Origin of the sequence: Microbacterium sp. APC 3901, assembly GCF_030407765.1 — a bacterium.
GTDB lineage: Bacteria > Actinomycetota > Actinomycetes > Actinomycetales > Microbacteriaceae > Microbacterium.
Genome location: NZ_JASDCU010000009.1, coordinates 112,776 through 169,403, shown reverse-complemented (window position 1 = coordinate 169,403; position 56,628 = coordinate 112,776). Strand labels below are relative to the sequence as shown.

The following is a 56,628-nucleotide window of genomic DNA, read 5'->3' as shown; positions in this document are numbered from 1 at the left end:
CGCAACTCGAGCTCGATGAGCCTCAGCAGGTCGGGAAGTGGCAGGGACGAGGATCGACGGAGACGCTCGAGCATCTCCCCCGCTGCGCGTATGCGTGAACGCCCCTCCGGCGTGATGCCCGACAGAAGGCGGTAATCGTCACTGAGGCCGCGGAGCACATCGACGGCGTCGATGATCGACAACGCCTCGTCAGCTCCGCGCGACGCGCGGATGCGCTTTCGGAGCTCGTCGTCCAGCGGCAGCAGCCCGCTGTCCCGCCGGGAGAGCTCCGCTGCGAGCTCCTGCAGGGCGGCCATATCGGCGACCCCGACCGAGAATCGAGGGCCGACGAGGAGGCGGATCAGCGCAGAGCCGGCAGTGGGATCGTGCAGTACCCGCAGTGTCGAGACGACATCGACCACCTCGGGCGTGGCAAGGAGGCCGCCGAGACCGAGGATCCGGTGAGGGATGCCCTGCGCGGCCAAGGCCGCCGCGAAAGTCTGCATGTGACGCTTCGATCTGAACAGCACCGCGCCGGTGTGCGGCTTCGCGGGGTCGTCGTGTGCCGCACGACGCGCAGCGAACCACTCGGCGACCGCGCGCGCCTCCTCGTCGACCGTGAGCGGGAAGCTCACCTCGACCGACCCGGCGCCCGCACCCGGACGAGCCTCGAGGGGTGGCACGTCCAATCCCGGTCTGCGCAGAGGTCCGAGGATGCGGTTGGCCACGCCGAGGATGCTCCGGTCGTTGCGCCAGCTCGTCATCAGGCTGTAGTTCCCGACCGTCTCATGCTCGGAGAATGTCCGTGCGAAGGCGTGCAGGTTGTCTGCGCTCGCACCTCGCCATCCGTAGATCGACTGGTGGGGATCCCCCACCGCCATCACGGCGGAGTCGCGGAAGAGCCTCGCGAGGAACTGTGTCTGGATCACAGAGGTGTCCTGGTACTCATCGAGCAGCACGACCTGATGCTGCTCTCGCAGGTCGTCGCGCACATCGGGCGCCGTCTCCACGATGTCGTAGGCACCGCTGACCTGGTCGGCGAAGTCCAGCACACCGCGTCGCTCCTTCTCGGCGATGTAGTCACGCACCAGAACCGACAGGGCGGGAAGGGCGCGCAGGTTCGCCACGGCGGTCGCGATCTCCGCATTGCTCAGGTACGGCTCGAACGCCTCGGCCTGACGCAGTGCGATCCGATCCGCGCGGTCGAGGTCGACCCTGTGGTCGAGAGAGTCGCCGGCGAGTCGCTGCACCGCGTCGACCACCCCCGCCACCGATCGGTCTATCTCCTCCAGCGCTGGAAGGTCTGCCCGCAGCACGACATCGCGCACCAGCATCCAGGACGCCGCCTGGCTGAGCATGGCGGCATCGGATTCGCGGCCGATGCGCGCCGCGTGTTCGCGCACGATACCGTCCGCGAACGCGTTGTACGTCGACACCTTCGGGCGGATTAGCAGATCTTCGGCCGAAAGCGGGACCGAACCGCCTGCCGTGCCGAAGCGCTCGGCGAGTTCGTCGAGCACCTGCGATCTGACGACGTCGCGCTGACGACCGTTCGCGGCCTTCGACACCCGGTCGAGCGCGTGGCTCGCGACGATCTCGGGCAGGTGCGGCAGCAGACCCCTTCTCCCGTATTCGTCGATGAGCGACAGCCGGATCCCGATCCGCTCCGCGAGCTCACCCGCGGCCTTGCGCGTGAAGGTCAGCCCGAGAATCTGATCGCGACGCACGTGCCCGTTCGCCACAAGCCAGACGACGCGACCGGCCATCGTCTCGGTCTTGCCACTGCCCGCTCCGGCGACCACCAGCGCCGGAGCGGGTGGCGACTCGATCACCCGCTGCTGTGCCTCGGTGGGCGCAGGAAGGTCGAGCGCGGCGGCGACGTCCAGTGCGGAGATCCCATACCCCGCTCCCGCCCACGCCGTCACGCGCTCACCGCCGCGACGGTGTGTATGCGGCACGGCTGGACCCGCCACTGCGTGTCTGCGCAGTGCGCCTCGACGTGCGCGGTGAAGCTCGACGCCGACATGCCCCGAGCAGCCTCGGCGATGCGCCCGAGGAACTGCACCCGCTCTTCGCCCGCGAGAGTGTGCTGGTGTGCGACGCGGAAGTCGCTCCCGGCCAGGGTCTTGGCGACCAGCACGAGCCGGGCACCGGCCAGCGCCGCCGGATGCGCTCCGGCGATGAGCCCCTCCTGCACAGCCACCTGGTATGCCGCGAGCTGCGCGTGGTCCGCGACCTTCTGCTCGCTCTCCGGCTCGTACTTGCCCGTCTTCAGATCGACGACCACGACGCGCTCGCCTCCCTGCGCATCGGCCATCCGTGTCCATCTCTGCCCTCGGGCCTTCGCGTGCTCTCCGCCCCCGGCGGTGTACGCCTCGACCCTGTCGATGAAACCGTGAACTATCGCGTGGTGAGGGTGGGCGTCCGGCTCCGTGCTCGCCGCTCGGACGCTCGGTGGAGCGCCGATCTCCTCGGGGACCTCGACCGCGAACCGGAACTCGACCTCGCCGGCTATCACGCGACCGCCTTCCTCGGTGACGTCCGAGAGATAGCTGTGCAGTCGATCGATGTACAGGTCGGCCCGACGGCGCTCCTTCCTGCCGATCCAGGCCGTCTCGAAATCGAGCTCGGGCCAGTGCTCGGCGAGAACATCGCGCAGGCGATCCAGCTCTCCCTCAGGCACCTGCTCCATCGCTTCGTGGATGATCGTGCCGATCCCCGCCGACGGAGGCATGACGGTGTCGCCCCCGAGCGCGGAGACCGCCCAGTTCAGCTCGCATTCCTCGAAGGACTCCATGCGCGACGGTGACACCCGAGCTGCGTCGACCGCGAGGTCGTGCAGCGGGGCGTCGGTCGTCGGCGGAGTCACGCCGTACCACTCGGATGGGTCGGCCCCCGGCACGCCCTCTCTCGCGAGCACCGCCAGCTGGGCAGACGCGTGGTCTCGCGCGGCAGGCGAGGTCGAGGTCGTCAGCACTCGGCGATGCCGAGCGACGAGCCCCCGCAGCGTGAGCGGATGCTCCGCCGAGGCATGCAGCTCTGGTGGATCGGGAGGTGGGAGGAACCCGAAGAACGGGCTGGGCGTCAGGTCGTCGTCGTCCACCGCGGTGATCAGGAGCCTGCGACGAGAGCGGGAGATCGCGCGCACGAAGAGACGCAGCTCATCGTGAAGGGCCGCGCGGCGGCGGTCGAGCGTCTCTGGCGCGTTCTCTGCGGTTCCGGCGCGGGCCGCGAGCAGCGCATCGGCGAGACGCCAGGACTGCAGCATCCCACCGCGCAGTCGCACGTTCGGCCAGATGCCGTCCTGCACTCCGGCCACCACGACGGCGTCGAACTCGGTGCCGAGCGCGGTCGCCGGCGTGAGCAGGGTCACCCGGCCCGGCCGGTCGGGACTCGAGAGGGAGTCTTCAGGCACCTCGCTGTCGAGGATGTCGCGTACGAACACCTCCGGCTTCTCGTTCGGCGTGCGTTCGACGAACCGCTTCGCCGCACCGAACAACGAGACGAGAGCGTCGAGGGCTCTCGCGGTCTCCGCACCGCTGGGCTGCAGCGACATCTCACGCCACGCGACCTGGAGCTTGCGTCCGTCGACTGCCCTGGACTGATCCCAGACCCTCCACAGGAGATCATGGATCGTCTCGCCGGCGGCCGCCGCGGCCGCCACCTCGGCGACGGTCGTTGCGAAGCGCGCGGCCAGGCGGGACTCCTGCGCGTCGATGAGAGTGAAATGGTCAGGCGATGCCAGTGCCTGACGCAGCAGTTCGCGAGCCGGCGTGGAGCCCCCGAGGTCGAGCTCGATATGGCGCAGACGTGCGCGAAGGCGCCGCAGACCGATCGCGTCCATACCGCCGAAAGGAGTGCGGAGCGCCTCCTCCCAGTCCTGTGAGGTCCGCGCATCGGGTGGGGTGAGGGCCAGGCGCACGATGCCGACGATGTCGCGCACGATCTGCTCGGAGCCGAGGGGGCGCTGCACACCCGCCGCCCTCGTCGGGATCTCGCGCGCCGCGAGCTCGGACTCGAGCTGCGTCACCTGGCGGGTGTCGTGCGCGATCACCGCGATCCGGTCCCACGGAACATCGTCGGTGAGATGCCATTCGCGCATGACGCCGGCGATGCGGTCGAGTTCTTCGTGCGGCGACGGCGCGACGAAGGTGCTGACATCGGTCGGGCTTCCTGGCGCCCGTGCCTCGGGCGGTTCGGGGGCACGCCGGTGGTCGACTCGACCGGATGCACCGATCGCCTGCGTGACGGTGCGGGTCAACGCTGTGAGAGCCGGCGCCTGCCGGTGGGGCGCGTCGAGGACGTGCACCTCGCCGAGCGCGGCCGCGAGCTGAGCGAACAGCTCCGGGCTCGCTCCGCGGAACGCTCCGGAGGAGATGTCGGGATCGCCGAACGCGAGTACCGCCGTGCCTCGTGCACGCAGCGCCTCGACCACCGCGATCCCGCCGCGTGTGAGCTCCTGCGCGTCGTCGATGAGCACGACTCTGAGGTCGGCGAGGGGGCCCAGCACGGCCGACTCCGCCGTCTGGAGGATCGTGCGCGCCTCGGCGAGCAGATCTGCGGCGTCTCGGTGGGATGCCCGCGCCAGATCGAGCACCGCGCGGTACTCGACCAGGAAGTCGGCGACGGCCGACCACGCGGGATCGTCGGCTGCCCGCAGCTCCTCGGGCTGTGCACCGAGCTCGACGCACTCGGCGAGGAACGCACGGAGCTCGGAACGGAAGCCCTTCGATGAGCGGACCGCGGGGCTCAGCGCCTGCGGCCACTCGATGCGCTCGTCCTCCGCATCGCCCGCGAGCAGCTCGGCGATCAGGCGGTCCTGGTCTGCCCCGGTCAGGAGGGCCGGCGGCTCTGCTCCTGCCCGCACCATCGCTCCGCGGACGACCTGGAAGGCGAACGACCCGAGAGACCTCGCCAACGGGCCCGGAGTGGCCTGACCGATCCTGACGCCGATGCGGTCGCGCAGCGCGGTGGCCGCCTGCCTGCTCGGCGTGAGGACGAGCAGCTGCTCCGGACGCATCCCGACGGTGTCGAGCAGATGCACGACGCGCTCGGTGAGCGTGTGGGTCTTGCCGGTTCCCGGCGCCCCGATGATGACGCCGGATGCCGACACGTCTGCGCCGATCACGGCGTTCTGCGCGGCGTCCTCTGTCATGTCCTCCACGCTACTGCGGCGCACGGACATCGCCGCCCGCCGCCGTTCCCGCGACGCTGTGCGCTCAGGGCGAAACCGGCCCGGTCGGCGGATCCCGTCGTCCCGCCGCCCGGTAGAGTTGGGCGCAGTCGTCGGCCTCCGAGGCCGACTCGACCACAGCATCGTCGACTGGAAAACAGGAGTACGCGTGGAAATCCGCATCGGCATCATCAACACCGGCCGCGAGCTCAGCTTCGAGACCGCTTCGAGCGCGGACGAGGTCCGCTCGCAGGTCTCCTCGGCTCTCGAGCAGAACACCTCTCACCTGAGCTTCGCCGATGTGAAGGGCAACTCCTACCTGGTTCCGACCGCGAACCTCGCGTACATCGAGCTCGGCACCGAGGAGTCTCGTCGCGTCGGCTTCTTCGCCTGACGCCACGATGTACATCCTCCTCGCTCTCGTCGGAGCGTGTGCGCTCGGCATCGCGGCCCACTACATGATCGGTGGCCGCGAGCTGCGCGGGGTCGCCCTGACGCCCGCGATCGCCACCGCGCTCGCAGCGCTGTTCTACACGGGGCTGCAATGGCTCGGCGTGGGAGAGGACAGCATCTGGCTGTGGGTCGCGAGCATCGTCGGCTCCGTCCTCGTCGCAGCCGCGGCCACCGTCGCGATCGTCGCCTCACGCCGTCGATCCGACGCGTCCGCCAAGGCCGCGCTCGGCATCTGAGCGTCTCGGTCTAGGAAGCGAGACCCATCGCATCCATGCGCCGGGCGTGCGCGCCCATCAGCTCGGTGTAGACCAGCTCGACGCGGTCTTCGCTCATGGCCGCGAGCTCGGGCTGCCGCAGCGCCGAGCGGCACACCAGAATCGTGTCCCCCACCAGGCGGCGTGCCCACATCGAGAGCAGCGACCGCCATTCGCCGTCGCCGTCGATGGTCTCCTGGATGATCGCGACGATCTCGTGGCGCGCATCGTCCTCGGCCAGGATCGCCGCCACCCGCTCGCCGGTCTCGCCGTAGCTCGAGGCGAGCGCGAAGTAGAAGTCGTCCAGCATGCCTGCGGTGATGTAGACGGCCAACAGCGTCTCGCGCGGACGTGCCCCGATCGTCTTGCGGCGGAAGGCGTCGAGGTTCTCGCGGAACGGGAGCATGAGCTGCGTCGGATCGTCACCGCGCTCGGCGATCAGTTCGACGATCGCCCGATGCTTCGTCAGCGCGGCACCGGCAGCACGGGACAGGGATTCCTTCTCGGAGAGTTCGGGCGTCGCCCTGATCAGCCGGGTGAGCGTCTCGAAGTAGCCCAGCTGCAGGTATGCGGCCTGTCCGAGGAATCGTGGCAGCTCCGGCGCGAGTTCGGCGAAGTCGACGCGCGTCGCCGCGCCTTGATCCCCTCGACTGCGCAACGTCAGTGTGCGCCGGGGCGTCCTACGCTTCCAGAACCAGTTCACCACGGGGTTCACAATACTCGGACGCAGGAGTCCTTCCGGGCGCCGCCACCCCCTCGGGTAGGCTGTCGGTGTCCCCGCCGTCGGAGCGGGGCCCGCGCCTGTGGCACAAAGACGGCGTGGATCCGTGAACGTGGCGATCCTCGCAGGTCGCCGGACAGGCAATCTGAACATTGACAACCTTCGCTGATCTCGGAATCGATCAGGACATCATCGACGCACTCGCCGCCAAGGGCATCGTCGACGCCTTCCCCATCCAGGAGCAGACAATCCCCCTCGGCCTTCCCGGCCAGGACATCATCGGCCAGGCCAAGACCGGCACCGGCAAGACCTTCGGATTCGGCATCCCCGTGGTGCAGAGACTGGGGCTCGATCCCGAGCACGGCGTCAAGGCGCTCATCGTCGTTCCCACTCGCGAACTCGCGGTGCAGGTGTACGAGGACATCGACCTGCTCACGAGCAATCGCTCGACGAGCGTCGTCGCGATCTACGGCGGCAAGGCGTACGAGGGCCAGATCGACCAGCTCAAGGCCGGGGCGCAGATCGTGGTCGGCACGCCCGGTCGTCTGATCGACCTCGCAGGCCAGCGCCTGCTCGACCTGTCGAACGCGACCGAGGTCGTGCTCGACGAGGCAGACAAGATGCTCGACCTCGGCTTCCTCGCCGACATCGAGAAGATCTTCCAGAAGGTCCCCGCCGTGCGGCACACGCAGCTGTTCTCCGCGACCATGCCCGGCCCGATCGTCGCGCTCGCTCGGCGGTTCATGTCGAACCCGATCCACATCCGTGCCAGCGACCCCGATGAGGGCCTCACGCAGGCCAACATCAAGCACCTCGTCTACCGGGCGCACTCGCTCGACAAGGACGAGATCATCGCGCGCATCCTGCAGGCCGAGGGTCGCGGCAAGACCGTCATCTTCACGCGCACGAAGCGTGCCGCGCAGCGTCTGGTCGACGAGCTCTCGGACCGCGGATTCAATGTCGGCGGCGTGCACGGCGACATGGGCCAGGATCAGCGCGAGCGCTCGATGGCGGCCTTCAAGGCCGGCAAGCGGGATGTGCTGGTCGCGACCGATGTCGCCGCCCGCGGTATCGACGTCGATGACGTCACGCATGTGATCAACCACACGATCCCCGACGAGGACAAGACGTACCTGCACCGCGTCGGCCGCACCGGGCGCGCGGGCAAGACCGGCATCGCCGTGACGTTCGTCGACTGGGAAGACCTGCACAAGTGGGCGCTGATCAACCGCGCCCTCGAGTTCGGCCAGCCCGAACCCACCGAGACGTACTCGTCGAGCCCGCACCTGTTCGAAGACCTCGACATCCCCGCCGGAACGAAGGGCCGCCTCGTGTCGGCGCCGAAGACGCAGTCGGTGAAGACCGAGCGGGCTCCGCGTCCGGAGCGTGCGGCAGACGTCGCAGCGGAGGGCGCGGACGAGGGCGGCACTCGTCGGCGTCGGCGTCGGCGGGGCGGTTCGACCCCGGTGGGTTCCACGTTCGCAGAGGGCGCTTCCGAAGCTTCTGCCGATGGCTCGCAGTCCGCACCGTCGGCCGATCGCAGCGCCGAGGGCGCCGGCACCCATGACGGAGCCGGCAAGGAGCACCATGACGGCAAGCCCGCTCCGGCGCGTCGTCGCCGCCGTCGTCGTGGCGGCTCGGGCGGCACAGGAGCAGCTCCGGTCACCGGAGCCTGATGGACGTCAGAGGGGCGGATGCTGCAGCAGCGGCATCCGCCCCCTCTGCTGTCCCACGCAGGCACAGCTCAGGGGGGCGTAACGCCCGAGATCAGACGTAGCGCGGTGCGGTTCCGGTCGCGCGCTCGATCAGCCGCTGCACCATGTCGTCGGAGGTGGTGTTCTCGCCCGGCAGATTGGGTTTTCCCGTGCCGTGGTAGTCACTCGAGCCGGTGATGATCAGGTCGTGCTTCGCCGCGATCGCATGCAACGCCTTCTTGCCCGCCGTGGTGTTCTCACGGTGGTCGATCTCGAAACCGCCCAAGCCCGCGTCGATCAGCCGTTCGATGAACTGCAGCGGCACCATGTGGTCGCGGCCGATCGTCGCGGGGTGTGCGATGATCGCCACTCCTCCGGCGTCCGTGATCAGACGCACCGCGGTCAGTGGGTCCGGGGCGTAATGCGGTTCGTAGTAGCCCTCGCGCGGGTGCAGGATCCCGTCGAACGCCTCGGTGCGATCACGCACGATCCCCCGAGCGACGAGAGCGTCGGCGATGTGCGGACGGCCGACCGTCGCATCCAGGGTGGTCTGGGCGAGCACGTCGTCCCAGTCGAGGTCGTAGTCGCGACCGATGCTGCGCACGATCCGCTCGGCTCTGCCGATCCGATCCCCTCGGATCCGGTCGGTCTCGGCTCTGAGCTCCTCGTCGAGCGGATCGAACAGATAGCCCAGCACGTGCACGCTGCGCCATTCGTGCTTCGCCGAGAGCTCCATGCCGGGGATGAACGTCATGCCGAGCTCGGCAGTCGCCGCCGCCGCCTCGTCCCACCCCGTGGTGCGGTCATGATCGGTCAGCGCCATCGTGCGCACCCCGAACCGCTGCGCCTGACGCACGACCTCGGCGGGCGCCTCCGTGCCGTCCGAATGGTTGGAGTGCATGTGCAGGTCGGACGGACCGGCGAAACGACGGGAGCGAGCGGAGGCCATGCTCCGAGCGTACCGACGACAGCCGACGACGGTCGCGCATGTCCGTCGCTCTAGGGACTTCACAGCGAGGACTTCTAGGCTGGAGGGGATGTTTCGACTACTGGGGATCCTCGTTACCGTGCTGTTCGCGATCGCGACGGCAGTCATGGTGTGGCCGCAGTTCTTCCGCCTCGAGCAGACCTTCCCGTTCGCTCAGATCGTCGCCGCTCGCGGAGTCGTGCTCGCAGCACTCCTCATCATCGCTGCGCTGTCGCTCCTGCTCCTCCTCGCCAAGCCGTTGCGTGGCTTCGCGGCGTCGATCCTGATCGTCGCACTGCTCGGGGCCGCGGCGACGGGAGCCATCGGCTTCCTGCGCGGGTTCGGTGCAGACACGCTCCCCGCCCCCACCGATTCGAGCCTTCGGGTGCTCACCTGGAACACCGCCGGCGATGCGGTGTCAGCCGAGGAGATCGCCCGGGAGATCCTCGATCGAGGCGCCGACATCGTCGCGCTCCCCGAGACCACGGAAGAGGTCGGCGAGCAGGTCGCTGTGCTGCTGCGTGATCAGGACCACCCGATGTGGGTGCACCACGTGCAGTTCCAACCCGACGTCGTCGACGGCCCGAAGTCGTGGCATACGACCGTCCTGGTCTCCCCCGACCTCGGCGAGTACTCCGTGATCGCGTCGTCGGAGGACGGCTCGAACAACACCGGCTCGGTGCCCAGTGCGGTGCTGATGCCGGTCGATGGCGAGGGCCCGACGATCGTCGCCGTGCACGCCGTCGCACCGCGGGTGGACGATATGGCGCAGTGGCAGAGCGATCTGCGCTGGATCGCGGACCAGTGCCCTGCCGGCGACTTCATCCTCGCCGGAGATTTCAACGCGACGATCGACCACATGGCCGGACTCGGCGTCGACGGCGGCGACATGGGCTACTGCCGCGACGCAGCCACCCGATCGGGCAACGGCCTGAGCGGCACCTGGCCGAGCTCGCTGCCGGCACTGTTGAGCACGCCGATCGACCACGTGATGGCATCGCCCAGCTGGACCACGACCGGATCGGTCGTGATCGGCGGCGGCGGTGGCAGCGATCATCGCGGCCTCGTCGTGCAGCTCGAACCCGCAGGCTGACATCCCGCAGTCGTCACGCAGGTGACAGACTGGAGGGATGAGCACCGCAGAACGCGACACGATCGCAGAGCCCACCACAGAGACCCCCGTCGAAGCCACGACCACGAACCGGAAGCAGCCCTTCCCGCGCGGATTCCTCGACACGATCTCGACCGGATGGGCAGAGCGACCCGAGTCGATCCCCGCGCCCCGCGCACAGGCGCCGTTCGCCGCTGTGCGCCGCGCCGCCGTCTCTGCCGCGTTCCCCGGCAAGCGTCTGGTGATTCCGGCCGGCTCGCTCAAGCAGCGCAGCAACGACACCGACTACCCCTACCGCGCCCACTCCGCCTTCGCGCACCTGACCGGGTGGGCATCGGATGCCGAGCCCGACTCGATCCTCGTGTTCGAGCCGACCGATTCGGGACACGACGTGACGCTGTACTTCCGAGAGCGAGCTGACCGCACGACGACCGAGTTCTACGCAGATGCCACCGTCGGCGAGTTCTGGATCGGCCCTCGCCCTTCGCTCGCAGGCGTCGCGGCAGACCTCGACGTGGCGACAGACCACCTCGAAGGATTCTCGAACATCGAGGGCGAGCTCGTGCTCGAAGAGGACGATGACCTCACCCGCTTCGTGTCCGAGCTGCGCCTCGTCAAGGACGAGTACGAGATCGCCGAGATGCGCCGAGCCGTCGACATCACCGCGAAGGGTTTCGAGGACGTCATCCGTGCGCTTCCCGAGGCGATCTCGCACGCCCGAGGCGAGCGGGTCGTCGAGGGCGTCTTCCATCGCCGCGCTCGCGAAGACGGCAACGGCGAGGGCTACGACACGATCGCCGCATCCGGTCCCCACGCCTGCTACCTGCACTGGACCCGCAACGACGGATCCGTCGTGCCCGGAGACCTGATCCTCGTGGATGCCGGTGTCGAGGCAGACAGCCTGTACACCGCGGACATCACCCGCACTCTGCCGGTGTCCGGCACCTTCACCGAGGTGCAGCGCCGGGTGTACGAGACGGTGCGCGAGGCTGCGGATGCCGCGTTCGCCGCCGCACGGATCGGCGTGCGCTTCCGCGAGGTGCACGAGGCCGCCATGCGCGTGATCGCCGCCCGTGTCGCCGAGTGGGGGCTGCTCCCCGTGACCGCGCAGGAGGCACTGGATGCGGATGCCGGCGGACAGCACCGTCGCTACATGGTGCACGGCACGTCGCACCATCTGGGCATCGATGTGCACGACTGCGCTCAGGCCCGTCGGGAGATGTACTACGACGGCATCCTCACCCCCGGCATGGTGTTCACGATCGAGCCCGGCCTCTACTTCCAGATCGACGACCTCACCGTGCCCGCGGAATACCGCGGCATCGGAGTGCGCATCGAAGACGACATCCTGATGACGCAGGACGGTCCGGTCAATCTGTCGGCCGACATCCCGCGCACCGCCGACGAGGTCGAGGCCTGGATCGCTCGCGTCCAGAGCTGAACCCGCTGCATGCACGAAGACCCACTCGTGCTCACCGAGGAGACCGCTGCGCGATCGATCGCGCAGCGGTCTGCGGCGCTCGCCCACCTGCCGATCGAGCGCGTACACACCACGGGCACCGTGAACACGATCGTCCGAGTCGGCGACGACGTCACGGCTCGGTTCCCCCTCGTCACAGAATCGGCAGAGAACCCGCCGCCGAGGCTGCGGCGATGGAGCTACGCGGGCGGATCCGCGACGATCTCGACCTTGAATCCCTGGTCGTTCTCGACCCACCCGGCATAGTGATCCGGCCCGCCGGCATGCGGGTACCGGTCCTTGTACAGCGGACGCCACCCCTGTGTCTCGGCGTCGCTGATGATCGCGTCGACCTCTGCACGGGCGCCACCCCAGAAAGCCAGGTGATTCATCCCGGCGCGACGGCGGTCGTGCTCGGTGCCTGTGAGATTCGGGGACGTCGTCACGGTCACGTACGCGCCCTCCGCCGACCAGGTGCGCCCACCTGGCCACTCGCCGGTGAGCTCGAGACCGAGCCTTTCCAGCAGCCAGCCCCAGCTGACCGAGGCTCGATCGATGTCGGGCACCCAGATCTCGACGTGGTGCAGGCCCTTCACGAGTGCCGCACGAAGTCCGCGATGAACGGGGCGAGCGACGCGCCGATCTCGGATGCGGGGCACTTGCGCCCCTTCACCTCGAAGGTGTGACCGCCGCCTTCGATCCAGACGACCCGCGCGTCCTGACAGGTCGAGACGACCTCCTCGAACTGCGTCACAGGCTGGATGAACGGATCGTTCGTGCCCTCGATGAACAGCTGGGGAATGCTGATGGCCGGAAGGTGCTCGGCCCGAGGCTTCTCCGGCTTGCCCGGCGCGTGCAGCGGGTATCCCAAGTACGCGAGCCCGTCGACGGAGAGCCCCTGTGCGACAGCCATGGATGCCATCCGACCGCCGTATGACTTGCCGGTCGCCCAGATCGCCGCAGCCGGGTCCTGCTCGCGCGCGAAGGCGACCACCGCGTTCCAGGTCGCGATCGCGTGCGTCGCCGGCCCCGGCATCCTGCGCCCTTGCTCGACGTACGGAAAGTTGAAGCGCAGCGTCGCATGTCCGAGGGAGGCGAGCTCTTCGGCGAAGCCGGTGAGGAAGGGGTGGTCTTTGCCGGTGCCCGCGCCGTGCGCGATGATCACGGTCGATCCGCTGTCCCCTGCCGACCAGTCAGCCGAGACTGCGGTAGGTCCGGTGGGCAGATCGACGATGACCTCGACCATCAGGCGCGCAGGTAGGGAATCGCGAACGGTACGCGCATGACCTTGCCGCTCGACGCCTTGACCATGCCCATGATGACCAGGACGACGTGGAAGAGCGACAGCGCGAAGTAGATCGTGATCGGAATGCCGATGGGGTAGAAACCGCTCGACGGAGAATCGGCGGTGAGCGAGAACAGGATCACGAAGTGCGAGATGAGCAGAACCGTCGACACGAGCAGATACGTCAGGCCCCAGTTCGCGGCCGCCCGAGCGTTCTCACCGGCCACGCCTCCGAACCGACGAGACGATCCGCCGCTGACGGCCATGGCGATCCCTGAGGCGAGTCCGCCCACGAAGGGGAACGGCACCAGGATCAGGAGGCCGAGCGCCCACGGGAGCAGGCCGCGCGGTGGCACGGCTGCCGGATAGGTGCCGACGGGATAGCCCTGTGCCGGATAGCCCTGTGCCGGATGGCCCTGTGCCGGATAGCCCTGAAGCGGCGTCTGGGGCGGGGCGTATCCGACCGGCTGCGGAGGCGCCGGAGTCTGACCAGGAGCCACCGGCGGAACGTATCCCGGAGACTGCGGCGGGGGCTGCTGCGCAGAGCCTGGAGACTGCGGCGGGGCATAACCGTACACCGGAGCCTGCGGCGGACCGTAGCCGTACTCGGGCGCTAACGGCACCTCCCCCTGCGCGGAAGGCGCGGGAGGCGCGGGAGGAACGGGAGGAACCGCGGGGTGCACGGGCGTCGCGGAGGAGTCGGTCTCGCGCTGTTCGTCGGACATCAGACGGTTCCCGCCGAGGTGGGCGGAAGACCGGGCTTGCCAGGGTCGGGCGTGTCGATCGGAGGCGCGGCGGGAGGCGCGGTCGGATCCGCGGGGCGCGGCGGAACTGTCGGCTCTTCCGAAGGCGCCTCTGGGCCGCCGAGCGGCGGGGTCGGCCCGCCAGTCGGATCTTCTGGCGAGACGGGAGGTGCTGCCGGAGGCGCGGGAGCAGGAGCGGGCTGGCCACCGGGAGCGATGCGCTCGCCGTACCTCGGCGGCTCGTTCAGATCGACGGGCGCACGCACCGGTGCGGGGGTGGCCGCCCCCAGGGCGAGACGCGCCTTAGCGAGCGACGTCGCCTGCACTCGCACCTCGTAGTGGTCAGCGGCGAACTGCGTGACGCTCGCGAAGTCGCGGCGTCGGCGCACGATCGCGTACGTCACGAGGCTGAGGAGCATTCCGAGCGCGACGCCGATGAAGACGAACCCGACGAAGAGCTGGATCGGCACCTCGGGGTTGCCGATCACGAGGATCGCGGAGAGGAAGAGGCCGATGAGCACTCCGTTGATCGCTCCTGATCGTGCTGCGGCGGCATAGCCGAGTCGCCCCGTGATGCGCTCGACGGTCCGGACACTCTGCCCGATGATCGCGATGTCTCGGGCCGGCACCTCCTGGGCGATCAGTTTCGACACCGTCTTCTGGGCGCCTTCGTAATCGCGGGTCGAGGCGACGATCTCGCCCTCATCGCGGCTGTCAGCTGGACGGTTCAGCATGCTCATCCCGCCATTGTTCCATGCCTTGTGGTGACAGGGCCGGGAGTGTGTCCCGTCGCGGCCCCGCCGAGGGCCGCGGAAGGACCCCGCGCACTACGCTGGACGAGTGAGCACACAACGGGTATTCGCCGCGCGCCTGGCAGGCTGCGCCGTCTTCGATCCCGTGGGCGACCGGCTCGGCAAAGTCCGAGATGTCGTCATCGTGTACCGAAGTACGGCTGCTCCACGCGTCATCGGCCTCGTTGTCGAGATCCCCGGGCGGCGGCACGTCTTCCTGTCGATAGGCCGGGTGACGTCGATCCGTGCGGGCCAGGTCATCAGCACCGGACTCATCAACGTTCGCCGCTTCTCCCCCCGGGCCGGCGAGGTGAGGGTTCTCGCAGAGCTCCTCGGTCGACGTGTCAACCTCGTCGACGGCACCGGCACGGCTGTCATCGAAGATGTCGCCATCGAGCCGAACCGCCTGGGCGAATGGGCCGTCAGCCAGCTCTTCCTCCGTCGGCCCAAGACCAGCGCGTCTCCCTTCGCCAAGGGTCCGACGACCTTCGCCGCTTGGAGCGAGGTCGCCGAGCAGCACTCGCCCGGCGAGTCGCAATCGGCCGAACAGCTCGTCGCCTCGTACTCCGAACTGCACGCCGCCGACCTCGCGAACACTCTGCTCGATCTGCCGCAGCAGCGGATGATCGAAGTCGCAGAGGAACTCTCCGATGATCGCCTCGCCGACGCTCTCGAAGAGATGCCCGAGGACGAGCAGGTGCACATCCTCGACCGGCTCGGCGACGAGCGAGCCGCCGACATCCTCGACCAGATGGAGCCGGACGACGCCGCGGATCTCCTCGCCCAGCTGCCGCCCAATCGCCTCGAGCAACTGCTCGAGCTGATGGAACCGGAGGAGGCCGAGGACGTCAGGATGCTGCTGCGCTACGGCCCCGACACGGCCGGTGGTCTCATGACCCCCGAGCCGATCATCCTCTCCGCCGACGCCACCGTGGCCGAGGCGCTGGCGCTCATCAGACGTCACGAGCTGCACCCCGCCCTCGCCGCAGCCGTGTTCGTGACACTGCCGCCCTTCGAGACTCCGACAGGCAGACTGCTCGGCATGGTGCACTTCCAGCGGATGCTGCGCTACCCGCCGCACGAGCGTCTCGGCGCGATCATGGACGACAGTCTCGACCCGGTGCGCGTCACCGCATCGGCGGCCGAGGTGGCCAGGATGCTCGCGAGCTACGACCTGGTCTCGCTACCGGTGATCGACGCCGCCCATCGCCTGGTCGGCGCGATCAGCATCGACGACGTCCTCGACTATCTGCTGCCCGACGACTGGCGCACGCATGACAGCGACGAGCCGTCGGTCCCGAAGGAGGTGCGCTGATGCCCCGCTCCCGCTCTCGCTCCCCCCAGCTCGACGCCCCGCTGGGTCGCGGCACCCCTCGGCAGCGGCCCACGTCACGCGACCGCTTCGGCCGGTTCACGGAATGGGTCGCCCGGGCCATGGGCACCCCGGCATTCCTGCTCATCCTCACGCTGTTCTGCGTGCTCTGGATCTGCTGGAACACCCTGCTGCCCGACCACCTGCGATTCGACGACGCCGCGCTCGGCTTCACCGCCCTCACCCTCATGCTCTCGCTGCAGGCGTCGTACGCGGCCCCTCTGATCCTCCTCGCGCAGAACCGTCAGGACGATCGGGACCGCGTGCAGATCGAGCAGGATCGCCAGCGGGCCGAGCGCAACCTCGCCGACACCGAGTACCTCGCGCGCGAGATCGTCGCACTGCGGATGTCGCTCGAAGAGCGCAACAATCAGGTCGTGACCCGCGATGTGCTGCGCCACGAACTCAAGTCGCTGCTCGCCGAGCTCGGAGAGCAGGACGACGAGGCAGCCGAGCGACGCCCCCGCGGTCGCTCCACGTCATCATGAGCGCAGCCGACTCCGTCCGAGCGGCCGTCGCCGCTGTCACCGACCCCGAGTTGCGACGCCCCATCGGCGACCTCGACATGGTCAGGGAGATCAGCGTCGATGGAGCACACGCGCGCGTCGCGATCGTGCTGACGATCGTCGGCTGTCCTGCAGCGGCTCGCATCGAATCCGATGTCCGCACCGCAGCCGCTTCGGTGCCCGGCATCGCCGAGGTGGACGTCGAGGTCGGCGTGATGACTCCGTCCGAGCGCAAGGCGCTCACCGAGAAGCTCCGTGACGGGCGACCTCCTCGCCAGATGCCCTTCGGCCCGGACTCCCTCACCCGGGTGATCCTGGTCTCGAGCGGCAAGGGCGGCGTGGGCAAGTCCACCGTGACGGCGAACCTCGCCGTGGCGCTCGCCGCTCAGGGGCTCTCGGTCGGTCTCGTCGACGCCGATGTACACGGCTTCTCGATCCCGGGGCTCCTCGGCATCCCCGCCGGCACGCAGCCCACGCGCATCGATGACCTCATGCTTCCGCCGGTCGCCCACGGCGTGAAGACCATCTCGATCGGCATGTTCCTCCGAGACGGCGAAGCGGTGGTCGCCTGGCGCGGACCGATGCTGCACCGCACCGTGCAGCAGTTCCTGACAGACGTGTTCTTCGGCGACCTCGACATCCTGCTGATCGACATGCCTCCCGGCACCGGCGACATCGCCATCTCGATCGGGCAGCTGCTGCCCCACGCCGAGGTGCTCGTCGTCACGACGCCGCAGGCGGCAGCATCCGACGTGGCGATCCGCAGCGGACTGGTCGCCCGCCAGACCGGGCAGCGGGTGATCGGCGTGGTCGAGAACATGGGCGCCCTCACTCTTCCGGACGGGACCGTGGTCGATCTGTTCGGCTCCGGGGGCGGCGCTGCCGTGGCCAGCGCGCTGTCGGAGACGCAGTCCGTGCCGCTGCTCGCATCGATCCCTCTCAGTCCTGCGCTGCGGACCGGAGGCGACGAAGGGGTGCCTGTGGTGCTCAGCGCCCCCGGGGATGCGGCCGCCGTCGCGATCCGGGACCTCGCAGCGTCCCTCGCGACCCAGGGGCGAGGCCTCGCCGGCCGATCGCTCCCCATGACACTGGGCTAGCACGGTCGTGGCTCTCACCGTCGACGAACAGCTGCTGCGGGGCATGGCACGCGACGCCGCGATCTACGCCCTCACCCGCCCCGTCGCGATCGTGATGTGGATCGCCCTCCTCGCGGCATTCGTCGTCAGCATCCTCAACCTCACCGCCACGGACGGTGCCCGGGGGCTCTCCGGGCTGCTGCCCGTCGCGAGTGTCGCCCTCATGGTCTACGCGGTGGTCATGACGGTCGCCGGCGCCAGACGCGCCGTTCGGGCCGCCACTCCTCCCGGCAGCACCGTGTGGCTTCGGCTCGACGACACCGCTCTGCATGTCGGCGCCGGCAGCCGATCGTCGGACATCTCCTACAGCACCTTCCAGAGCGTGCGCGCCGGCAGACATGCCGTGCTCTTCAAGCTTCGAGATGCGTCTGCGATCACGGCAGTCCCGCGTGCCCTCTTGACCGACGACGACATCGGGACGCTGCGGTCCAGAATCGGCTGACCGCGCTCAGGTGGGGTACGACCTCAGAGATACCGCTGGCCCAGATGCCCACTCGCGCCCCGGCGTCGAGGTCGACGGCCGTCGTCCTCCCGATCGGAACGTCGTCCGCGTCACGTGGCTTCGGGATCGAACGGCGGCGGACTCGCGACGGAGAACTCCGGTCGCACCCTCGGAGTCCGCGCGGGCTTCACCGTCGGCTCGGCGACGACCGCGTCCGCCCTGGCCGGCCCGGGTGCCGCATCGTCTTCGAAGAGCGCGTCCCGGATGATGCGTCTGGGATCGTACTGCCGAGGATCGAGCTTGCGCCAGTCGACGTCGTCGATGTCGGGACCCATCTCGTCGCGGACGCGCGATTTGGTGTCGCGGAGGAACTCACCGGCACGCCGAGCGAGCTTCGCGACGCTCTCGGCGTAGCGGGGCAGCCGCTCCGGTCCGATGAGCAGCGCAGCGATCAGACCGATGAGCAGCAGCTTCTCGAAGGTGATCCCGAACTGCATGTGTCCAGGCTACCGCCGCGCCTGCCCTTGTGCCGCGCACCGAGCGCATACGCTGGGGGAACACATATCTCAGTCGGGAGAATCAGTCAATGAGCGAGAACGATGCGAACGCACGTTTCATCCGCGAGTCGATCGTGGAGCCTTCGCCGATCGCCCGCGCGCGTGCGCACGCCATCGAACTCGGCGCGTCGCCGATCAGCGCGGCCGTCGGCTCGCAGATCGCCGTGCTGGCCGCCGCGACAGGCGCCAGGTCGATCGTCGAGATCGGCACCGGAGCCGGCGTCTCAGGCCTCTGGCTGCTGCGAGGGGCACCGCAGGCCGTGCTGACCTCGATCGACAACGAACCGGAGCACCTGGCTGCGGCGCGTCAGGCGTTCTCCGACGCTCGGGTCCCTGCGACGAAGGCTCGTTTCATCACCGGTCGCGCCGCCGACGTGCTTCCGCGCATGAACGAAGCGTCCTACGACATCGTGCTCGTCGATGCAGACCCGGAGAACGTCATCGACTACGTCGAGCACGGGCTGCGGTTGGTGCGTACCGGCGGAATGGTCCTGGTCCCCCGGATTCTCGGTGGCGGCCGCGTGGCCGACCCGGTGCAGCGCGACGAGGTGACCTCGGCCTATCGTTCACTCGTGCAGGAGACCCAGGAGTCGTCCGCGGTGCTGGCGACCGTGTCGACCTCCGGCGAGGGCCTGCTGCAGCTGATCAGCGTCGGCGAGGCCTGAGCGCCGACATCCCGCACAGACGGAAGAGGGCGACGGATCGATGATCCGTCGCCCTCTTCGTGAATCCGCGTGCGCGGACTCGAGTTCTCTCAGGCGGGCTTCACGACGGCTGCCAGCACGTCGTGGAGTTCCTTCGCCTCTGCGTCGTTCACGGAGACGACCAGACGGCCGCCTCCTTCGAGCGGGACGCGCACGATGATGAGTCGTCCTTCTTTTACGGCCTCCATGGGTCCGTCTCCGGTCCTCGGCTTCATCGCTGCCATCGTGGGCTCCTTTTCCTCCGGTGGTATGCGATCAGTTTATCGGGTGTTACCGGAACCTGGACGTACCCTATGAAGAAATGCATCAAGCCTTAACATTCACGGCACCTGCCAGAACGTGTTCCCCAGGGCGTAGATGTGGTGGATCCAGAGCCACTGACCCAGCAGGCACGCCACCAGGACCCCGAGCCGCCAGACGCGCGAGCGCGGCACGGCGAGTGCGCCCCAGGCAGGGCTCAACGGCAGTAGCAGCCGGAACGTACTCGACTGGGGGAAGAAGACGGCGAGCAAGTAGAGCAGGTAGCTCGCGCTCCAGAGTCTGAGATCGGGACCGAGAGCCCGCACTTGGGGCAGGTAGAGAAGGGCGGCGCCCGTCGCCACGACGAGGAGTGCCAGAGCGACCGGGCCCCCCGCGTCAGGAAGCCCCCACTGGGCGAACCAGAATTGGGACGCCTGGATCCAGCCTTCGAACGGCACGAATCCGTCGACGCCGCCGACGAGCCAGTTCCTGCGCCATGCGAGCTCGGTCGCGAGGTACGCGCCGGGGTCTCCGGTGACGAGGCCGGCGATGACCTGCCACGAGAAGCCGGCGATCGTGGCGAGCGCGCCGAGCGTCACGATGTGCACGATCTCTCGCGGGGCGAGCGGGTCCTCTCTGCGGTGCCACCAGCGGAGGATGCCGTGCAGACCGAGGTAGAGAGCGAACGCGAGGATCCCCGGTCGCGTGAAAGCCATCACGGGGATGAGCAGATAGAGCCAGACGTAGTTCCTGCGCACCGTGGCGTCGAGCGCCAGAAAGAGCAGCAGAAGGAACAGCGTCTCGGCGTACCCGATCTGGAACATCGCCGCGATCGGACCGGAGGCGAAGAACACCACCGACCACATCGTCGCCCGCGCGCCGATGCGATCGCGCAGCAGTCGGTGCAGCCCGAGACAGGCGAAGTAACCGGCCACGAACGACAGCAGGAGAGCGCCCGCCCCCCACGAGCCGAAGGCGAAACCGACCGCCTTGGCGGCGAAGGCGAACACCGGCATGAACGCCCAGGCGTTCTCTGCGACCTCACCGGATTCAGTGAGGGGAAGAGAGGAGGGATACCCCTCTTCGGCGACGAGCCAGTACCACTGCGCGTCCCACCCGACGATGAAGTCCGCGAGCCCCGGCTCTACCCCGAACCTCGACAGGGACGTCGACTGGGTGGCCGCCGCGATCATCATCGCCGTCGTCACGGCGCGGGCAGCGAGGTAGATCACGGCGACCCGCAGCGCCAGCGGCGCCCTCGCCCATCGGCGGGTGGCGGTCAGCGCGAACTGAGCCATGCGCGCAGTCCTCGCTCGACGGCGTCGATCTGCGCGAGCGGAACCCGCTCCTCGTCGTGGTGCGCGAGGTGCGGGTCTCCCGGTCCGTAGTTCACGGCGGGGATGCCGAGTGCAGAGAAGCGTGCGACGTCGGTCCATCCGTACTTGGGGCGCGGCTCGGCGCCGACGGCAGCCACGAAGTCCCGGGCGATCGGCGCATCGAGACCTGGCCTCGCACCCTCGGCGGCATCGGTGATCTCGACGTCGAAGCCGGCCAGGAGGTTGCGGATGTGCGCTTCCGCATCCGCCGCAGACTTGCTCGGAGCGAACCGGTAGTTCACCTCGACCTCGCAGGCATCGGGTATCACGTTGCCCGCGACTCCTCCTGTGATCCGGACGGCGCTCATGCTCTCGCGATAGAGCAGCCCGTCGACCGCGATCTCCTTCGCGCGATACTCGGCAAGCCGCGCGAGGATCGGGGCGGCCCGATGGATGGCGTTCTCGCCGATCCAGGCGCGAGCGGCGTGGGCGCGGACGCCGCTCGTGCGCACGATCGCACGCATCGTGCCGTTGCATCCGCCCTCGACCTCACCGTTCGACGGCTCGCCGAGGATGGCGAAGTCGGCCCGGAAGAGATCCGGCCGCACCGCAGCGAGAAGCGCCAGCCCGTTCTTCGATGCCTCCACCTCTTCGTTGTCGTACCACATCCAGGTGATGTCGACCGAGGGCTCCGTGAGCTCCGCGGCGAGCTTCAGCTGCACCGCGGTACCGCTCTTCATGTCGACGGTTCCGCGCCCCCAGAGGTGCTCGACACCGTCGATCTCGACGTCCTTCGTCGGCACGTTGGCGTTGATCGGCACGGTGTCGATGTGTCCGGCGATCGCGACGCGCTGCGCTCGTCCGAGATCAGTGCGCGCCACGATCGTGTTGCCGTGACGGATCACCTCGAGATGGGGATACGCGGAGATCGCCTGCTCGATGGCATCCGCAAGGGCCTTCTCGTCACCCGACACGCTCGGGATGTCGCAGATCGCACGGGTCAGGTCGACGGAGGACGCGGTCAGATCGAGCATCATGCTCCCAGCCTACTTACCCCGACATCTGTGCGATCGTCCACGCCCGCTCGCGATACCGTGGAGGAATGACTGAGGCGCGCACCGTATGGGGTACCGGACTTTCGACGATCGCCGGCGACGGCACAGTTCTCGACGCGTGGTTCCCCGAGGTGCTCACCGCGGCTCCGTCGACCGAAGACGCCGCGGCTGCACTCGTCTCTCTCGACGATCTGACAGGTCCCGACGAGCGCCGCAACGTCACCGTCGAGACCGTGCAGCTGCACATCGATCTGGATGCCGCGCCCACGTCGACGGTCGACGCCTACCTGCGACTGCACGCGCTCTCGCACCTGGTCGTGCGACCGAACGAGCTCAACCTGGACGGCATCTTCGCCCACCTGCCGAACGTGGCCTGGACCAATGCCGGCCCCGTGCACCCGGCCGACGCCGCACGACTTCGCCCGCTGCTCCAGCGGGCGGGGATCCAGGTGCAGGGGCTCGACAAGTTCCCCAGACTCACCGATTACGTGCAGCCGTCGGGCGTGCGCATCGCTGACGCCTCACGCGTCCGCCTGGGCGCCCACCTCTCCCCCGGTACGACCGTGATGCATGAGGGCTTCGTGAACTTCAACGCGGGCACCCTCGGTGCCTCGATGGTCGAGGGACGCATCTCTCAGGGGGTCGTGGTCGGCGACGGCAGCGACATCGGCGGTGGCTCGTCGATCATGGGCACGCTCTCGGGCGGCGGCTCACACCGTGTCTCCATCGGAGCCCGCACGCTGCTGGGCGCCAACGCGGGCATCGGCATCTCGCTCGGCGATGACTGCATCGTCGAAGCCGGGCTGTACGTGACGGCGGGCACCAAGATCGTGCTCCACGACGGCCCGGCGACCGCCGATGGCGGCAGGAAGACGGTCAAGGGTGCCGAGCTGTCAGGTCAGGATGGACTGCTGTTCCGCCGCAACTCGCTGAGCGGAGCAGTCGAGGCCGTGCGGCGCGCGGGTGTCGGCGTCACTCTCAATGAGGCGCTCCACGCCTGAGCGACGCGCTGAGCAGGAGCGCGTCCCAGGCTTCTCCCTCTGACGCGTGATACTGTCGAACCGACGATCCTCGCAATGCGAGACGTCTGCGTCGTCGACACGCTCCCGCGCCACTTGCCTGGTTCTGGCCATTTCGAACGGCGAAACGATGCGCGATCCCGCGCCGTCGCCCACCCTTCCGCACCCGGCCCCTTGGTACGTGCGTGCATTTCACGGAGATACCCCCTATGACTTCCTTCCTCGATCTCGGCGTGCCCGCCGACCTCGCCGCCGTCCTCACCAAGGACGGCAAGACCGAGGCGTTCGCAATCCAGCGCGACACGCTTCCCGACTCTCTCGCCGGTCGTGACCTCCTCGGCCGCGGCCGCACCGGCAGCGGCAAGACGATCGCCTTCGCGCTCCCCCTCGTCGCCCGCCTTTCCGCGTCTTCACGCAACAGCCGCCCTGGCCACCCGCGCGGTCTCGTGCTCGCCCCCACAAGGGAGCTCGCCACGCAGATCGCAGCGACCATCGCACCGCTCGCCGAGGCCAAGGGACTGCGCGTCACGACCGTCTTCGGCGGCGTGAGCCAGCGCCCGCAGGAGCAGGCGATGCGCAACGGCGTCGACATCGTCGTCGCGTGCCCCGGCCGCCTGGAAGACCTGATGAAGCAGCGGGTCGTGCAGCTCGACGCCGTCGAGGTCACCGTCCTCGATGAGGCCGATCACATGGCCGACCTCGGGTTCCTCCCGGGCGTCACCCGCATCCTCACCGCCACGCCGGCGGGCGGCCAGCGTCTGCTCTTCAGCGCCACCCTCGACCGCGGCATCGACACACTCGCCCGCCGCTTCCTCTCGAACGCCGTCAGCCATGAGGTCGACGAAGAGAGCGTCCCCGTCGGCGAGATGACCCACCGCGTGCTGGTCGTCGACTCGACCGACAACAAGACCGAGCTCGTACGCGAACTCGCGTCCGGCACCGGCCGCCGCATCCTCTTCACCCGCACGAAGCACCAGGCCAAGAAGCTCGCGAAGCAGCTCACCGCAGCCGGAATCCCGGCGGTCGACCTCCACGGCAACCTGTCGCAGAATGCGCGCGAGCGCAACCTCAGCGCCTTCTCGGCGGCCCCCGAAGCCGGTGGCGTCCGCGTTCTCGTCGCCACCGACGTCGCGGCACGCGGAGTGCACGTCGACAACGTCGATCTCGTCGTCCACGTCGACCCGCCGATGGAGCACAAGGCGTACCTGCACCGCTCGGGTCGCACCGCTCGTGCCGGAGCAGCGGGAACCGTCGTCACGGTGGTGCTCCCCGAGCAGCGCCGCGATGTGAAGGACCTCCTGCGCAAGGCAGCGATCAGCGCGGCCCTCGAGCCCGTCACGACGGCCGCCGTCAGCGAGCTGGTTCCCGAACGCGCCGCGCACGTGCGTCCTGCGCCCATCCAGCAGCAGCAGCAGCGCCAGGCACCCAAGCAGCGCCCGGCTGGTGGCGAGCGCAACTCCGCCGCCAACCCGCCGTCGCGTCGCAGCCGTCGACCCCGCTCGGGCCAGGGCGGCCAGGGTGCGCCGGCAGCGCAGGCCGGTTCACGACAGGGCGGATCCCGCCAGGGCGGTCAGTCTCGCAGCCAGGGCGGCCGCGGTTGGAGCTCGCAGGGCCGCTGACACCAGCTGTCGTAGAGGCGGGTGCGTCGATGCTCAGGCATCGCCGCACCCGCCTCTTTCTGCGTCCTGCCGCCGAACCCGGGATGTGGAGGGCGGCGTGATCAGCACCCCACCGTCGCCGCGATCGGTGAAGTACCAGCGGCTCGCGTCGCCTGTGACACCGCGAACGCCGTCGCCGGGTCCACCCTCACGACCATGTCCCGGCGCTGACGACGGGCATCCTGCTCGACGTCAGCGGGTCTGGAAAGTGCGCTCGGGAGATCCCGTGTAGAGCTGCTGCGGGCGACCGATCTTGGTCTGCGGATCGAGCTGCAGCTCACGCCACTGCGCGAGCCAGCCGGGCAGACGACCGATCGCGAACAGCACGGTGAACATCCGCGTCGGGAAGCCCATCGCCTTGTAGATGACACCGGTGTAGAAGTCGACGTTCGGGTAGAGACGACGCTCCTTGAAGTAATCGTCTGCGAGCGCGAGCTCTTCGAGTTCCTGAGCGAGGTCGAGCAGCGGGTCGGTCACACCGAGCTCGGCCAGAACCTCACCCGCGGCCTCCTTGACGAGCTTGGCTCGGGGGTCGTAGTTCTTGTAGACCCGGTGCCCGAAGCCCATGAGCTTCACGCCCTCTTCTTTGTTCTTCACCCGTTCGACGAAGCGAGAGACGCTCTGACCGGAATCACGGATCTGGCCGAGCATGGTGAGGACGGCCTCGTTCGCACCGCCGTGCAGCGGCCCGGAGAGCGCCTGGATGCCCGCGGAGATCGATGCGAACTGATTCGCACCGGTCGAGCCGACGAGACGCACGGTCGAGGTCGACGCGTTCTGCTCGTGGTCCTCATGCAGGATGAGCAGCAGTTCGAGAGCCTTCGACATCACCGGGTTGACCTCGTACTCCTCGGAATGCACCCCGAAGTTGAGCTTGAGGAAGTTCTCGACGAAGCCGAGGGAGTTGTCGGGGTAGAGGAACGCCTGACCGATGCTCTTCTTGTGCGCGTAGGCGGCGATGACCGGCAGCTTCGCCAGCATCCGGATCATGTTCAGCTCGACGTGCTCGGGGTTGTGCGGGTCGGTCTGGCCCTCGTAATAGGTCGAGAGCGCGGCGACGGCCGACGACAGGACCGACATCGGATGCGCGGTGTGCGGAAGCGCCGAGAAGAAGCGCTTCAGGTCTTCGTGCAGCAACGTGTGCCGACGGATCTTCTCGTCGAACTCGGCGAGCTCCGCAGCAGAGGGAAGCTCGCCGTAGATCAGGAGCCATGCGACCTCGAGGTAGCTCGTCGATCCGGCGAGCTGCTCGATCGGGTATCCGCGGTAGCGCAGGATGCCCTTGTCGCCGTCGATGAATGTGATCTCGGACTTGGTCGACGCAGTGTTGACGAAACCGTAGTCGAGCCCGGTGTAGCCGGTCTGCCGCGTCAGCGTCGAGAAGTCGATGCTGTCGTTGCCCGCCGTGCCTCGCAGGAGTGGGAACTCAGCGGTCGTATCGCCGATCGTCAGCTTCGCTGTCGTCTGCTGCTCTGCCGCTGCGCTCACGCGGGCCTCCTCATGGATCTTCATCAAGTCGGATGTGGCGATGTCACGGCGCTGTGCACCAGGTCTGTTCGAGATCATCGATACATGACCGAATCGCCTTTACAGCCTAGTAGGCACACAGGCCTACTGTGACAACCGACAAAAGAACCACCGGTCTGAGGCGAGAACCTACACGGCCTGTTCACGCAGGCGCCGGGCGCCCTCGGCGACCCGTTCGGAAGGCGCCGTCAGTGCCAGCCGTACATGCTGATTCGAAGCCGCGCCGTAGAACGGGCCAGGGCCCGCGAGGATGCCGAGGTCGGCCAGCCTCTCGATGCTCGCCCACGCGTCCTGCCCCTCGGTCGCCCACAGGTAGAGACCTGCTTCCGAGCCGTCGATCCGGAACCCCGCGGCCTCGAGTGCCGGTCGCAGCATGTCGCGCCGCTCACGATAGAGCTCCTTCTGGACCGCGACGTGCTCGTCGTCGCCCAGTGCCACGGCCATCGCGTGCTGCACCGGCTCCGGCGGCATCAGCCCCAGGTGCTTGCGCGCGGTGAGCAGCTCGCCGACGATACGCGCGCACCCCGCGACGAAAGCGGCTCGATAGCCGGCGAGATTCGACTGCTTGCTCAGCGAATAGACGCTGAGCAGATTCGCCCTGCTGCCGCCCGTCACTCGGGGGTCGAGGATCGAAGGGATCGACTCGGTCGCCCACTGACCGTCCCACCCGAGCTCGGCATAGCACTCGTCACTCGCGAGCACGGCACCCAGCTCACGAGCTCGCACGACCGCGGCCGACAGCTCCTCCACCGTCCAGGTGCGGCCGTCGGGGTTGCCCGGCGTGTTGATCCAGATGAGCTTGGCGCCCTCGGGCCAATCGGCAGGATCGTCGGCAGGCAACGGCGTGGCCCCGGCGACGCGGGCGCCGACCTCGTAAGTCGGGTAGGCGATCCTGGGATGCACGACGATGTCACCGGCGCCGAGTCCCAGCAGGGTCGGAAGCAAGGCCACGAGCTCTTTCGAGCCGATGGTGGGCAGCACGTTGTCTACGGTGAGGTCGGCCACTCCTCTGCGGCGGGCGTACCACGCGACGATCGCCTCACGCAGAGCGGGCGTGCCGACGGTCTGCGGGTATGCGTGCGCGTCCGTCGCGTCGGCCAGCGCTCTGCGGATCAGCTCAGGGGTCGGGTCGACGGGCGAGCCGACCGACAGGTCGACGATGCCGCGCGGATGCAGAGCGGCACGCTCACGATAGGGAACGACCGCGTCCCACGGATAGTCGGCGAGATCGCGAACGCTCACGGACTACTCGCCCTGTGGCGGAAGAGCGGCGATGATCGGGTGATCGTGCGCGATGACGCCGACCTTGGCCGCACCACCAGGAGAGCCGACCTCGTCGAAGAACTCGACATTGGCCTTGTAGTAGTCCTGCCATTCGTCGGGCAGATCGTCTTCGTAGTAGATCGCCTCGACGGGGCACACCGGCTCGCAGGCCCCGCAGTCGACGCATTCGTCCGGGTGGATGTACAGCGAGCGTTCGCCCTCGTAGATACAGTCAACGGGGCACTCGTCGATGCAGGCGCGATCCTTGACATCGACGCACGGGAGAGCGATCACATACGTCACTCCCCCAGTCTACGACTCGCTGCCGGTCCGATCGCCCAGAGCGGGGGCACGCCGGGCACGCGTCGCTTCGGCAGCGGACACCTCGGACGGCGGTGAGGGCACGGACGTCTGCGCCTCGGTGCGCGCGGGAAGCCGGGAGAGTGACGGCCATGCCACGGCGAGAAGCACGAGCCCAGCCACCAGATAGGTCCAGATCCGGCCGCTGAGCGTGTCTTCGACCACCACCGATCCACCGGGACCCACGCCCGAGATGAGCACCAGCATGCCGATCATGCCGAGCCCCGCGGCGAGAGTCGCGCCTCGGTCGTGGGTGAGCGCGCGGATGGCGACGAGGATCGCGCCGCACGCGATCGCTCCCACCAGGAGCCCCACGGGCACCGGTCCCCACATCAGACTGTGGCCGATCGTCCCCGCGACGCCGAAGACGCCGCCGACGAGAGCCGCGGCGATCCAAGAGAGCACCCGGGAGATCCATCCGTTACGCACGAGTCGATCCTACGCGCGCAGATGATCTGTCCGGCTCAGACAGCGAGACCGAGTAGGCGCAGGAGGGCGGCCACGAGTGCAGCGGTGAACACCACGACGAGGAACGACTGACGCAGCCACAAGAGACCGGCCGCGACGAGCAGGGCGGGAACCCGTGCATCGACGACCACAGCCTGCCCGGAACCCAGGGTCTGGACTGCCACGAGCGCGGCGAGAAGCGCAACGGTCAGCAGGTCTGAGATGCGCGCCGGTCGGGGCGCCTCGAGCACGCTCGGCGGCACAAGATAGCCCGTTGCTTTGAGGGCCAGGCAGATCACTGCGGCGAGCAGGATCGCACTCCAGACGCTCACCGGCCCACCTCCCCGTTGATCGCCGTCGAAGCGCCGGCTCTCCCCAGCCAGTCGAACCAACCCACGACGATCGCGACGACGGCGGCGACCAGCACGGGCAGGCCCGGCATGATGAACGGCGTGAGCGCCGCCGCGATGACTGCGGCTGCGACGCCGACCGCGATCGCCTGGCGCTTCTTGAGACGTGGCCAGAGCAGGGCGAGGAAGGCTGCGGCAGCAGCCGCATCCAGCCCCCAGGCCTTCGGGTCTCCGAGCACGTCGCCGACGAGCGCGCCGACCAGCGTCGTGAGGTTCCACCCGACGAATATCCCGACTCCGGTGACCCAGAAGCCGACCTGCCTCAGGCGGGGATCGTTCTGCGAGATGGCCACCGCTGTCGACTCATCGATCGTGAAGTGCGCTGCAGCGACGCGGCGCACGGGCGTGGTGCCTACGATCGGCGACATCCGCATGCCGTACGCGACGTTGCGCACCCCGAGCAGTGTGGCCGAGGCGATCGCCGAGGGAAGCGCGGACACTCCCCCGGCGGCGAACACCCCGACGAAGGCGAACTGCGACCCGCCGGTGAACATCAACAGGCTGAGCACACACGACTGCCAGACGTCGAGACCGGATGCCACGGCGAGGGCGCCGAACGAGACGCCGTAGGCGCTGGTCGCGAGGACCACCCCCAGTGCCTCGCGCCAGACCTCGCGCTCGGCCCTCATCGGGCGATCGTTCGCTGTACTGAACACATGGTCATCATTCTGAACAACGTGAACCGAATAGTCAAGCGAACGATCGTTTGACATAATGAACGCATGGAGGATCTCCGAACCCGTATCGCCCGCACCCTGCGCAGAGAGCGCGAGCGAGCCGCCCTGTCCGTCTCCGAACTCGCACGCCGGGCCGGGATCTCGAAGGCGACCGTCTCGCAGCTCGAGACAGGCTCGGGCAATCCCAGCGTCGAGACCCTGTGGGCACTGGGCGTCGCACTCGGCGTGCCCTTCGCCGTGCTCGTCGATCAGCAGGCCAACGCGCCGACCCTCATCAGGGCCGAGGACCTCGCCGGCGTACCGTCGTCAGCGGCGGCATACAGCGCCACCCTGCTGTCGGCGAGTCCTCCGGGTGCACGCCGGGACGTGTATCTGATCCAGGCGGAGCCCGGTGAACATCGCCGCTCCGATCCGCACCACCCGGGGACCACCGAGCACGTGGTCCTCATCACGGGCCAGGCTCGGATCGGCCCGACGGACGCGCCGGTGCTGCTGGGCCCCGGCGACTACCTCTCGTATGCCGGAGACGCACCGCACGTCTTCGAAGCGATCGCCACCGGAACCAGCGCGGTTCTCATCTCCGAGCTCCGCTGAGCGCCGCTCCCGTCATGCCGAGACCCACCACCGCACGCATGCGGGGTGGGTCTCGGGTGGGAAGTGGTCAGTCGCGCGGCGGCTCAGTACCAGTTCACGGACTGCGAGTGACCCCATGCGCTGCACGGGGTGCCGTACACCGATGAGATGTACCCGAGGCCCCAGCGGATCTGAGTGGCCGCATTGGTCTGCCAGTCGGATCCGGCAGACGCCATCTTGCTTCCTGGCAGAGCCTGCGGAATCCCCGTCGCGCCTCCGGAGGCGTTGTACGCCTGGTAGTTCCAACCGGATTCCTTGGTCCACAGCGATTCCAGGCAGGAGAACTGATCGTCGCCCCATCCGTACTGGCTCGCCGCGATGTCACGCGCCACGGACTTCGCACCATCGACGGTGTTCGTCTGCGCGAGTGCCGCGGCTTCGGCCGCAGCCTGCTCCGCAGCGGCATCCGCAGCTGCCTTCGCCTGCTGAGCCGCGACGTACGACTCCTGCAAGGCGGCGGTCTCAGCGACGATCTCGTCCGTCCCTGTGACCGCATACGCCGTGAGGCTGGACAGCTCCCTGTTCGAGAACTCGCCTCGGTCCGCGAGCTGACCGACCCAGGCGGTCACGTCGGCCGTGTCGACAGCAGAGGGCGCGGCGCCGAGGTCGAGACCCGATGCCGCCACCTCGGCGTTGAGCGCCTCGGCCGCCGCGACGGCGTCCTGAGCGGCGACCATGGTGAGGGCCGAGTCGTCGGTGCTCTTCGCCAGCGCCTCCGGCTCACCGGTGACGAAGGACGCGACGTCGGCGACGGCGTCCGGCACCTCGGCGCCCGCGGCGGGGGCAGAGACGATGCCGACAGTGAGGGCGAGGCCGAGCACGCCTCCGGCGATCGTTCCGAGGATCAGGGTGGGGCGACGTGCAGTGATCGCGTTGCGAGCTGATGCCGCCGCGTGTGCGCGCCGAAGCGCACGGGTGTTCTGAAGCATGGGTTCGACTTTCGGGTCGTCGTACGCCCGTCGCAGGACACTCATCGGGAGATTTGCCCCAGGCGCAAGGTAACGATTCTGCAACGGCATGCCTGGACGTTTCGTGAGAAAGGGGCCCTGCCCTGCCGTTTCCGGCAGGACAGGGCCCCTTTTCTTAGACGATTCTCAGACGTTGGCGTCCTGGCGCTTCAGGCGAGCGGTCTCGCGCGCACGCGTGTTGGCGTCGAGGTTGACCTTGCGGATGCGGACGACCTCGGGAGTGACCTCGACGCATTCGTCGTCACGCGCGAACTCGAGGCTCTCCTCGAGGGTGAGCTGACGGGGCGGGGTCATCGACTCGAAGGTGTCGGAGCTCGCCGCACGCATGTTGGTGAGCTTCTTCTCCTTCGTGATGTTGACGTCCATGTCGTCGGCGCGCGAGTTCTCGCCGATCACCATGCCCTCGTAGACCTCCTGCGTGGGCTGCACGAAGAACGACATGCGCTCCTGCAGAGCGATCATCGCGAACGGGGTCACGACGCCCTGGCGGTCGGCGACGATGGAGCCGTTCTGGCGCGTCGTGATCGAGCCTGCCCACGGCTCGTAGCCGTGCGAGATCGCGTTCGCGATTCCGGTGCCGCGGGTCGTGGTGAGGAACTCGCTGCGGAAGCCGATGAGGCCACGAGACGGGACGATGAACTCCATGCGCACCCAGCCGGTGCCGTGGTTCGTCATGTTCTCCATGCGACCCTTGCGGTTCGCGAGCAGCTGCGTGATGGCGCCGAGGTGCTCCTCCGGCGTGTCGATCGTGAGGTGCTCGAACGGCTCGTAGGTCTTGCCGTCGATCTTCTTCGTGACCACCTGCGGCTTGCCGACGGTGAGCTCGAAGCCCTCGCGACGCATGTTCTCGACCAGGATGGCGAGAGCCAGCTCGCCACGACCCTGAACCTCCCAGGCGTCGGGGCGTCCGATGTCGACGACCTTGAGCGAGACGTTGCCGATCAGCTCCTTGTCGAGACGGTCCTTGACCATTCGAGCCGTGAGCTTGTGACCCTTGACCTTGCCCATGAGCGGCGACGTGTTCGTGCCGATCGTCATCGAGATGGCGGGGTCGTCGACCGTGATCGCCGGAAGCGGGCGGACGTCCTCGGGGTCGGCGATGGTCTCACCGATCGTGATGTTCTCGAAGCCGGCGATGGCGACGATGTCGCCGGGGCCGGCGGACTCGGCGGGGTAGCGCTCGAGCGCACGCGTCTTGAGCAGCTCGGTGATGCGTGCGTTCTGGTGCGTTCCGTCGGCACGGACCCAGGCGACGGTCTGGCCCTTCTTGAGCGTGCCGTTGAAGACGCGCAGCAGGGCGAGGCGACCGAGGAACGGGCTGGAGTCGAGGTTCGTGACCCAGGCCTGGAGCGGCGCCTCGTCGTCGTACGCCGGAGCGGGGACGTGCTCGAGGATCGCCTCGAAGAGCGGCTCGAGGTCGTCGTTGTCGGGCAGCGAGCCGTCGGCGGGACGGTTCTGCGATGCTGCGCCGGCACGACCGGACGCGTAGACCACCGGCACGTCGAGCAGAGCGTCGACGTCGAGGTCGGGCACGTCGTCGACGAGGTCGGAGGCGAGGCCGAGGAGCAGGTCGTGCGCTTCTTCCTCGACCTCGGCGATGCGAGCGTCCGGACGGTCGGTCTTGTTGACCAGGAGGATGACGGGCAGCTTGGACTCGAGGGCCTTGCGGAGCACGAAGCGCGTCTGCGGGAGCGGGCCCTCGCTGGCGTCGACGAGCAGCACGACACCGTCGACCATGGAGAGGCCGCGCTCGACCTCACCGCCGAAGTCGGCGTGGCCGGGGGTGTCGATCACGTTGATCGTGATCTCCTTGCCCTGAGCGTGCTTGCCCTTGTAGGTGATCGCCGTGTTCTTGGCGAGGATCGTGATGCCCTTCTCACGCTCGAGGTCGTTCGAGTCCATCGCGCGCTCATCGACGTGGGCGTGTTCACCGAACGAGCCCGTCTGACGCAGCATGGCGTCGACGAGGGTGGTCTTGCCGTGGTCGACGTGCGCGACGATTGCGACGTTGCGGAGGTCAGAGCGAAGGGCGTGCGCCATGCAGATGTCCTAAAGAGTGTGGGGTTTTGCCGAGAAGCCGACGTTCCAGACTATCGTATTCGGGCGAGTCGTTCCTGAGCGCTCGAAGTACGATCAGGAGCGTGACCGCCGCAGACCTCTCTTCCCCGCCTTCACGTGCTCGCCTGTGGTGGGAGATCGCGATCGTCCTCGCACTCGGTCTCGGTCAGTCCGCCGTCTACGCGATCGTCCAGCTGGCCTACCGCCTCACCGATGAGACGCCCCTCGCCGATCAGACCGCGACCCTCAATCCGTCCCGGAGCGACCGCGAGATCTTCGACCTGATCTACCAGATACTGTCGATCGGTTTCTCCCTCGTCCCCGTGCTGCTCGTCTGCTTCCTGCTGTGGCAGTCGTCCAGGCCGCATCTGGGCAGGCTGGGTCTCGACGGCACCCGCGTCGGACCGGATGTCGGTCGCGGGATCCTCCTGGTCGCGGCCATCGGCATCCCCGGTCTCGGTCTGTATCTCGCCGGGCGTGCCCTCGGACTCTTCGTCGCGGTCGACCCCGCAGGACTCGACACTCACTGGTGGACGATCCCCGTCCTCCTCCTCGCGGCAGCCCGCGCATCGCTGCAGGAGGAGTTCGTCGTGCTCGGCTATCTCTTCGCCCGACTCCGGCAGCTGGGCTGGGGGCCGTGGGCGATCATCCTCACCACGTCCGTGCTGCGCGCGAGTTACCACCTCTATCAGGGGCCGGGAGCGTTCATCGGAAACCTCGCGATGGGGCTGCTCTTCGGATGGCTGTTCCAGCGCAGCGGACGGCTCATGCCGTTCCTCGTCGCGCACTTCCTGATCGACGCGACGGTGTTCGTCGGCTACCCCTGGGCGGCGGCGACCTGGCCGATGCTGTTCGGGCTCCCCGGCTGACTGCTCTGCGCGATCAGCCGTTCGCGATGACGATCGACGCCACGGCCCCGAGCACGATGACGCCGAGCGCGATGAGCGCCTGAGAGTCCCAGGTGCGACGGATCGGAGCGTCAGCTGTCGACGGGGCTGCCTGCCAGCGGTCACGGATCTCGGTGAGCTCGCGGAGTCCGGCGGGCGCCTTGGCCTCGTCGTCCTCGCGCACCGGGCGCCGAATCGGACGCGCTCTCGCCGGTCCCCCATAACTCGAGACGTCCGAGCCGTCCTCGAGCGAGAACACGAGCTGCCAGCGCAGGTCGATATCGCGGACACGGCTCCAGCCGAATGACGTTCGGCGCAGCATGTTCTGCACCGTGGCACCCTCGCCGTCGACGCGCACGACAGAGACGAAGGCGATCTCGTAGACGACCCAGAGTCCGAGCAGCACCCACGGGGCGAGCAGGAGCATCTGGCCCCAGCCCGCGCGCACCACGGCGTCGCCGAGCAGGAAGATCGCCAGCAGCGTGCAGAGAACGAGGGAGACAGGCCCGGAGGCCGCACGGAATGTCCGTGCGGCCTCCGGTCGAGGTTCGGTGCTCACTCTCAGTGACCGCCGAGAGTGATCGTCGCCCCGGGAATCGCCTTCAGCAGGCGATCGGTGTACTCCTGCTGCGGGTTGGCGAAGATCTCGTCGACAGTGCCCTGCTCGACGATCCTGCCCTTCTCCATGACGCACACGAGGTCGCTCGACACGCGGACGACGGCGAGGTCGTGCGTGATGAACAGATACGTGAGCCCGAGCTCCGACTGGAGTTCGGCGAGCAGCTGCAGCACCTGATCCTGCACGAGCACGTCGAGCGCCGAGACGGCCTCGTCGAGCACGATGATGTCGGGCTTCAGCGCCAGTGCACGCGCGATCGCGACACGCTGACGCTGTCCGCCCGAGAGCTCGTTCGGGTAGCGGCTCGCGAGGACGCGCGGCAGTGAGACCTGGTCGAGCAGCTCCTCGACGCGTTCACGCTGCGAGGCACGATCGCCCACGCCGTGGATCTGCAGCGGCTCGGCGATCGTGTTGCCGATGTTGCGCAGCGGGTCGAGCGACCCATACGGGTCCTGGAACACCGGCTGCATGCGTCGACGGAGTCCGAATGCCTGAGCATTGGACAGCTTCGACACGTCCTGGCCGTCGATCTCGATGGTGCCGCTGGTGGGCTCCTCGAGCTTCAGCACCATCTTCGCGACGGTCGACTTCCCCGAGCCCGACTCCCCCACCAGCGCGAGGGTCTTGCCCTTGGGGATCTCGAACGACACGTCGTCGACCGCGCGGAAGGCCTCGCTGCGGAAGCCCCCCTGACGGATCCGATAGTCCTTCGTGAGCCCCGCGACGCGTACCGTCGGCGGGATGGCCGCGAGGCTGTCGCGGGTTTCGATCCCTTTGTCCTCCACCACCGCCTGGATGCGCTGCGAGGCCACGCTGGGCGCCGCGGCGACCAGCCGCTTGGTGTAGGGATGCTGCGGATTCTCGAGGATCTCGCGGCTCGGACCGGCCTCGACGATGTTGCCGCCGTTCATCACGATGATCTTGTCCGCGCGCTCGGCCGCGAGGCCCAGGTCGTGCGTGATCAGAAGCACCGAGGTGCCCTTGTCGCGCGTGAGCGTCGCCATGTGATCGAGGATCACGCGCTGCACCGTCACGTCGAGAGCCGAGGTCGGCTCGTCGGCGATGAGCAGCTTCGGGTCGGCCGCGAGGCCCATTCCGATCAGGGCACGCTGGCGCATTCCACCCGAGAACTGATGCGGGAACTGGTGCAGACGCTTCTCGGCGTCGGCGAGCCCGGCCTGCTGCAGCACCTCGACCGTGCGCGCCTTCGCGGCTTCGCGACCCTGGGCGATGCCGTTGGCACGGATCGCCTCTTTCACCTGGAACCCGATGCTCCAGACAGGATTGAGGTTCGACATCGGGTCCTGCGGCACGAAGCCGATGTCCCGACCGCGGACGGCCTCGATCTCACGACGGTTGAGCGTCGTGAGCTCGCGCCCCTCGAGGGTGATGGACCCAGCGGTGACCTGACCGGTGCCGGGCAGCAGGTTCACGATGGCCGTGGCCGTCGTGGACTTCCCTGAGCCGGACTCCCCGACGATCGCGACGGTCTCTCCCGGCATGACGTCGAAGCTGACTCCGTGGAGCACTTCGCGCAGGCCCTCCTGCGTGCGGAACGCGACGGTGAGATCGCGGATGCTCAGCAGCGGGACCTGGTCGGTGATTCGCTCGCTCATCGGCGTGCCCTCGCCTTCGGGTCGAGGGCGTCTCGGATGAGCTCGCCCAGGGTGACGAACGCCAGCACCGCGAGGGTGAGCGCGATCGACGGATAGATGAGTGCCATCGGCGCGACACGCAGCGAGGCCTGGGCATCGCCGATGTCGTTACCCCACGACATCACGTCGCTGCCGAGACCGACGCCGAGGAACGACAGCGTCGCTTCGGCGACGATCGCCCCCGCGAGGCCGAGCGTCGAGACGACGAGCAGCGGCGCGATCGCGTTCGGAATGACGTGGTTCAGAAGGATCTTGAACTTCGACTGTCCGAGCGCCTGTGAGGCGATGACGAAATCGGCCTGACGCACACGGAGCACCTCGGCACGCACGACACGGGCGGTGGACGCCCACGCGAACCCGCCGATCGCGAACGCGAGCGTCCAGACCGAACGGGAGTCACGGAACACGGTCATCACGACCACGGCCGCGAGGATGTACGGGATCGCGAAGAAGATGTCGCCGATGCGCGACAGCAGGCCGTCGAGCCATCCGCCGTAGAAGCCGGCGAGCGCCCCCATGATCAGGCCCAGAAGCGACGAGATCACGGTCGCGATCAGCCCGACAGCGAGGGAGGTCTGCGACCCCCACACGATACGTGCGTAGATGTCGCATCCCTGGAACGTGAATCCGAGTGGATGCCCGTCCGCCGGACCGCCGTTGCTGTTCGACAGCTGGCAGTCGGCGTTCGGTGGCGTGGCGGTGAACAGCGCCGGCCACAGCGCCATCACGAAGAAGAAGAGCGCGAGCACGATCGAGAACCAGAACAGCGGACGACGACGCAGGTCGAACCAGGCGTCTCGCCACAGGTTGCTGGGCTTGTCGGAGATGCGGACGGCGTCGACCGAAATCGACTCCGTCTCGATCGGAGCGACGTAGTGCTTCTGAGATGTGGGATCAGGCATAGCGAATCCTCGGGTCGAGCAGACCGTAGAGCAGGTCGATGAGAAGGTTCACCAACACGTACAGGATGACGAACACGGTCACGAACGAGACGACCGTGGGTCCCTCCCCGCGCTGGATCGCCTGGAACAGCGTGTTTCCCACACCGGGGACGTTGAAGATGCCCTCGGTGACGGTGGCCCCCACGAGCAGCACGCCGAAGTTCGTGGCGGAGTTGGTGATCACGGGGATCAGCGAGTTGCGCAGCACGTGCACGGGCAGCACGCGATTGCGTGAGAGCCCCTTGCTGTACGCGGTGCGCACCCAGTCCTGGTTCAGGGTCTCGATGACCGAGCTGCGCATCAACCGCATACTCACGGCGTAGAGGCTGAATCCGAGCACGATCGCCGGCAGCCAGAGACCGCCCCAGTCGTTGTCCGCGCCGACCGTCGGCTTGAACCATCCGAGCTGGATCGCGAGGAAGTACTGCGCGAGGAACGCGACCACGAAGATCGGGATCGCGATCGCGACCAGCGCCACGATGAGCGAGACGTTGTCGAACAGCTTGCCCTTGCGCAGCGCCGAGATCGTGCCGATGATGATCGCCAGCACGAATTCGATCGCGATGGCCATCACCGCGAGGCGACCGGTGACGGGAAGCGTCGCGGCGAGCACGGCAGACACGGGCCGGCCGGAGTAGGTGGTGCCCAGGTCGCCCTGGAACACGCCCGTGATGTAGTACCAGTACTGCACGATGAACGGGTCGTTCAGGTGGTACTGCTCGCGCAGCTGGGTGACGACCGCCGGGCTCGGGGTCTTGTCACCGAACAGGGCGAGAATCGGGTCGCCGGGCATGGCGAACACGAGGAAGTAAATGAGCAGGGTGGCTCCGAAGAAGACCGGGATCACCTGCAGAAGACGTCTCAGAATGTAACCGAGCATCCGCTTGTCCCTTCTTAGAGGGCAGAGAAAGCCTCGAACACAAGCCTGTGAGGCGGTGACGAAGAATCGTCACCGCCTCACAGGTGAAGTGCCGTCAGACTTTACTCGCCGGCCTTCGTGATCTCGTAGTACAGCGGAACCGAGTTCCAGCCGAACGTGACGTTGTCGACGTTCTCGCTGAAGCCACCGGTCACGTTCGAGTACCACAGCGGGATCGCGGGCAGGTCCTGGAACAGAACCTCCTGCGCCTTGGTGAAGTCCTCGATCTGCGCATCGGGGTCGGGGTTGCTGATGCCGGCCGAGATGAGGTCGTCGAACTCGGGGTTCGAGTAGTCACCGTCGTTCGAGCCTGCGCCCGTGGCGTAGAGCGGTCCGAGGAAGTTGTACAGACCCGGGTAGTCGGCCTGCCATCCGGAACGCGCTGCCGTGGTGATCGAGCGGTCGTTGATCTTCGTGCGAAGATCCTGGAACGTCGGGTACGGGTCACCCGATGCCTCGATACCGAGCGTGTTCTTGATCTGGTTCGACACCGCGTCGACCCAGGCGTCGTGCCCGCCGTCGGAGTTGTACGCGATCTTGAACTCGCCGTCCCACGGCGAGATGGCGTCGGCCTCGGCCCACAGCTCCTTCGCCTTCTCGGGGTCGAAGTCGAGGACCTCGCTACCGGGAACCGAGTCCGACCAGCCCGCGATGACCGGCGACGTGAAGTCGGCTGCCGGGGTGCGGGTGCCCGAGAAGATGGTCTCGGTGATCTCTTCGCGGTTGATCGCCATCGACAGCGCCTGACGACGCAGCTGGCCCTCTTCGCCGCTGAAGTGCGGGAGGAACTGGCCGATGGTGAACGACTGGAACACGGCCGACGGCTGGTTCACTGCGCGGTCGCCGAGTTCGTCGGCGAAGACCGGGAGCGAGCCGGTCGGGATCGCGTCGATCACGTCGACCTCGCCACCCTGCAGGTCGGCGTACGCCGCTTCCTGCGTCGCGTAGAACTTGATCGTCAGACCGCCGTTGGCCGCCTTGCGGGGACCGTCGTAGTCGTCGTTGCGGACGAGGTCGATCTGCACGTCGTGCTGCCACGCGTCTTCGCCGTCGATCATGTACGGGCCGTTGCCGATCGGCAACTGGCCGAAGGCTTCCATGTCCTCGAAGGCTGCATCGGGCAGCGGGTAAAACGCCGAGTATCCGAGGCGCAGCGCGAAGTCGGAGGCCGGCTTGTTCAGCGCGATCGTGAAGGTGTAGTCGTCGACCTGCTGCAGGCCGGCCATGTCGCCCTGCGCGCCGAAGACGTCGTCATCGGGGTTCGCCGGGTCACCCGGGTCATTGATGAACCCCTCGATGTCCTCGAAGAAGTAGCCCGAGAGCTGAGCGTTCTCGGCCTGTGCTCCGTAGTTCCACGCCTTGATGAAGTTGTCGGCGGTGACTTCTTCACCGTCGGTGAAGGTCAGACCTTCCTTGATCTTGACGGTGAGGTTCTGCGGGTCCTCCGTGGTGATCTCCTCAGCCACGTCGTTGACCGGCTTGCCGTCGGCGTCGTAGTAGATCAGACCGGCGAAGATCTCGTCGAGGATCTTTCCGCCACCCACCTCGTTGGTGTTGGTGGGGATCAGCGGGTTCTCGGGCTCCGAGCCGTTCGTCGTGATGATGGCGTCCGCGTCACCGGTTGCACCGGATCCGCCGTCGCCGTCGTCGCTTCCACCGCTCGCGCAGCCCGCGAGCGCCAGGGCGCCGATCGCGAACAGCGCAGTGCCCGCAAGGGCGATCTTGTTGCGCTTCACTTTGTGTCCTCCTGTGGACGGGTATTCATCAGACTGCGCGCTCATCGTCGAACGCGTAGGGATAGTTGACTGTAACCCGCGATTCAGAGGACATCGCACTCGGCTAATGAACCGTTACTGAGTGGTGACCAACTGTAATATCGCGGAAACATGCTCGCCCGAGGGCGACCGTTGCCTCTCCCGATCGCCCTGGCTAGATTGAACGGACCAACCGGAGGGAAGTCGAAGATGACTGGAATGAAGAAGAAGTTGATGGGTGCGGCGGCGGGGCTCGCACTCAGCGTCGGTCTGGTGGCGGGAGCACCGTTGGCCGCTGCGGCAGCCGGCTGGGCGGGTGCCTACGTCGACGCGAGCCACTGTCAGGCCGATCGACGTCTGTACATGCAGGAGGGCTACAGCACCGGCCCGTGCGTCAACCGCGCAGGGCTGCCGGGATTCTGGTTCTCGTACTCCTGAACCGAACGACGAAGGGCCGGATGCCGTCGGCATCCGGCCCTTCCTCGTGATCTCTCAGGCGAAGGCCTCGATCGGCGGGCAGGCGCACACGAGGTTGCGGTCTCCGTAGGCCTGATCGATGCGGCGCACCGGCGGCCAGTACTTGCCTGCTACCAGGGCATGCACCGGATAGGCGGCATCCTCGCGGGTGTAGGCGTGGTTCCACTCCCCTGAGATGAGTGAGACCGCGGTGTGCGGAGCGTGGACCAGCGGGTTGTCGTCGGCGGGCCAGCGGCCCGCGGCGACGGCATCCGCCTCGGCCTTGATCATGATCATCGCCTCGATGAACCGCTCGATCTCGCCGAGGTCCTCGGACTCCGTGGGCTCGACCATGAGCGTCCCCGCGACGGGGAACGACATGGTCGGAGCGTGGAAGCCGTAGTCGATGAGGCGCTTCGCGACGTCGTCGACCGTGATCCCGGTCGCCTCTTTGAGCGGACGCAGGTCGAGGATGCACTCGTGCGCGACGCGTCCGTCCTCACCCGCGTACAGCACCGGGTAGTGCTCGCCGAGGCGCGCGGCGATGTAGTTCGCCGACAGGACGGCGGCGGCAGTGGCGTGTCGGAGACCGTCAGACCCCATCATGCGCACGTACGACCACGAGATCGGCAGGATCCCGGCCGATCCGTACGGCGCCGCCGATACGGCGCCGCCTCCGAAGACGAATCCGCCCGCGTGCTCTGCCCGCTGCGCCAGCGGGTGCGACGGAAGGTACGGAGCGAGGTGCGCCTTCGCCGCGACCGGACCCACGCCGGGGCCACCGCCGCCGTGCGGGATCGCGAAGGTCTTGTGCAGGTTGAGGTGCGAGACATCACCGCCCAGATCGCCGAACCGGGCGTACCCGAGCAGCGCGTTGAGGTTGGCGCCGTCGACGTACACCTGACCGCCCGCATCGTGCACCGCGGTGGTGATCTCGACCACGTCCTGCTCGTACACACCGTGTGTGGACGGGTAGGTGATCATGAGCGCGGACAGCTCATCGGCGTGCGCCGCGATCTTCGCCCGCAGGTCGTCGAGGTCGACGTTGCCGAGCTCGTCGCAGGCCACGACGACGACCCTCATACCTGCGAGCACCGCGGAGGCCGCGTTCGTGCCGTGCGCAGAGGACGGGATCAGGCACACGGTGCGCCGCGCGTCGCCGTTCGCGAGGTGGTAGCCGCGGATCGCGAGCAGCCCGGCGAGCTCACCCTGCGAACCCGCGTTCGGCTGCAGGGAGACGGCGTCGTATCCGGTGACCTCGGCGAGCCATGCCTCGAGCTGCGTGATCATGTCGAGATACCCCTCGACATCCGCTGCCGGTGCGAACGGGTGGATTCCCGCGAACTCCGGCCACGTGATCGATGCCATCTCGGTCGCCGCGTTGAGCTTCATCGTGCACGACCCGAGCGGGATCATGCCGCGGTCGAGCGCGTAGTCGCGGTCGGCCAGGCTCTTGAGGTAGCGCATCATCGCCGTCTCGCTGCGGTGCGCGTGGAAGACGGGGTGCGTGAGGTACTCGTCCTGACGCAGCAGCTCGCCGGGAAGGCCGCCCTGCGATCCTGAGCCGAAGAACCCGAACGCCCGTTCCCGAGCCCCGCCGAAGACCTGAGCCACCTGGTGGAGCTCGCCGACCGTCGTGGTCTCGTCGACCGAGATCCCGACCGTGTCGGCGTCGGCGGCATGCAGCAGGATGCCGAAACCGTGGTGCGCCTGCTCCGCGTACTCCGCCGCACGCCCCGGTACACGCACCTGGATGGTGTCGAAGAACGAGTCGTGGACGACATCGGAGCCTGCGTCGACGAGCCAGTCGCGCAGCATCGCGGTCTTCGCCGCGACCTCCCGAGCGATCGCCTTCAGGCCATCGGGCCCGTGATAGACCGCGTACATCGAGGCCATCACGGCGAGCAGCACCTGAGCGGTGCAGATGTTGCTGGTCGCCTTCTCGCGGCGGATGTGCTGCTCGCGGGTCTGCAGAGACAGTCGGTAGGCCGGCTTGCCGTCTGCATCGACCGAGACGCCGACGAGGCGCCCCGGCAGCTGCCGCTCGAGTCCTGCGCGCACGGCCATGTAGCCTGCGTGCGGACCGCCGAAGCCGATGGGCACGCCGAAGCGCTGGGTCGTTCCGACCGCGACATCGGCGCCGAGCGATCCTGGCGAGGCGATCAGAGTGAGCGCGAGCAGGTCGGCCGCGACGACGGCGAGCCCGCCGGCGAGGTGCGCTGCATCGATCACGGCGCTCGGGTTCCAGACCCGCCCGGAAGCGCCGGGGTACTGGATGAACACGCCGAACAGCTCGGAGGGAAGCTCCTCACCGGCAGCGAAGTCGACCGACACCAGCTCGATGCCGACTGCCTCCGCACGGGTCTCGAGCAGCGCCTTCGTCTGCGGGAACGCATCCGCGTCGACGGCGAAGACATTCGACGCCTTCTTCGACGCACGGCGTGCCAGCAGCATCCCCTCGACGACGGCCGTCGACTCATCGAGCATCGACGCGTTCGCAGTGGTGAGACCGGTGAGCTCTGCGACCATCGTCTGGAAGTTGATCAGCGCCTCGAGGCGACCCTGCGAGATCTCCGGCTGATACGGCGTGTAGGCCGTGTACCAGGAGGGGTTCTCGAGCACGTTGCGCTGGATCACCTGAGGGGTGACCGTGCCGTAGTACCCGAGGCCGATCATGGGACGGTTCACCGTGTTGCGTGACGCGAGCGCCCGCAACTCGGCGAGCGCCTCGGTCTCGCTCGCAGCGCGCGGGATGATCGAGTCCGCAGAGGCGGAAGTGAAGATCGAAGCGGGCACGGCCTGGCGCATCAGCGCCTCGACAGGGCTCCAGTCCTCGAGCCCCGACTCGACGCCCAGGGCATCGAGCATCTGACGCTGGGCGGCGGCGGTGGTTCCGATATGACGATCGGCGAAAGAGACCACTGGTCGATCAGCCCTCCGTGAGAGCGACGTATGCGTCGCGGTCCATCAGGCCGTCGAGCGCACCGGCGCCGACGGAGACCTTGATGAGCCAGCCTCCGGCGAACGGCTCGGCGTTCACGAGCGAGGGGTCGTCGACGACGGCGTCGTTGATCTCGACGACCGTGCCCGTGACCGGGGCGTAGAGCTCGCCAACCGACTTGGTCGACTCGATCTCACCCACGACCGAACCGGCGGTGACCTCGGTGCCGACGGCCGGGAGCTCGACGAAGACGACGTCGCCGAGCTTGTCGGCCGCATAGTCGGTGATGCCGATCGTCACGGCATCGCCGTCAGCGGCGATCCACTCGTGCTCGTCGGTATAGCTGAGTGCGTTGAGATCGGTCATTTCATCCTCCGGTAGAAAGGCAGGGCGGTCACGGTCGCGGGGATCCTGGTTCCCCGCACATCAAGGAATACTGCGGTTCCCGCCGCAGCGGAAGAAGGGGCGACGTAGGCCATCGCGATCGGATGACCGAGTGTCGGGCTGAGGGCACCACTCGTGATCTCACCGAGGACGACACCGTCTGCGTCGACCACCGAGTACCCTGCTCTTCCCGCGCGCTTGCCCTCGGCGACGAGACCGACGAGCACGGGAGCATCGGATGCGGCATCCACCGCTCCCTTGCCGATGAAGTCGTCTTTGTCGGAGATGACGACCCGGCCGAGCCCTGCCTGCGACGGCTTCGTCTCGCGCGAGAGCTCGTGACCGTAGAGGGGCATGCCGGCCTCGAGCCGCAGGGTGTCGCGCGCCGCGAGACCCGCGGGGACGAGCCCGTGCTCCTGGCCCGCCTCTACGAGTGCGTCCCACAGGGCGGGCGCATCGGCGACTCGCACGAGCAGTTCGAATCCGTCTTCGCCGGTGTACCCGGTGCGTGCGAGGAGCAGGGGCGCGCCGAGGAACGTCGCGTCGGCCCACGCGTAGTACTTCTGCTCGCCCCACGGGGTGCCGAGGTCGGAGATGCCCGTCGTGGACGACAGGATCGCCTCGGAAGCCGGCCCCTGCACGGCGAGCAGAGCGTACTCGTCTGAGACGTCCTCGACGTCGACTCCTCTGTCTCCGATGAATCCGGCGAAGCTGCGGTCCTCGCCCTCGGCACGGGCGGGCATCTCGCGCTCGATCCGCGACGGGAACGAGCGCACCCGTGAGGCGAATGCCGAGTCGACGAAGCCGCGGTTGCCTGCGTTCGCGATCACGAGGAAGCGGTCCTGCGCGAGCCGGTAGACGATGACATCGTCGATGATCCCGCCGTCCTCGGCCAGCATCAGCGAGTACTTCGCCTTGCCCACCGACATTGCCGACAGTCGGCCCGCGAGCGAATAGTCGAGGAAGTCCCCGGCGAAGTCGCCGGTGACGAGGAACTCCGCCATGTGGGAGATGTCGAAGATGCCTGCAGCCTGACGCACGGCATGGTGCTCGGCGAGATCGGACGTGTATCGCACCGGCATCTGCCATCCGCCGAAGTCGGTGAACGACGCGCCGAGCGCTTCGTGGCGATCACGCAGAGGAGTGTAGCGAGGGTCGGACATGGAGTTCTCCCGGGCTGGGTCGGGCGGAGCAGCGACGCTGCTCCTGGGAACTCCCCCTCTGTCATGGGCCTGAGAGCTTCGCCCAGAGACTGGGCTTTCACCGTCGGCGGAGCCCGAGCGCTAAAACTTCGCTCGTTATCGCTTTTCAGAGTGGCCGGAACCGCGCGGTACGCGTACCTGAGAGATTGGCGGGGAGGCTTGCTCCTTCGGTGCCCGGCTGCGTTCGCCGGGGCTCTCCCGCGTGGGTCATTCGGCCTGTCTTCAGTTGTGGCCTCAGTCTAGCTGGTCGATGTCATCGGCACAGGCCTCAGAAAGCCGCGCTCTCCCGTGGCCGTCGAACGGACGGACACGGGAGAGCGCGCAGGGCGAGGATGCCGTCAGCGGCCTGCCAGTTCGGCTCTGACTTCGTCGCGCAGTCGTCCGAGATTCTCGGGTTCGGGCGCGGCGCCCAGAAGCGTCTTCGTGTACTCGTGCTGCGGATTGAGGATGACGTCGTCGGCGGGGCCGCGCTCGACGACATCGCCCTTGTAGAGCACCATGATCTCGTCGCTGAAGTGGCGGGCGGTGGCGAGGTCGTGCGTGATGTAGAGCACCCCCAGGTTCTCCTCCCGCTGCAGATCGGCGAGCAGGTTCAGCACCCCCAGACGGATCGACACGTCGAGCATCGAGACCGGCTCATCCGCGACGATGAATCGCGCGCCCGGCGCCAGCGCCCGCGCGATCGCGACACGCTGTCGTTGGCCGCCCGAAAGCTCATGCGGGCGGCGTTCGGCGAAGCTCTCGCCGGGTGACAGCCGCACGCGCTCGAGCAGCTCGATGGCGCGCGCCCGTACCTGGGCGCTCGAGAGCTTCGGATGATGCAGTCTGATCGGGCGCTCGAGGTGATGGACGATCGTGTGGAACGGGTTCAGCGAGGCGAACGGATCCTGGAAGACCATCTGCACCTGCGAGCGGTACGCCTCCACGGCGCGGCCCCGCATGCCCGAATCCTTGCCGTCGAGCAGGATCTGTCCGCTCGACGGCGTCTCGAGCTTCATCAGCATCCTGGCGATGGTCGACTTGCCCGACCCGGATTCGCCGACGAGGGCGACCGTCTTTCCCGCCTCGATCGTGAACGAGACGTCCTTGACGGCGTGCAGGACCGACGTCTTGAGGCCGGATCGCCGCGTGAAGTCCTTCACCAGGTTGCGTGCCTCGAGGGTGTGAGTGCTCATCGGATCTCCTCCTGACTGGGCTGGTTGCCGGTGCGGACGAAGTCTCCACGCTCGCCGGTCAGACTCGGGAAGCTCGACAGCAGCTTCTTGGTGTATTCGTGCTTCGGGGTGCGGTAGATCTCCTCCGCCGTGCCCTCTTCGACGATCTGCCCCTGGAGCATCACGGCGATGCGGTCGCTGATCTCGATCAGCATCGGGAGGTCGTGGGTGATGAAGATCACCGCGAACCCCAGCCGCTCGCGCAGCCGCATGATCTCGCGGATGATCCCCCGCTGCACGACCACGTCGAGCGCCGTGGTCGGCTCGTCCATGATCATCACCTGCGGATCCAGCGCGAGCGCCATGGCGATCATCATGCGCTGGCGCATGCCACCCGAGAGCTCGTGAGGGAAGCTCGTCAGCCGTGACGGGTCGACGCCGACGAGAGTGAGGAGCTCCTCGGCCCTCGCCTGCTTGTCCTTTTTGGACATGCCGGGGCGATGGGTGTCGAAGATGTCGAAGATCTGCGCCCGGACGCTGATCACCGGGTTGAGCGAGTTCATCGCGCCCTGGAACACCATCGAGATCTTGTCCCAGCGGAATGCCCGCAGGCCGTCTCCGTCGAGGGCGACGATGTCGATATCGTGGCCCTCGCGGTTATGGAACACGATCTCGCCACCGGTCATCAGCGCCGGTGCCTTGAGCAGCCGATTCATGCCGTAGGCGAGCGTCGTCTTGCCGCAGCCCGATTCGCCGGCCAGACCCAGGATCTCTCCTCGGTTGAGTGTGAGGGAGACATCGCGCACCGCCTTCACGGGCGGGTCGACCTCGTACTCGATCGACACGTGGCGTGCGGTCAGAACTGCTTCCGGAGCGCTCATGCGGCGAGTCCCTTCGTCTTGGCCGCCTTGCGCACACGGCGTGCCGCATCCGGCGCGTTGCGGAGCTTGGGGTTGATGACCTCGTCGATCGCGAAGTTGATGAGTGCGAGTCCCGCTCCGAGCAGAGCGATCATGATTCCCGGTGGGACGAACCACCACCACGCGCCTCGGCCGAGCGCCTGGCCCGACTGCGCATCGTTGAGGATGGTCCCCCATGTGATCGACGAAGTGGGGCCGAGACCGAGGTAGGAGAGACCGGCCTCGCCGAGGATCGCGAAGATGATCGCGAACAGGAACTGCGCGGTGAGCAGCGGCAGCAGGTTCGGCATGATCTCGACCAGGATCACCCGGAAGGACCTCTCGCCCGCGACCTTCGACGCATAGACGTAATCACGGGTCCGGAGTGAACGAGTCTGCAGACGCAGCACGTAGGCGGCGCCGGCCCAGGACGTGATGCCGAGCACGAAGGCCACGAGCTGCCAGTTGCGCTCCGGGACGAACGATGCGATCACCATGACCAGCGGCAGTCCGGGAATCACGATCATGACGTTGGTGAGCAGTGCGAGCGCGTCCTCACGCCATCCGCCGAGGTATCCGGCGAGAACCCCGAAGAGAAGAGACAGGATGATGGCGATGCCGCCGGCGACGACGCCGACCAGGAGCGACCCCTGCGCGCCGATCGCGAGCTGGGCGAACATGTCGTTGCCGAGCTTGGTGGTTCCGAGCCAGTGCTCCGGAGACGGCGGGAGCAGGGCCGGGTTGTCGGTGCTCCTCGGATTCTGCGAGAAGATCGGCGCGATGATCGCGAAGAGCACGATCGACAGGACGATGACAGCGCCGACGACGAACTTCGGCGAGGTGATCGGGAGCACGCGGCGGCGCTTGCGCCCCCGCTGGGTCGCCAGCGAGATGGTGCTCGCGGGCTGGGTCGTGGGCTGATCCTTCGTGATCAGCACTGCGTTCTCGGTGTCAGACATTCTGGCGAGCCCTCGGGTCGATGAAGCCATAGACGAGGTCCATGATGAAGTTGGCGGCGAGCACCGTGATGGTGATGACGAGGAACAGTCCCTGCATCAGTGCGTAGTCGTTGTTCGTGACCGCCTGGAACATCAGCTTGCCGATGCCCGGATAGGTGAACACCTGCTCCATGACGATCGATCCGGCCACGACGAATCCCAGGGTGATCGAGAAGCCTGCGATCGAGGGGATCGCGGCGTTTCGGGCCGCATAGGTGGTCATGATGCGACGAGGACGGAGTCCCTTCGCCTCGGCCGTGAGCACGTAGTCCTCGGCCATGGTCTGCACCATCATGTTGCGCATTCCGAACATCCAGCCGCCGACCGACGAGATGACGATCGTCAGGGCGGGAAGCAGTGCGTGCGAGAGCGCATTCGTGAAGAACGCCCAGGTCGGCTCAGGTCCGTCGGGGAACTCGAAGACGTCGTATCCGCCGAAGATGGGGAACCAGCCGAGTCCGACCGCGAACACCGAGACGAGGAGCAGCGCCATCCAGAAGTACGGGATCGACTGCAGCACGGTGGTCGCCGGGATCAGGTGGTCGACCCAGGTACCGCGCTTCCACCCCGCCCAGGCGCCGAGAGCGACGCCGAGGATGAAGGAGATCACCGTCACCGTGCCGACGAGGATGAGCGTCCAGGGCAGCGCCTGGCCGATCAGCTCGCTCACCGGCGCGGGGAATTTCGTGACGGAGATGCCCAGGTCCCCCTGGAACATGCGACCCCAGTAAGCGATGTACTGCTCCCAGAGAGAAGAGTCATCGCCGCCGAGAAGCAGCTTGATGTTGCGGATCGTGGTCTCGGAGACCTCGCCGCCCGCTCGCTGCATCTTGGCGATCATGATGTCCGCCGGGTTCCCCGGCATGAGCCGGGGAAGCAGGAAGTTGAGTGAGATCGCGGCCCACAGCGTGAACGCGTAGAACCCGATTCTTCGTGCATAGAATTTCATGTCACTGACCTTGCTTCCTGCTCCCCCGACTCATTCGCTTACTTGACCGGCTCGAGCTGCGTCAGGACGTAGCCCGCTGCGATCGCTCCCCAGGACGGCGGGAAGGCGTAGAGGTCCTCCTCGGTCGGCCACCCCGTGAAGTCCTTCGTGTTGTAGAAGGTCTGCGTCGCGTTGATCACGAGCGGGATGTAGGGCAGGTCGCGCACGATCTCGGTCTGGATCGTGGCGTACAGCTCCTTCTTCTCGGCCTCATCGTTCGTGCTGATGGCCGACTGGATGGCGGTGTCGACCACGGGGTTGCTGTACCGGCTGAAGTTCCAGCGGCCGGCAGGCACCTCGGCGCCGACCGGGCTGGTGGACTCGACCGCCGTGCCGCCGAACCAGTCGCGGTAGATCTGGAATGGGTCGGCCACGGACGTGCCGATCACCCCGCCGACGATCAGCTGGAAGTCGCCGCCCTGGCGGGCGTCGGAGAACTCCTGCCACTGCACCGTCGATGCCGTGACCTTGATGCCGGCTGCTTCGGCCTGCTCGGCGATCAGCTTCGCGGCGTCGTTGTAGTCTGTCCAGCCGTCGACCGAGATCAGGCTGAGCTCGAGCGGCACGCCGTCCTTCGCGTAGTAGTCGCCGTCCTTGGTGTAGCCGGCAGCCTCGAGGATCTCGCCCGCCTCTGCGGCGTCCGCCTCCTGGGGGCTGACCTCGTTGGCCGAGTCCGCGACCCACTTCTCATCACGCGGCAGGAGAGCGAAGGTGGGCGAGATGTCGCCGGTCAGGCCGACGAATGCCTTGTCCTTGATCGCCGCACGGTCGATGGCGACGTTGAGCGCCTGGCGAACCGCGACATCGGTCTGCGGACCCGCGCAGCCGAGCTCGGCGTTCGAGCAGGTGTAGAGCACCGTCGGGTCCTGCGGGGTGTTGATCCACTCGATCGCGCCGTTGCCCGTGACGTCGTCCGGGTTCGGGATGAACATGCCCGTCCAGTCGAGCTTGCCCGCGGCGAGCAGGTCCTGAGCGGTCTGGTTGTTGTCGACCGCGATGTACTGGACCTTCTTGACTCCGAGCTCGTCGGCGTCGCGGAAGTTCTCGTTGGCGACGAGCGTGTACGACTCGCTGGTCGTCTTGTCGACCACGTAGGCGCCGGAACCGACCGGCTCCTCGTTGGCGAAGTTGGCGAAGTCGGCGACCTCCGACCAGACGTGCTCGGGAAGGATGTAGGTCGACCCGAGGCGCTGGAACTCGGTCGTGTACTGCGCGGTCGTGTAGGTGAGCACGACCGTCGTGTCGTCCGTCGCCTCGGCAGAGACCAGACCGTTGCCCTCGGGGTTGTTCGCCTCGTAGGAGAACGAGAACGCGACATCGGCCGCAGTGAGCGGCTCTCCGTCACTCCATGTGAGGTCGGGCTTGATGGTGATCGTGATCGCCGTGCCGTCCTCGTTGTACTCGAACGAGTCGCCGATCAGACCGATCGGTTCGGCATCGGCCGTCTTGTTGAAGAAGAACAGCGGCTCGTAGATCGGCCCGAGCGCGCCGTGGAGCACGGTCGGGGCGAACGGGTTGTAGTTCGCGGTGATGGGGGTCTGGCTGCCGGCCCACACACGAAGAGCCCGGTCGCCGTCGCCGCCGCTCCCCTCGTTGCCGCCGCCTGCGCCACAGGCGGTCAAACCCAGGGCGAGGACGGATGCCCCCGCCACAGCGGTGAGCGCGATCTTGCGCCTTCCGTTACGGATCATTCTGTATTTCCTCTCGGTGCTGCACTGCAGGAGGGATCTCCGGATGGAGCCGAGCCCCGAGCGGGACTCGTGACAGATCCCCCGAAAGGGATTTGTTAGGACAGTAACCTAACAAATAGCCAACATGGCAACAAGACTCCGGAACGCTGGTATATAACGTTTCGGCCTCGCGTGCGTCGCGGCGTCATATGCGCCCACTAAAGGTCGCGAAGACACTAAGATCGTCCTCGGAGGTTAGGGTACCCATGACTCAAACCAGAGGCATCGATGTCGCCGTGTCGACCGTGATCCTCACGCTGCGTCGCACCGACGACGGCGCGGCGGTGCTCGCGTTGCCGCTGGTGCTGCGCACCCGGGAGCCGTTCGCCGACCAGTGGGCTCTGCCCGGTGGATGGCTGACTCCGACCGAATCCCCCGTCGACACCGCCGCCCGAACGCTCGCGGAGACCACGGGGCTCACCCCCAGCTACCTCGAGCAGCTCTACGCATTCGGGGCCGTCGACCGCTCCCCCACCCGCGTGGTGTCGATCGTCTACTGGGCGCTGCTGCGGCAGGACGACGTCGATGCGCAGAGCGCCGCGCATCGCGCATCCGGTCTCGCTCCCGAGAACGTCCGCTGGTTCGATCTCGGCGACCTGCCGCCGCTCGCCTTCGACCACCGGAAGATCGTCGACTATGCCCTCTGGCGCCTGCGCAGCAAGGTCGGGTACAGCCGCGTCGCCCATGGGTTCCTCCCTGCGGAGTTCACCCTCGCCGACCTCCGCGAAGCATACGAGGCGATCCTCGGCAAGCACCTGGATCCGGCCAACTTCCGCCGTCAGGTCGAGTCCGCCGGCAACCTCCTCCCCACCGACCGGTTCCGCACCGGCAGCCACCGACCCGCCCGCCTGTACCGATACAACACCGACGTCGAACTGGCCGATCGCGGCCCGCTCGGCCCAGAGGAGACGAGCACCCGATGAGCATCACCTTCGTTCCGACGCCGTCCGTCCCGCCGATCGACGCCTCCGTCGACCACACGATCCAGTCGATCGTGTCGGGAGCATCGACAGATGCGACATGCACGACCGATCTCGCCGTGGGTCCCTGGGACTTCGATTCCCGCCCCGGCTACGGCCCTGGTTCGTCGATGGGCGACGTCATCCCGACCGGGGCGCCGCGGCAGGGAGAGCTCCCCGCCGAGTACCGCGAGGCGAGCGAGGACGACCTCGACGAGCGCATCCGCGCGGCGAAGGCGACGCTCGGCGACCGTGCCGTCGTCCTCGGACACTTCTACCAGCGCGAAGAGGTGGTGCGGCACGCCGACTACGTGGGCGACTCGTTCCAGCTCGCGACCGCCGCGAAGGAGCGACCGGATGCCGAGGCGATCGTGTTCTGCGGCGTGCACTTCATGGCCGAGACGGCCGACCTGCTCTCCGGCCCTGATCAGGCGGTGATCCTGCCGAACCTCGCGGCCGGGTGCTCGATGGCCGACATGGCGGACATCGATCAGGTCGAGGACTGCTGGGAGCAGCTCGCCGATGTGCTCGGCGACCTCGACGCGGAGGACGAGGACGGTCTGGTGCCGGTCATCCCCGTCACCTACATGAACTCCTCCGCAGCCATCAAGGGCTTCGTCGGCCGACACGGCGGCATCGTCTGCACCTCGTCGAACGCGCAGACCGTGCTCGAGTGGGCCTTCGAGCGCGGGCGACGAGTGCTGTTCTTCCCCGACCAGCACCTCGGACGCAACACCGCGAAGGCGATGGGCGTGCCTCTCGAGCAGATGCCGATGTGGAACCCCCGCAAGGCGCTCGGCGGCTCTTCCGCGGCCGAGCTCATCGACTCCCGAGTGATCCTGTGGCACGGATTCTGCTCGGTGCACCGTCGGTTCACCGTCGACCAGATCGACCAGGCGCGGGCGGAGCACCCCGGCGTGCGCGTGATCGTGCACCCGGAGTGCCCCATGGCCGTCGTCGACGCGGCCGATGAGGCGGGATCGACCGATTACATCCGCCGAGCGATCGCCGCGGCGACCACCCCGACGACGTTCGCGATCGGCACCGAGATCAACCTCGTGCGCCGCCTCGCGGCGCAGTTCCCGCAGCACGAGATCTTCTGTCTCGACCCGGTGGTGTGCCCCTGCTCGACGATGTATCGCATCCACCCCGGGTACCTCGCCTGGGTGCTGGAAGAGCTCGTCGCGGGTCGCACCCCGAACCGGATCACGGTGACGGCCGATGTGGCCGACCCCGCTCGCATCGCGCTCGAGCGGATGCTGGCGGCGAAGCCGCCCGTGGTGGCGAGCGCACGATGAACGTCATCGTCGTCGGATCGGGGATCGCCGGACTGACCGCAGCACTGCATGCGCGTGAGGCCGGGCACTCGGTCACCGTCATGACGAAGGGCGCGATCGGCGACGGCTGCACGGGGTACGCACAGGGTGGCGTCGCCGGGATCTACGGCGCCAATGACTCGGCGGCGCAGCACGCGGCCGACACGATCGCCGCGGGGGCAGGGCTCTCGGCTGCGGCCGCCGTCGAGGTTCTCGTGCGAGACGGCGCGGCACGGATCGCCGAGCTGATCGCCCGAGGCGTCGCATTCGACCGGTCGCCGGACGGCGAGCTCCTGCTCGGACGCGAGGCCGCTCACCGTCACGCCCGCATCGTCCATGCGGGCGGCGATGCCACCGGAGCGGCGATCGCGCAGGCTCTGGTGGCGGCTGTCCGCCGCGCGGAGGTCACCGTGGTCGAGGGCGCCTTTCTCGCCGACGTGATCGTCGACGGCGGCATCGCGCGTGGCATCCGCATCGTGGTCGACGGCGCGGCCTCCGATCTGTCAGCGGATGCGGTGATCCTCGCGACGGGCGGCGCCGGTCACCTCTACGCCCACACCACGAACCCCCTGGGCGCCACGGGAGACGGCATCGCCGCCGCACTGCGCATCGGCGCCGCGGTCGCGGACCTCGAGTTCGTCCAGTTCCATCCGACGATCCTGGCCGAGGGCCCCGCGTTCCTCGTCTCCGAAGCCGTGCGCGGCGAAGGTGCGACCCTGATCGACGCGACCGGTCGGCGATTCGTCTTCGACACTCACCCCGACGGCGAACTCGCCCCCCGGGATGTCGTCGCCCGGGCGATCGCCCGACAAGCCGCACGGCAAGGCTCCCCCGTGCAGCTCGATGCGACGATGATCAGCCGACCCCGGCTCGCAGATCGGTTCCCGACCATCGATCGGATCACGCGTGAGCGCGGTTTCGACTGGGCGTCCGAGCCGATTCCCGTGACACCGGCAGCGCACTACCTCATGGGCGGCGTCGTCACCGATCTCGACGGACGCACGTCCGTCGAGCGTCTCTTCGCCGTGGGCGAGGTCGCGCGCACGGGTGTGCACGGAGCGAATCGCCTCGCCTCCAATTCCCTGCTCGAGGGCGCCGTCTTCGGCGCTCGCGCGGCGGCAGCGCTCGACGCGCCCTGGCCGCATCCTCCCTTGGTCGCGCACAGCGATCCTGCGAACGACACGAGGCACGAAGACGGCGCGGACTCGGACGACGCGGATGCCCGCATCACCGTGTTCAGTCGCGCTGCACTCCAGCGATTGATGTGGGACCACGTGGGCCTTCTGCGCTCGGAAGACGGCCTCCGGCATGCCGTGGCCACGCTGGATCGCTGGCTCGCTGCGGCTCCCGAGCCGACGTCCGTCGCCGATCGCGAAGACGCGAACCTGCTCCTGCTCGCCGAGGCGACGGCATCCGCCGCTCTCGCCCGCACCGGCTCGATCGGTGCGCACTTCCGCGATCCCCTCGCCGCACCCCTCCTGGAGACCGTCTGATGCTCACTCCCGCCCACATCACCCGCGTCGTCGGCGCAGCGCTCGAGGAGGACGCTCCCTGGGGCGACCTCACCAGCACGACGCTGCTGCCCTCGGATGCCACCGCGACCGCCGACCTGGTCGCTCGTGAAGCGGGGATCTTCAGCGGAGGCGACGTGTTCTCAGCGGCGTTCCGCCTCACCGATCCCACGATCTCGATCGATGTGCACGTGGGTGACGGTGATGCCTTCGCTGCGGGTGACGTGCTCGCCTCGGTGTCGGGACCCGCCCGAGGGATCCTCACGGCCGAGCGCATCGCGCTGAACTTCACGCAGCGGATGAGCGGCATCGCGACCGTCACCGCCGCGTACGTGCGCGCGGTCGAGGGAACGACGGCACGCATCGCGGACACGCGGAAGACGACTCCAGGACTCCGCGCCATAGAGCGGCACGCCGTGCTCTCGGGTGGCGGACACAACCACCGCCACTCGTTGTCAGACGCGGTGATGGCCAAGGACAACCATCTCGCGGTGCTGAAGCGCTCGGGCGTCGACCTCGCCCCCGCTCTGCGAGACGCTCTCTCGCGCCTGCCCCACACCACCCACGTGGTCGTCGAGGTCGACCGGCTCGATCAGATCCCGGCGGTGCTCGACGGCGGCGCACACACTGTGCTGCTCGACAACTTCTCGCTCGACGAGCTGCGCGCGGGAGTCGCGCTGATCGGCGACCGTGCGCAGGTCGAGGCCTCGGGGGGCGTGACCCTCGACACGGTCGCCGGGATCGCGGCGACCGGGGTCGACGTGATCTCGGTCGGCGCGTTGACCCACTCGGCGAGGGCGCTCGACCTCGGCCTGGACGTGCGGATCGACTGACGCGAATGCTGTATCTCGACCATGCCGCGACGTCCCCGGTTCGCCCGGAGGTGCTCGAGGCGATGCGGCCGCTCCTCACCGGGGTGTACGGCAACCCGTCGAGCCACCACACCTACGGGGAGGCTGCCGCGAACGCGCTCGACGAGGCACGCTCGCGGGTCGCTCGGGTTCTCGGCATGCGCTCCGGAGACGTGATCTTCACCTCAGGCGGAACGGAGTCGAACAACCTCGCGGTGAAGGGGATCGTGCTCGCTGCCCTCGCTCGCGGCCGCCACCACCTGGTCGTCTCGCCCATCGAGCACGAGTCGATCCTCGAGTCCGCCGACTACCTGCGCCGCTTCCACGGCGTCGAGGTCACGGCGGCCCCGGTCGACACCCTGGGGCGGATCTCCGCATCCGCGCTGTCGCAGGTCCTGCGCGACGACACTGCACTGGTGGCCCTCGGGCACGCCAACAACGAGATCGGCACGATCCAGGACGTGCCCGCACTCGCAGCAGTGGCCAGAAGCGCAGGCGTACCGCTGCATGTCGACGCCGTGCAGTCGGCGGGATGGCTGCCACTGGCAGACCTCGGCGCGGATGCGGTGGCGGTGGCCGGACACAAACTCGGGACGCCGAAGGGCATCGGAGCGCTCGCCGTGCGGGGGCGCGTCGCGCTCGAACCCCTCATGCACGGAGGCGGCCAGGAGCGAGGCCGCCGCTCGGGCACCGAGAACGTCGCGGGAGCGGTGGCCCTCGCCACAGCGCTGGAGCTCGCCGACGCCGAGCGCGACGGGGTGAGCACTCGGCTCAGGGCGTCGACCGGACGGTTCATCGCGGCGGTGCACACGCTCGTGCCCCAGGCGTCGCTCACCGGCGACCCGGTGGCGCGGCTTCCCGGCACGGCGAGCTTCACGTTCGCCGGGGTCAGCGGTGAAGCCGTCCTGCTCGAGCTCGAGCGACGGGGTGTCGTGTCGTCGAGCGGCTCGGCGTGTGCCGCCGGAAGCGATGAGCCTTCACATGTACTCCTTGCGTGCGGCGTGTCCCCTGCGGTCGCACAGACCTCCGTGCGGTTCACGTTCGGACGGGAAGCGCTGCCGCCCGATCTGCCTGAGCGGCTCGCCGCGCTGGTGGCCGAGTCGGTGCGTGCCGTCGCTCATCACTGAACGGCGTGAGCGGCACGTGCGGCCATAGACTCGGCTGGTGACCGCATCCGCCCCGATCGTGACCCTGATCGTTCCCGGCCGCGACATCGGCGCCTTCGCTCCGGCTGCACTCGACTCGCTGCGCTCGCAGTCCGAGTCCCGGTGGCGCGCTCTCCTCATCGACGACGGCTCCGTCGACGACACCGGAGAGATCTTCGCCGCAGCGGCCGCGTCGGATCCGCGGTTCCGAAGCCTGCGGCATGAAGCGTCCCGAGGACTCGGCGCCGCACGGAATGTGGGCCTCGACCTGGTCGACACCCCGTTCGTCGGGTTTCTCGACGGCGATGACGAGCTCACCTCGACGGCACTCGAGCGCCTCC

General features: G+C 67.9%; 54 protein-coding genes and 1 riboswitch (2 of these 55 running past the window's edge). Of the genes, 21 read left to right on the top strand and 33 right to left on the bottom strand.

Going from position 1 to position 56,628, the window contains the following annotated elements; translation table 11 throughout:
* Positions 1-1,937, bottom strand: the 5' portion of a protein-coding gene (locus QMA07_RS10450) for an ATP-dependent DNA helicase (RefSeq protein WP_290161582.1). 1,546 nt of this gene lie to the left of the window's left edge; only the first 1,937 of its 3,483 coding nucleotides appear in the window; the start codon lies at positions 1,935-1,937; its stop codon lies beyond the left edge, outside the window.
* Complete coding sequence (locus tag QMA07_RS10445; RefSeq protein WP_290161580.1) at positions 1,901-5,134, bottom strand: ATP-dependent DNA helicase; 3,234 nt, start codon at positions 5,132-5,134, stop codon at positions 1,901-1,903. Before QMA07_RS10445 ends, QMA07_RS10450 begins: the two co-directional genes overlap by 37 nt.
* A 187-nt stretch (positions 5,135-5,321) precedes the next feature.
* On the opposite strand from QMA07_RS10445, the gene QMA07_RS10440 reads away from it, so the two are divergent.
* Together QMA07_RS10440 and QMA07_RS10435 are read left to right on the top strand one after the other, a co-directional pair.
* Entirely contained in the window at positions 5,322-5,546 is a 225-nt protein-coding gene (locus QMA07_RS10440; protein ID WP_290161579.1) for a DUF3107 domain-containing protein, read from the top strand.
* Positions 5,547-5,553: 7 nt separating this feature from the next.
* Positions 5,554-5,841 (top strand): hypothetical protein, encoded by a 288-nt coding sequence (locus QMA07_RS10435; protein WP_290161577.1) that lies wholly within the window; start codon positions 5,554-5,556, stop codon positions 5,839-5,841.
* Between the two features lie 10 nt (positions 5,842-5,851).
* Here the strand turns inward: QMA07_RS10435 and QMA07_RS10430 are convergent, their stop codons facing one another.
* Complete coding sequence (locus QMA07_RS10430) at positions 5,852-6,565, bottom strand: ferritin-like fold-containing protein (RefSeq protein WP_290161575.1); 714 nt, start codon at positions 6,563-6,565, stop codon at positions 5,852-5,854.
* A 167-nt stretch (positions 6,566-6,732) separates the two neighbouring features.
* Between QMA07_RS10430 and QMA07_RS10425 the strand changes: the two genes are divergently transcribed.
* The gene (locus QMA07_RS10425; protein WP_290161574.1) at positions 6,733-8,256 is read left to right on the top strand and encodes a DEAD/DEAH box helicase; all 1,524 of its coding nucleotides are present in this window, start codon (positions 6,733-6,735) and stop codon (positions 8,254-8,256) included.
* Positions 8,257-8,347: 91 nt separating this feature from the next.
* Here QMA07_RS10425 and QMA07_RS10420 read toward each other — a convergent pair whose 3' ends face one another.
* A complete protein-coding gene (locus tag QMA07_RS10420) occupies positions 8,348-9,223 on the bottom strand; it encodes a PHP domain-containing protein (RefSeq protein ID WP_290161572.1) in 876 nt (291 codons plus the stop codon).
* A gap of 88 nt (positions 9,224-9,311) precedes the next feature.
* Here QMA07_RS10420 and QMA07_RS10415 point away from each other — a divergent pair, with 88 nt between their 5' ends.
* Entirely contained in the window at positions 9,312-10,334 is a 1,023-nt protein-coding gene (locus QMA07_RS10415; protein WP_290161570.1) for an endonuclease/exonuclease/phosphatase family protein, read from the top strand.
* Between the two features lie 37 nt (positions 10,335-10,371).
* On the top strand, positions 10,372-11,793 hold the full coding sequence (locus tag QMA07_RS10410; protein ID WP_290161569.1) for an aminopeptidase P family protein: 1,422 nt from the start codon (positions 10,372-10,374) through the stop codon (positions 11,791-11,793).
* 218 nt (positions 11,794-12,011) lie between these two features.
* Here QMA07_RS10410 and QMA07_RS10405 read toward each other — a convergent pair whose 3' ends face one another.
* The 4 genes from QMA07_RS10405 to QMA07_RS10390 all read right to left on the bottom strand — a co-directional run bounded on the left by QMA07_RS10405 (position 12,012) and on the right by QMA07_RS10390 (position 14,579).
* Positions 12,012-12,407 carry a VOC family protein gene (locus QMA07_RS10405; RefSeq protein WP_290161567.1) on the bottom strand — a complete coding sequence of 132 codons (396 nt, stop codon included), beginning with the start codon at positions 12,405-12,407 and terminating at the stop codon, positions 12,012-12,014.
* The gene (locus QMA07_RS10400) at positions 12,404-13,057 is read right to left on the bottom strand and encodes an alpha/beta family hydrolase (protein WP_290161565.1); all 654 of its coding nucleotides are present in this window, start codon (positions 13,055-13,057) and stop codon (positions 12,404-12,406) included. The genes QMA07_RS10405 and QMA07_RS10400 overlap by 4 nt, the downstream gene beginning before the upstream one ends.
* The gene (locus tag QMA07_RS10395) at positions 13,057-13,596 is read right to left on the bottom strand and encodes a DUF4870 domain-containing protein (RefSeq protein WP_290161564.1); all 540 of its coding nucleotides are present in this window, start codon (positions 13,594-13,596) and stop codon (positions 13,057-13,059) included. Before QMA07_RS10395 ends, QMA07_RS10400 begins: the two co-directional genes overlap by 1 nt.
* 224 nt (positions 13,597-13,820) lie before the next feature.
* Complete coding sequence (locus QMA07_RS10390) at positions 13,821-14,579, bottom strand: general stress protein (RefSeq protein ID WP_290161562.1); 759 nt, start codon at positions 14,577-14,579, stop codon at positions 13,821-13,823.
* Between the two features lie 100 nt (positions 14,580-14,679).
* Between QMA07_RS10390 and QMA07_RS10385 the strand changes: the two genes are divergently transcribed.
* Genes QMA07_RS10385 through QMA07_RS10370 form a run of 4 tightly spaced genes read left to right on the top strand, consistent with a single transcriptional unit; the run spans position 14,680 to position 18,086 of the window.
* A complete protein-coding gene (locus QMA07_RS10385) occupies positions 14,680-15,945 on the top strand; it encodes a CBS domain-containing protein (protein ID WP_290161560.1) in 1,266 nt (421 codons plus the stop codon).
* Positions 15,945-16,490, top strand: a complete 546-nt coding sequence (locus QMA07_RS10380) for a DUF1003 domain-containing protein (protein WP_290161558.1) — start codon at positions 15,945-15,947, stop codon at positions 16,488-16,490. Before QMA07_RS10385 ends, QMA07_RS10380 begins: the two co-directional genes overlap by 1 nt.
* Entirely contained in the window at positions 16,487-17,605 is a 1,119-nt protein-coding gene (locus tag QMA07_RS10375; RefSeq protein ID WP_290161556.1) for an Mrp/NBP35 family ATP-binding protein, read from the top strand. The genes QMA07_RS10380 and QMA07_RS10375 overlap by 4 nt, the downstream gene beginning before the upstream one ends.
* Before the next feature lie 7 nt (positions 17,606-17,612).
* On the top strand, positions 17,613-18,086 hold the full coding sequence (locus tag QMA07_RS10370) for a YcxB family protein (RefSeq protein WP_290161554.1): 474 nt from the start codon (positions 17,613-17,615) through the stop codon (positions 18,084-18,086).
* A 110-nt stretch (positions 18,087-18,196) separates the two neighbouring features.
* Here the strand turns inward: QMA07_RS10370 and QMA07_RS10365 are convergent, their stop codons facing one another.
* Complete coding sequence (locus QMA07_RS10365; RefSeq protein WP_290161552.1) at positions 18,197-18,583, bottom strand: Sec-independent protein translocase TatB; 387 nt, start codon at positions 18,581-18,583, stop codon at positions 18,197-18,199.
* Between the two features lie 89 nt (positions 18,584-18,672).
* On the opposite strand from QMA07_RS10365, the gene QMA07_RS10360 reads away from it, so the two are divergent.
* Positions 18,673-19,308, top strand: coding sequence for a class I SAM-dependent methyltransferase (locus QMA07_RS10360; RefSeq protein WP_290161550.1), 636 nt, complete (start codon positions 18,673-18,675; stop codon positions 19,306-19,308).
* Between the two features lie 89 nt (positions 19,309-19,397).
* On the opposite strand, the gene QMA07_RS10355 is transcribed toward QMA07_RS10360, so the two are convergent.
* The 3 genes from QMA07_RS10355 to dapE all read right to left on the bottom strand — a co-directional run bounded on the left by QMA07_RS10355 (position 19,398) and on the right by dapE (position 21,940).
* A complete protein-coding gene (locus tag QMA07_RS10355) occupies positions 19,398-19,571 on the bottom strand; it encodes a DUF3117 domain-containing protein (RefSeq protein ID WP_079112537.1) in 174 nt (57 codons plus the stop codon).
* Between the two features lie 96 nt (positions 19,572-19,667).
* A complete protein-coding gene (locus tag QMA07_RS10350; RefSeq protein WP_290161549.1) occupies positions 19,668-20,885 on the bottom strand; it encodes a hypothetical protein in 1,218 nt (405 codons plus the stop codon).
* Positions 20,867-21,940: a succinyl-diaminopimelate desuccinylase gene (gene dapE, locus QMA07_RS10345; RefSeq protein WP_290161547.1), complete on the bottom strand. Its 1,074-nt coding sequence runs from the start codon at positions 21,938-21,940 to the stop codon at positions 20,867-20,869. Before dapE ends, QMA07_RS10350 begins: the two co-directional genes overlap by 19 nt.
* A gap of 65 nt (positions 21,941-22,005) precedes the next feature.
* Here dapE and dapD point away from each other — a divergent pair, with 65 nt between their 5' ends.
* A complete protein-coding gene (gene dapD, locus QMA07_RS10340) occupies positions 22,006-22,959 on the top strand; it encodes a 2,3,4,5-tetrahydropyridine-2,6-dicarboxylate N-succinyltransferase (RefSeq protein ID WP_290161546.1) in 954 nt (317 codons plus the stop codon).
* Positions 22,960-23,186: 227 nt separating this feature from the next.
* Positions 23,187-24,596 (top strand): DEAD/DEAH box helicase, encoded by a 1,410-nt coding sequence (locus tag QMA07_RS10335; RefSeq protein ID WP_290161544.1) that lies wholly within the window; start codon positions 23,187-23,189, stop codon positions 24,594-24,596.
* A 231-nt stretch (positions 24,597-24,827) separates the two neighbouring features.
* Here the strand turns inward: QMA07_RS10335 and QMA07_RS10330 are convergent, their stop codons facing one another.
* The 6 genes from QMA07_RS10330 to QMA07_RS10305 all read right to left on the bottom strand — a co-directional run bounded on the left by QMA07_RS10330 (position 24,828) and on the right by QMA07_RS10305 (position 29,271).
* On the bottom strand, positions 24,828-26,123 hold the full coding sequence (locus QMA07_RS10330; RefSeq protein ID WP_290161541.1) for a citrate synthase: 1,296 nt from the start codon (positions 26,121-26,123) through the stop codon (positions 24,828-24,830).
* A gap of 168 nt (positions 26,124-26,291) precedes the next feature.
* Positions 26,292-27,404, bottom strand: coding sequence for a succinyldiaminopimelate transaminase (dapC, locus tag QMA07_RS10325; protein WP_290161539.1), 1,113 nt, complete (start codon positions 27,402-27,404; stop codon positions 26,292-26,294).
* Positions 27,405-27,407: 3 nt separating this feature from the next.
* Entirely contained in the window at positions 27,408-27,728 is a 321-nt protein-coding gene (fdxA, locus tag QMA07_RS10320; protein WP_042542002.1) for a ferredoxin, read from the bottom strand.
* 9 nt (positions 27,729-27,737) lie between these two features.
* On the bottom strand, positions 27,738-28,214 hold the full coding sequence (locus QMA07_RS10315) for a histidinol dehydrogenase (RefSeq protein WP_290161536.1): 477 nt from the start codon (positions 28,212-28,214) through the stop codon (positions 27,738-27,740).
* Between the two features lie 35 nt (positions 28,215-28,249).
* Complete coding sequence (locus tag QMA07_RS10310) at positions 28,250-28,564, bottom strand: AzlD domain-containing protein (protein ID WP_290161534.1); 315 nt, start codon at positions 28,562-28,564, stop codon at positions 28,250-28,252.
* On the bottom strand, positions 28,561-29,271 hold the full coding sequence (locus QMA07_RS10305) for an AzlC family ABC transporter permease (protein ID WP_290161532.1): 711 nt from the start codon (positions 29,269-29,271) through the stop codon (positions 28,561-28,563). Before QMA07_RS10305 ends, QMA07_RS10310 begins: the two co-directional genes overlap by 4 nt.
* Positions 29,272-29,364: 93 nt before the next feature.
* Here QMA07_RS10305 and QMA07_RS10300 point away from each other — a divergent pair, with 93 nt between their 5' ends.
* Positions 29,365-29,913 (top strand): XRE family transcriptional regulator, encoded by a 549-nt coding sequence (locus QMA07_RS10300; RefSeq protein ID WP_290161530.1) that lies wholly within the window; start codon positions 29,365-29,367, stop codon positions 29,911-29,913.
* Between the two features lie 83 nt (positions 29,914-29,996).
* Here the strand turns inward: QMA07_RS10300 and QMA07_RS10295 are convergent, their stop codons facing one another.
* Together QMA07_RS10295 and typA are read right to left on the bottom strand one after the other, a co-directional pair.
* On the bottom strand, positions 29,997-30,881 hold the full coding sequence (locus QMA07_RS10295) for a phospholipase (protein ID WP_290161528.1): 885 nt from the start codon (positions 30,879-30,881) through the stop codon (positions 29,997-29,999).
* A gap of 165 nt (positions 30,882-31,046) precedes the next feature.
* The gene (gene typA / locus QMA07_RS10290) at positions 31,047-32,960 is read right to left on the bottom strand and encodes a translational GTPase TypA (protein WP_056508792.1); all 1,914 of its coding nucleotides are present in this window, start codon (positions 32,958-32,960) and stop codon (positions 31,047-31,049) included.
* A 101-nt stretch (positions 32,961-33,061) separates the two neighbouring features.
* Here typA and QMA07_RS10285 point away from each other — a divergent pair, with 101 nt between their 5' ends.
* Positions 33,062-33,847, top strand: a complete 786-nt coding sequence (locus QMA07_RS10285) for a type II CAAX endopeptidase family protein (RefSeq protein WP_290161525.1) — start codon at positions 33,062-33,064, stop codon at positions 33,845-33,847.
* A gap of 13 nt (positions 33,848-33,860) precedes the next feature.
* Here the strand turns inward: QMA07_RS10285 and QMA07_RS10280 are convergent, their stop codons facing one another.
* The 5 genes from QMA07_RS10280 to QMA07_RS10260 form a co-directional block, all read right to left on the bottom strand.
* Entirely contained in the window at positions 33,861-34,424 is a 564-nt protein-coding gene (locus tag QMA07_RS10280) for a PH domain-containing protein (protein WP_290161523.1), read from the bottom strand.
* Between the two features lie 2 nt (positions 34,425-34,426).
* On the bottom strand, positions 34,427-36,100 hold the full coding sequence (locus QMA07_RS10275; RefSeq protein ID WP_290161521.1) for an ABC transporter ATP-binding protein: 1,674 nt from the start codon (positions 36,098-36,100) through the stop codon (positions 34,427-34,429).
* Positions 36,097-37,041 (bottom strand): ABC transporter permease, encoded by a 945-nt coding sequence (locus tag QMA07_RS10270; protein ID WP_290161519.1) that lies wholly within the window; start codon positions 37,039-37,041, stop codon positions 36,097-36,099. The genes QMA07_RS10275 and QMA07_RS10270 overlap by 4 nt, the downstream gene beginning before the upstream one ends.
* A complete protein-coding gene (locus tag QMA07_RS10265) occupies positions 37,034-37,960 on the bottom strand; it encodes an ABC transporter permease (RefSeq protein WP_290161517.1) in 927 nt (308 codons plus the stop codon). Before QMA07_RS10265 ends, QMA07_RS10270 begins: the two co-directional genes overlap by 8 nt.
* A 101-nt stretch (positions 37,961-38,061) precedes the next feature.
* Entirely contained in the window at positions 38,062-39,735 is a 1,674-nt protein-coding gene (locus QMA07_RS10260) for an ABC transporter substrate-binding protein (RefSeq protein ID WP_290161515.1), read from the bottom strand.
* Between the two features lie 237 nt (positions 39,736-39,972).
* Between QMA07_RS10260 and QMA07_RS10255 the strand changes: the two genes are divergently transcribed.
* Positions 39,973-40,191 (top strand): hypothetical protein, encoded by a 219-nt coding sequence (locus QMA07_RS10255; RefSeq protein WP_290161513.1) that lies wholly within the window; start codon positions 39,973-39,975, stop codon positions 40,189-40,191.
* A gap of 54 nt (positions 40,192-40,245) precedes the next feature.
* Here the strand turns inward: QMA07_RS10255 and gcvP are convergent, their stop codons facing one another.
* From gcvP to QMA07_RS10215, 8 genes are all read right to left on the bottom strand, one after another.
* The gene (gcvP, locus tag QMA07_RS10250) at positions 40,246-43,131 is read right to left on the bottom strand and encodes an aminomethyl-transferring glycine dehydrogenase (RefSeq protein ID WP_290161511.1); all 2,886 of its coding nucleotides are present in this window, start codon (positions 43,129-43,131) and stop codon (positions 40,246-40,248) included.
* Between the two features lie 7 nt (positions 43,132-43,138).
* Entirely contained in the window at positions 43,139-43,516 is a 378-nt protein-coding gene (gene gcvH / locus QMA07_RS10245; RefSeq protein WP_290161509.1) for a glycine cleavage system protein GcvH, read from the bottom strand.
* On the bottom strand, positions 43,513-44,697 hold the full coding sequence (locus QMA07_RS10240) for a glycine cleavage system aminomethyltransferase GcvT (RefSeq protein WP_290161507.1): 1,185 nt from the start codon (positions 44,695-44,697) through the stop codon (positions 43,513-43,515). Before QMA07_RS10240 ends, gcvH begins: the two co-directional genes overlap by 4 nt.
* 155 nt (positions 44,698-44,852) lie before the next feature.
* Positions 44,853-44,947, bottom strand: a riboswitch (glycine riboswitch).
* Between the two features lie 127 nt (positions 44,948-45,074).
* Entirely contained in the window at positions 45,075-45,911 is an 837-nt protein-coding gene (locus QMA07_RS10235) for an ATP-binding cassette domain-containing protein (RefSeq protein ID WP_290161505.1), read from the bottom strand.
* A complete protein-coding gene (locus QMA07_RS10230) occupies positions 45,908-46,771 on the bottom strand; it encodes an ABC transporter ATP-binding protein (protein WP_290161503.1) in 864 nt (287 codons plus the stop codon). Before QMA07_RS10230 ends, QMA07_RS10235 begins: the two co-directional genes overlap by 4 nt.
* Positions 46,768-47,748 (bottom strand): ABC transporter permease, encoded by a 981-nt coding sequence (locus QMA07_RS10225; protein WP_290161501.1) that lies wholly within the window; start codon positions 47,746-47,748, stop codon positions 46,768-46,770. Before QMA07_RS10225 ends, QMA07_RS10230 begins: the two co-directional genes overlap by 4 nt.
* Positions 47,741-48,736, bottom strand: a complete 996-nt coding sequence (locus tag QMA07_RS10220; RefSeq protein WP_290161499.1) for an ABC transporter permease — start codon at positions 48,734-48,736, stop codon at positions 47,741-47,743. Before QMA07_RS10220 ends, QMA07_RS10225 begins: the two co-directional genes overlap by 8 nt.
* Positions 48,737-48,774: 38 nt before the next feature.
* Positions 48,775-50,466 (bottom strand): ABC transporter substrate-binding protein, encoded by a 1,692-nt coding sequence (locus QMA07_RS10215; RefSeq protein WP_290161497.1) that lies wholly within the window; start codon positions 50,464-50,466, stop codon positions 48,775-48,777.
* A 245-nt stretch (positions 50,467-50,711) separates the two neighbouring features.
* Here QMA07_RS10215 and QMA07_RS10210 point away from each other — a divergent pair, with 245 nt between their 5' ends.
* The 6 genes in view from QMA07_RS10210 to QMA07_RS10185 are tightly spaced (at most 37 nt apart) and all read left to right on the top strand, a layout consistent with a single transcriptional unit that may run on beyond the window.
* Positions 50,712-51,428: an NUDIX domain-containing protein gene (locus tag QMA07_RS10210; protein WP_290161496.1), complete on the top strand. Its 717-nt coding sequence runs from the start codon at positions 50,712-50,714 to the stop codon at positions 51,426-51,428.
* Complete coding sequence (gene nadA / locus QMA07_RS10205) at positions 51,425-52,762, top strand: quinolinate synthase NadA (protein WP_290161495.1); 1,338 nt, start codon at positions 51,425-51,427, stop codon at positions 52,760-52,762. Before QMA07_RS10210 ends, nadA begins: the two co-directional genes overlap by 4 nt.
* Positions 52,759-54,273, top strand: a complete 1,515-nt coding sequence (gene nadB / locus QMA07_RS10200; RefSeq protein WP_290161493.1) for an L-aspartate oxidase — start codon at positions 52,759-52,761, stop codon at positions 54,271-54,273. Before nadA ends, nadB begins: the two co-directional genes overlap by 4 nt.
* Positions 54,273-55,124 carry a carboxylating nicotinate-nucleotide diphosphorylase gene (gene nadC / locus QMA07_RS10195; protein WP_290161491.1) on the top strand — a complete coding sequence of 284 codons (852 nt, stop codon included), beginning with the start codon at positions 54,273-54,275 and terminating at the stop codon, positions 55,122-55,124. The genes nadB and nadC overlap by 1 nt, the downstream gene beginning before the upstream one ends.
* A gap of 5 nt (positions 55,125-55,129) precedes the next feature.
* The gene (locus tag QMA07_RS10190; RefSeq protein WP_290161489.1) at positions 55,130-56,269 is read left to right on the top strand and encodes a cysteine desulfurase family protein; all 1,140 of its coding nucleotides are present in this window, start codon (positions 55,130-55,132) and stop codon (positions 56,267-56,269) included.
* Positions 56,270-56,306: 37 nt separating this feature from the next.
* Positions 56,307-56,628, top strand: partial view of a glycosyltransferase family 2 protein gene (locus QMA07_RS10185; RefSeq protein ID WP_290161487.1) — the start only. 626 nt of this gene lie beyond the right edge of the window; only the first 322 of its 948 coding nucleotides appear in the window; the start codon lies at positions 56,307-56,309; the stop codon falls past the right edge of the window.

What these genes read in the sequence shown, in the direction of transcription:
- QMA07_RS10445 (WP_290161580.1), bottom strand. Translation starts at nt 5,134, where the DNA reads ATGACAGAGGACGCCGCGCAGAACGCCGTGATCGGCGCAGACGTGTCG.
- QMA07_RS10435 (WP_290161577.1), top strand. Translation starts at nt 5,554, where the DNA reads ATGTACATCCTCCTCGCTCTCGTCGGAGCGTGTGCGCTCGGCATCGCG.
- QMA07_RS10420 (WP_290161572.1), bottom strand. Translation starts at nt 9,223, where the DNA reads ATGGCCTCCGCTCGCTCCCGTCGTTTCGCCGGTCCGTCCGACCTGCAC.
- QMA07_RS10415 (WP_290161570.1), top strand. Translation starts at nt 9,312, where the DNA reads ATGTTTCGACTACTGGGGATCCTCGTTACCGTGCTGTTCGCGATCGCG.
- QMA07_RS10410 (WP_290161569.1), top strand. Translation starts at nt 10,372, where the DNA reads ATGAGCACCGCAGAACGCGACACGATCGCAGAGCCCACCACAGAGACC.
- QMA07_RS10400 (WP_290161565.1), bottom strand. Translation starts at nt 13,057, where the DNA reads ATGGTCGAGGTCATCGTCGATCTGCCCACCGGACCTACCGCAGTCTCG.
- QMA07_RS10390 (WP_290161562.1), bottom strand. Translation starts at nt 14,579, where the DNA reads ATGAGCATGCTGAACCGTCCAGCTGACAGCCGCGATGAGGGCGAGATC.
- QMA07_RS10380 (WP_290161558.1), top strand. Translation starts at nt 15,945, where the DNA reads ATGCCCCGCTCCCGCTCTCGCTCCCCCCAGCTCGACGCCCCGCTGGGT.
- QMA07_RS10375 (WP_290161556.1), top strand. Translation starts at nt 16,487, where the DNA reads ATGAGCGCAGCCGACTCCGTCCGAGCGGCCGTCGCCGCTGTCACCGAC.
- QMA07_RS10365 (WP_290161552.1), bottom strand. Translation starts at nt 18,583, where the DNA reads ATGCAGTTCGGGATCACCTTCGAGAAGCTGCTGCTCATCGGTCTGATC.
- QMA07_RS10360 (WP_290161550.1), top strand. Translation starts at nt 18,673, where the DNA reads ATGAGCGAGAACGATGCGAACGCACGTTTCATCCGCGAGTCGATCGTG.
- QMA07_RS10355 (WP_079112537.1), bottom strand. Translation starts at nt 19,571, where the DNA reads ATGGCAGCGATGAAGCCGAGGACCGGAGACGGACCCATGGAGGCCGTA.
- QMA07_RS10350 (WP_290161549.1), bottom strand. Translation starts at nt 20,885, where the DNA reads ATGGCTCAGTTCGCGCTGACCGCCACCCGCCGATGGGCGAGGGCGCCG.
- dapE (WP_290161547.1), bottom strand. Translation starts at nt 21,940, where the DNA reads ATGATGCTCGATCTGACCGCGTCCTCCGTCGACCTGACCCGTGCGATC.
- dapD (WP_290161546.1), top strand. Translation starts at nt 22,006, where the DNA reads ATGACTGAGGCGCGCACCGTATGGGGTACCGGACTTTCGACGATCGCC.
- QMA07_RS10335 (WP_290161544.1), top strand. Translation starts at nt 23,187, where the DNA reads ATGACTTCCTTCCTCGATCTCGGCGTGCCCGCCGACCTCGCCGCCGTC.
- QMA07_RS10305 (WP_290161532.1), bottom strand. Translation starts at nt 29,271, where the DNA reads ATGAGGGCCGAGCGCGAGGTCTGGCGCGAGGCACTGGGGGTGGTCCTC.
- QMA07_RS10300 (WP_290161530.1), top strand. Translation starts at nt 29,365, where the DNA reads ATGGAGGATCTCCGAACCCGTATCGCCCGCACCCTGCGCAGAGAGCGC.
- QMA07_RS10295 (WP_290161528.1), bottom strand. Translation starts at nt 30,881, where the DNA reads ATGCTTCAGAACACCCGTGCGCTTCGGCGCGCACACGCGGCGGCATCA.
- typA (WP_056508792.1), bottom strand. Translation starts at nt 32,960, where the DNA reads ATGGCGCACGCCCTTCGCTCTGACCTCCGCAACGTCGCAATCGTCGCG.
- QMA07_RS10275 (WP_290161521.1), bottom strand. Translation starts at nt 36,100, where the DNA reads ATGAGCGAGCGAATCACCGACCAGGTCCCGCTGCTGAGCATCCGCGAT.
- QMA07_RS10270 (WP_290161519.1), bottom strand. Translation starts at nt 37,041, where the DNA reads ATGCCTGATCCCACATCTCAGAAGCACTACGTCGCTCCGATCGAGACG.
- QMA07_RS10265 (WP_290161517.1), bottom strand. Translation starts at nt 37,960, where the DNA reads ATGCTCGGTTACATTCTGAGACGTCTTCTGCAGGTGATCCCGGTCTTC.
- QMA07_RS10255 (WP_290161513.1), top strand. Translation starts at nt 39,973, where the DNA reads ATGAAGAAGAAGTTGATGGGTGCGGCGGCGGGGCTCGCACTCAGCGTC.
- gcvH (WP_290161509.1), bottom strand. Translation starts at nt 43,516, where the DNA reads ATGACCGATCTCAACGCACTCAGCTATACCGACGAGCACGAGTGGATC.
- QMA07_RS10240 (WP_290161507.1), bottom strand. Translation starts at nt 44,697, where the DNA reads ATGTCCGACCCTCGCTACACTCCTCTGCGTGATCGCCACGAAGCGCTC.
- QMA07_RS10235 (WP_290161505.1), bottom strand. Translation starts at nt 45,911, where the DNA reads ATGAGCACTCACACCCTCGAGGCACGCAACCTGGTGAAGGACTTCACG.
- QMA07_RS10230 (WP_290161503.1), bottom strand. Translation starts at nt 46,771, where the DNA reads ATGAGCGCTCCGGAAGCAGTTCTGACCGCACGCCACGTGTCGATCGAG.
- QMA07_RS10225 (WP_290161501.1), bottom strand. Translation starts at nt 47,748, where the DNA reads ATGTCTGACACCGAGAACGCAGTGCTGATCACGAAGGATCAGCCCACG.
- QMA07_RS10220 (WP_290161499.1), bottom strand. Translation starts at nt 48,736, where the DNA reads ATGAAATTCTATGCACGAAGAATCGGGTTCTACGCGTTCACGCTGTGG.
- QMA07_RS10215 (WP_290161497.1), bottom strand. Translation starts at nt 50,466, where the DNA reads ATGATCCGTAACGGAAGGCGCAAGATCGCGCTCACCGCTGTGGCGGGG.
- QMA07_RS10210 (WP_290161496.1), top strand. Translation starts at nt 50,712, where the DNA reads ATGACTCAAACCAGAGGCATCGATGTCGCCGTGTCGACCGTGATCCTC.
- nadA (WP_290161495.1), top strand. Translation starts at nt 51,425, where the DNA reads ATGAGCATCACCTTCGTTCCGACGCCGTCCGTCCCGCCGATCGACGCC.
- nadB (WP_290161493.1), top strand. Translation starts at nt 52,759, where the DNA reads ATGAACGTCATCGTCGTCGGATCGGGGATCGCCGGACTGACCGCAGCA.
- nadC (WP_290161491.1), top strand. Translation starts at nt 54,273, where the DNA reads ATGCTCACTCCCGCCCACATCACCCGCGTCGTCGGCGCAGCGCTCGAG.
- QMA07_RS10190 (WP_290161489.1), top strand. Translation starts at nt 55,130, where the DNA reads ATGCTGTATCTCGACCATGCCGCGACGTCCCCGGTTCGCCCGGAGGTG.